The sequence below is a fragment of the Rhodococcus sp. P4_E4 genome (assembly GCF_056401575.1).
This window is the reverse complement of the sequence record NZ_JBFUJB010000012.1, coordinates 170171-227841: the sequence shown is the minus strand read 5'-3', so window position 1 is coordinate 227841 and position 57671 is coordinate 170171. Positions and strand designations below refer to the sequence as shown.

At 62.6% G+C, this 57671-nt stretch carries 39 protein-coding genes, 1 tRNA gene and 1 riboswitch (1 of these 41 cut by a window edge); of the genes, 14 read left to right on the top strand and 26 right to left on the bottom strand.

The window, feature by feature from the left end; genetic code table 11:
• From AC1DVN_RS15805 to AC1DVN_RS15790, 4 genes are all read right to left on the bottom strand, one after another.
• Nucleotides 1–919, bottom strand: partial view of a M20 family metallopeptidase gene (locus AC1DVN_RS15805; protein WP_097387834.1) — the 5' portion only. The gene continues 176 nt to the left of window position 1, outside the view; only the first 919 of its 1095 coding nucleotides appear in the window; the start codon lies at nt 917–919; the stop codon falls past the left edge of the window.
• A 160-nt stretch (nt 920–1079) separates the two neighbouring features.
• Nucleotides 1080–1937 carry a tryptophan 2,3-dioxygenase gene (locus AC1DVN_RS15800; protein WP_019747028.1) on the bottom strand — a complete coding sequence of 286 codons (858 nt, stop codon included), beginning with the start codon at nt 1935–1937 and terminating at the stop codon, nt 1080–1082.
• A 14-nt stretch (nt 1938–1951) separates the two neighbouring features.
• The gene (locus tag AC1DVN_RS15795) at nt 1952–3232 is read right to left on the bottom strand and encodes an MFS transporter (protein ID WP_279163112.1); all 1281 of its coding nucleotides are present in this window, start codon (nt 3230–3232) and stop codon (nt 1952–1954) included.
• 208 nt (nt 3233–3440) lie between these two features.
• The gene (locus tag AC1DVN_RS15790; protein WP_279163111.1) at nt 3441–4286 is read right to left on the bottom strand and encodes a M55 family metallopeptidase; all 846 of its coding nucleotides are present in this window, start codon (nt 4284–4286) and stop codon (nt 3441–3443) included.
• Between the two features lie 203 nt (nt 4287–4489).
• On the opposite strand from AC1DVN_RS15790, the gene AC1DVN_RS15785 reads away from it, so the two are divergent.
• Nucleotides 4490–5965, top strand: a complete 1476-nt coding sequence (locus tag AC1DVN_RS15785) for an amidohydrolase family protein (RefSeq protein ID WP_020906335.1) — start codon at nt 4490–4492, stop codon at nt 5963–5965.
• Between the two features lie 47 nt (nt 5966–6012).
• A complete protein-coding gene (locus tag AC1DVN_RS15780) occupies nt 6013–7323 on the top strand; it encodes an alanine racemase (RefSeq protein ID WP_092764643.1) in 1311 nt (436 codons plus the stop codon).
• Between the two features lie 24 nt (nt 7324–7347).
• On the opposite strand, the gene AC1DVN_RS15775 is transcribed toward AC1DVN_RS15780, so the two are convergent.
• On the bottom strand, nt 7348–8799 hold the full coding sequence (locus tag AC1DVN_RS15775) for a sensor histidine kinase (protein ID WP_279163110.1): 1452 nt from the start codon (nt 8797–8799) through the stop codon (nt 7348–7350).
• Entirely contained in the window at nt 8796–9512 is a 717-nt protein-coding gene (locus AC1DVN_RS15770; RefSeq protein ID WP_134998503.1) for a response regulator transcription factor, read from the bottom strand. The genes AC1DVN_RS15775 and AC1DVN_RS15770 overlap by 4 nt, the downstream gene beginning before the upstream one ends.
• Before the next feature lie 170 nt (nt 9513–9682).
• On the opposite strand from AC1DVN_RS15770, the gene AC1DVN_RS15765 reads away from it, so the two are divergent.
• From AC1DVN_RS15765 to AC1DVN_RS15745, 5 genes are all read left to right on the top strand, one after another.
• A complete protein-coding gene (locus AC1DVN_RS15765; protein WP_374277683.1) occupies nt 9683–10159 on the top strand; it encodes a hypothetical protein in 477 nt (158 codons plus the stop codon).
• Complete coding sequence (locus AC1DVN_RS15760) at nt 10146–11420, top strand: hypothetical protein (RefSeq protein ID WP_477994009.1); 1275 nt, start codon at nt 10146–10148, stop codon at nt 11418–11420. Before AC1DVN_RS15765 ends, AC1DVN_RS15760 begins: the two co-directional genes overlap by 14 nt.
• A 43-nt stretch (nt 11421–11463) precedes the next feature.
• Nucleotides 11464–11529, top strand: a riboswitch (guanidine-III (ykkC-III) riboswitch).
• A gap of 14 nt (nt 11530–11543) precedes the next feature.
• Nucleotides 11544–11858, top strand: a complete 315-nt coding sequence (locus tag AC1DVN_RS15755) for a DMT family transporter (RefSeq protein ID WP_020906330.1) — start codon at nt 11544–11546, stop codon at nt 11856–11858.
• A 47-nt stretch (nt 11859–11905) separates the two neighbouring features.
• Nucleotides 11906–12751: an ABC transporter gene (locus AC1DVN_RS15750; RefSeq protein ID WP_477994008.1), complete on the top strand. Its 846-nt coding sequence runs from the start codon at nt 11906–11908 to the stop codon at nt 12749–12751.
• Nucleotides 12752–13216: 465 nt separating this feature from the next.
• Complete coding sequence (locus AC1DVN_RS15745; protein ID WP_019747017.1) at nt 13217–14026, top strand: GAF and ANTAR domain-containing protein; 810 nt, start codon at nt 13217–13219, stop codon at nt 14024–14026.
• Between the two features lie 89 nt (nt 14027–14115).
• On the opposite strand, the gene AC1DVN_RS15740 is transcribed toward AC1DVN_RS15745, so the two are convergent.
• Nucleotides 14116–14187: transfer RNA gene (locus AC1DVN_RS15740), tRNA-Thr, on the bottom strand.
• A 122-nt stretch (nt 14188–14309) separates the two neighbouring features.
• Here AC1DVN_RS15740 and AC1DVN_RS15735 point away from each other — a divergent pair.
• Nucleotides 14310–15737 carry a threonine/serine exporter family protein gene (locus tag AC1DVN_RS15735; RefSeq protein WP_019747016.1) on the top strand — a complete coding sequence of 476 codons (1428 nt, stop codon included), beginning with the start codon at nt 14310–14312 and terminating at the stop codon, nt 15735–15737.
• 83 nt (nt 15738–15820) lie between these two features.
• Here the strand turns inward: AC1DVN_RS15735 and AC1DVN_RS15730 are convergent, their stop codons facing one another.
• From AC1DVN_RS15730 to AC1DVN_RS15715, 4 genes are all read right to left on the bottom strand, one after another.
• Nucleotides 15821–16069, bottom strand: a complete 249-nt coding sequence (locus AC1DVN_RS15730) for an MbtH family protein (RefSeq protein WP_003945538.1) — start codon at nt 16067–16069, stop codon at nt 15821–15823.
• Nucleotides 16066–17412, bottom strand: a complete 1347-nt coding sequence (locus AC1DVN_RS15725; protein WP_019747015.1) for a lysine N(6)-hydroxylase/L-ornithine N(5)-oxygenase family protein — start codon at nt 17410–17412, stop codon at nt 16066–16068. The genes AC1DVN_RS15730 and AC1DVN_RS15725 overlap by 4 nt, the downstream gene beginning before the upstream one ends.
• Before the next feature lie 150 nt (nt 17413–17562).
• Nucleotides 17563–34266 carry an amino acid adenylation domain-containing protein gene (locus AC1DVN_RS15720; RefSeq protein WP_477994007.1) on the bottom strand — a complete coding sequence of 5568 codons (16704 nt, stop codon included), beginning with the start codon at nt 34264–34266 and terminating at the stop codon, nt 17563–17565.
• Between the two features lie 101 nt (nt 34267–34367).
• Nucleotides 34368–34952, bottom strand: a complete 585-nt coding sequence (locus AC1DVN_RS15715; RefSeq protein WP_283309497.1) for a class I SAM-dependent methyltransferase — start codon at nt 34950–34952, stop codon at nt 34368–34370.
• A gap of 161 nt (nt 34953–35113) precedes the next feature.
• On the opposite strand from AC1DVN_RS15715, the gene AC1DVN_RS15710 reads away from it, so the two are divergent.
• From AC1DVN_RS15710 to AC1DVN_RS15700, 3 genes are all read left to right on the top strand, one after another.
• Entirely contained in the window at nt 35114–37261 is a 2148-nt protein-coding gene (locus AC1DVN_RS15710; RefSeq protein WP_477994006.1) for an MMPL family transporter, read from the top strand.
• Between the two features lie 117 nt (nt 37262–37378).
• Complete coding sequence (locus AC1DVN_RS15705; protein WP_020968512.1) at nt 37379–37789, top strand: DUF302 domain-containing protein; 411 nt, start codon at nt 37379–37381, stop codon at nt 37787–37789.
• A 90-nt stretch (nt 37790–37879) separates the two neighbouring features.
• A complete protein-coding gene (locus AC1DVN_RS15700; protein ID WP_007734349.1) occupies nt 37880–38149 on the top strand; it encodes a metal-sensitive transcriptional regulator in 270 nt (89 codons plus the stop codon).
• A 58-nt stretch (nt 38150–38207) separates the two neighbouring features.
• On the opposite strand, the gene AC1DVN_RS15695 is transcribed toward AC1DVN_RS15700, so the two are convergent.
• Complete coding sequence (locus tag AC1DVN_RS15695; RefSeq protein WP_020906324.1) at nt 38208–39011, bottom strand: alpha/beta fold hydrolase; 804 nt, start codon at nt 39009–39011, stop codon at nt 38208–38210.
• Nucleotides 39012–39120: 109 nt separating this feature from the next.
• Between AC1DVN_RS15695 and AC1DVN_RS15690 the strand changes: the two genes are divergently transcribed.
• Nucleotides 39121–40056, top strand: coding sequence for a methionyl-tRNA formyltransferase (locus AC1DVN_RS15690; protein WP_020906323.1), 936 nt, complete (start codon nt 39121–39123; stop codon nt 40054–40056).
• Between the two features lie 43 nt (nt 40057–40099).
• Here AC1DVN_RS15690 and AC1DVN_RS15685 read toward each other — a convergent pair whose 3' ends face one another.
• Together AC1DVN_RS15685 and AC1DVN_RS15680 are read right to left on the bottom strand one after the other, a co-directional pair.
• Nucleotides 40100–41887, bottom strand: coding sequence for an ABC transporter ATP-binding protein (locus tag AC1DVN_RS15685; protein WP_477994014.1), 1788 nt, complete (start codon nt 41885–41887; stop codon nt 40100–40102).
• Between the two features lie 11 nt (nt 41888–41898).
• Nucleotides 41899–43653, bottom strand: coding sequence for an ABC transporter ATP-binding protein (locus AC1DVN_RS15680; protein WP_080908962.1), 1755 nt, complete (start codon nt 43651–43653; stop codon nt 41899–41901).
• Between the two features lie 156 nt (nt 43654–43809).
• Between AC1DVN_RS15680 and AC1DVN_RS15675 the strand changes: the two genes are divergently transcribed.
• Together AC1DVN_RS15675 and AC1DVN_RS15670 are read left to right on the top strand one after the other, a co-directional pair.
• Entirely contained in the window at nt 43810–43983 is a 174-nt protein-coding gene (locus tag AC1DVN_RS15675) for a hypothetical protein (RefSeq protein WP_020968508.1), read from the top strand.
• Nucleotides 43984–44086: 103 nt separating this feature from the next.
• Complete coding sequence (locus AC1DVN_RS15670; RefSeq protein ID WP_020906320.1) at nt 44087–45550, top strand: alpha,alpha-trehalose-phosphate synthase (UDP-forming); 1464 nt, start codon at nt 44087–44089, stop codon at nt 45548–45550.
• Nucleotides 45551–45643: 93 nt separating this feature from the next.
• On the opposite strand, the gene AC1DVN_RS15665 is transcribed toward AC1DVN_RS15670, so the two are convergent.
• The 12 genes from AC1DVN_RS15665 to AC1DVN_RS15610 form a co-directional block, all read right to left on the bottom strand.
• Nucleotides 45644–46177, bottom strand: a complete 534-nt coding sequence (locus AC1DVN_RS15665) for a twin-arginine translocation pathway signal (RefSeq protein WP_477994005.1) — start codon at nt 46175–46177, stop codon at nt 45644–45646.
• Entirely contained in the window at nt 46174–46947 is a 774-nt protein-coding gene (locus tag AC1DVN_RS15660; RefSeq protein ID WP_477994004.1) for a hypothetical protein, read from the bottom strand. The genes AC1DVN_RS15665 and AC1DVN_RS15660 overlap by 4 nt, the downstream gene beginning before the upstream one ends.
• A complete protein-coding gene (locus tag AC1DVN_RS15655) occupies nt 46947–48341 on the bottom strand; it encodes an MCE family protein (protein WP_020906318.1) in 1395 nt (464 codons plus the stop codon). The genes AC1DVN_RS15660 and AC1DVN_RS15655 overlap by 1 nt, the downstream gene beginning before the upstream one ends.
• Nucleotides 48338–49585: an MCE family protein gene (locus AC1DVN_RS15650; RefSeq protein ID WP_477994003.1), complete on the bottom strand. Its 1248-nt coding sequence runs from the start codon at nt 49583–49585 to the stop codon at nt 48338–48340. Before AC1DVN_RS15650 ends, AC1DVN_RS15655 begins: the two co-directional genes overlap by 4 nt.
• Nucleotides 49585–50889, bottom strand: coding sequence for an MCE family protein (locus AC1DVN_RS15645; protein WP_477994002.1), 1305 nt, complete (start codon nt 50887–50889; stop codon nt 49585–49587). The genes AC1DVN_RS15650 and AC1DVN_RS15645 overlap by 1 nt, the downstream gene beginning before the upstream one ends.
• The gene (locus AC1DVN_RS15640) at nt 50886–51944 is read right to left on the bottom strand and encodes an MCE family protein (protein WP_003945728.1); all 1059 of its coding nucleotides are present in this window, start codon (nt 51942–51944) and stop codon (nt 50886–50888) included. The genes AC1DVN_RS15645 and AC1DVN_RS15640 overlap by 4 nt, the downstream gene beginning before the upstream one ends.
• The gene (locus AC1DVN_RS15635) at nt 51941–52960 is read right to left on the bottom strand and encodes an MCE family protein (protein ID WP_019746999.1); all 1020 of its coding nucleotides are present in this window, start codon (nt 52958–52960) and stop codon (nt 51941–51943) included. Before AC1DVN_RS15635 ends, AC1DVN_RS15640 begins: the two co-directional genes overlap by 4 nt.
• Nucleotides 52960–54144: an MCE family protein gene (locus tag AC1DVN_RS15630; protein ID WP_003945815.1), complete on the bottom strand. Its 1185-nt coding sequence runs from the start codon at nt 54142–54144 to the stop codon at nt 52960–52962. The genes AC1DVN_RS15635 and AC1DVN_RS15630 overlap by 1 nt, the downstream gene beginning before the upstream one ends.
• Before the next feature lie 11 nt (nt 54145–54155).
• Nucleotides 54156–55007 (bottom strand): MlaE family ABC transporter permease, encoded by an 852-nt coding sequence (locus AC1DVN_RS15625; RefSeq protein ID WP_003945759.1) that lies wholly within the window; start codon nt 55005–55007, stop codon nt 54156–54158.
• 64 nt (nt 55008–55071) lie between these two features.
• The gene (locus tag AC1DVN_RS15620) at nt 55072–55836 is read right to left on the bottom strand and encodes an MlaE family ABC transporter permease (protein ID WP_003945687.1); all 765 of its coding nucleotides are present in this window, start codon (nt 55834–55836) and stop codon (nt 55072–55074) included.
• A 502-nt stretch (nt 55837–56338) separates the two neighbouring features.
• The gene (locus AC1DVN_RS15615; protein ID WP_007734334.1) at nt 56339–57256 is read right to left on the bottom strand and encodes a 3-oxoacyl-ACP reductase; all 918 of its coding nucleotides are present in this window, start codon (nt 57254–57256) and stop codon (nt 56339–56341) included.
• A 109-nt stretch (nt 57257–57365) separates the two neighbouring features.
• A complete protein-coding gene (locus AC1DVN_RS15610; RefSeq protein WP_007734330.1) occupies nt 57366–57557 on the bottom strand; it encodes a ferredoxin in 192 nt (63 codons plus the stop codon).
• Between the last annotated feature and the right edge of the window lie 114 nt (nt 57558–57671).

Genomic DNA, 57671 nt, shown 5'->3' with positions numbered 1-57671 from the left:
CGACGGCGCAGTCGCGAAGCATTCCCAACCCGCTCTCACTGCTGACCTGGTGAGCGAGAAAGTACAGCTTCTCCGAAGACACTGATTCCAGTGGTCCGCGGTTGGGTCCTCCGGACACCGAGATTCGGCTTTCGGCCAGCGCCGGTGTCAGCGCACGGATCGAACGGTCGATGCGTTCCTGTTCCTTCGCGGACCACATGCGAACGTCACACCACAGTTGCGCTTGCGCTGCAACGGTATTGGTCGTGGTTCCGCCACTGATCACGGACGGCACCACCGACGTTCCCGCCGCCGGGTCCGCGAGCTCCACCACGGCCTGAATCTGATGTGCGAGCTCAACTACGGCGTTCACACCTCGCTCCGGTTCCAGTCCGGCGTGTGCAGCGCGTCCCTCGATGTCGACGCAGTACAGCGACATACCCTTGCGCGCGGTCTTCACCGCGCCGTCGGCGGCGGCCTCGAGGACCAGCACAGCGTCGACCTGACGGGCTTGCTCCTCGATCAGTGCGCGTGAGGTCGGGGAGCCGATTTCCTCGTCGGAATTGAGGAGCACGACCACCCCGTCGAGCGACGGAAGCGATGCGAGCGCATGGAAGAGCTGGACGATGCCGGCCTTCATGTCGAAGACTCCGGGTCCGGTGGCGATGTTGTCGGTGACCGACCAGGGCAACTCCGCGAGCGTTCCGAGCGGCCAGACGGTGTCGAAATGGCCCAGGAGCATCACCTTCGGCTCCGCGCCGAACGACCAACGCAAGTGCTGGCGTCCGTCGATACGGATACGTTCGGGGGCGCTTCCGAGATGGCGTTCGCCGATGTCGGCCACCACGTCCGCACATGCATCGACTGCGCTGAGGTCGGAACTGGGCGACTCGGCGGTTACCAGCGCCGCCAGGTCCGCCACCATTGATTTCTTGTCCACTCCGACGCTCTCCTGTCACCGACTTGCAACTTCGCAGTCAAGCTTGGCCGAAGCGACCCTGTCGGATCTTGTCCAAGACTCCTGTCCTTCGGGCTCGGATTCGTCGTGTGTCACGAACAGCTGGGTGTGACAAGCAACTGGGTGTCATCAAGCAGGTGTGTCAGGTACCGATCTCGGTTCGGGCGGCAAACAGCTCGGGAAAGAAGCTCAACTCCAGCGCACGTTGCAGGAACCCGGCACCACCACTCGAACCGCCTGTCCCCTTCTTCATGCCGATCACCCGCAGCACGGTCCGAAGATGCCGGAACCGCCACAGCTGAAAGCTCTCCTCGAGGTCGACCAACTCCTCGAATGCCTCGTACGCCGTCCAGTGCTGTTCGACGTTCTCGTAGATTGCCTTGACCAGCGGAATCAGCTCGTCGTTTCGCACGTAGGGCGCGCTGACGTCTCGTTCGAGAGCCGACGCCGGAACGTCGTACCCCTGCCTGGACAGGTACCGCCAGAACTCGTCGTACAGCGTCGGCTCTCCGAGCAGGGTCTCCAACAATCGATGGGCGGACGGATCCGATTCGAACACCTTCAGCATGCCGGCGTTCTTGTTTCCGAGCACGAATTCCACGGCGCGGTACTGGTACGACTGGAACCCCGACGAGTTGCCGAGAACGCCCCTGAACTCCGCATACTCCGCCGGCGTCAGTGTCGCCAACACGGACCACTGTTCGGTCAGAGTGGCCTGGATGTGTTTGACGCGTGCGATCCGCTTGAATGCGACCCGAATATCGTCGGCAGCGATCGCTGCTCTGGCCGCCCGTATCTCGTGGAGAAACAGCTTGAGCCACAACTCGCTGGTCTGGTGCTGAATGATGAACAAGAGTTCGTCGTGGTGTTCCGGCTCGCTCACCGGATGCTGCGAATCCAGGAGGGTATCGAGTCCGAGGTAGGCCCCGTAACTCATCTTCTCGGAAAAATCGGTGACGACGTCGTCTTCGATCTTTCGTGTGCCGTCCGTTGCCGACATCTTCAGTCTCCTTCTCAGAATTTCGCCGGGGTCTGCGGAACGATCATGGCCACCAATGCGGCAGCGCTCGTCGCTCCGACCAGGACTCCGAATGCAGCCATGTACGAGAACTGGTCCACCATCCATCCCATCACGAGCGGGGTGATGAAACCGGCGAACTGACCACAACCGTTGATCAAACCCATTCCGGAACCGAGGAATTCGGAAGGAAGTGCCCGCAACGGCATCGCGAAGATCGACATCGAACACAGACCGCTGATGCCTAGAGCCAACGTCTCGTAGAACGTGAACATCGCGACGGTGTCAGCGGTGGTCATCAGGAACAACAGGACTGCCGACGTGGCCATACACGGAACCAGAAGAATCCGAGCCCGGTCGTGGAAGTACTTGTCCACCAACCGCCCGCCCACGATCGTGGCCAGCGCCGTGACGATGAAAGGGATCGCGGCAAAGATTCCCGTGTCGATCAGCGAGAGTCCCTTGTCGTTGAGCAGATAACTCGGCACCCAGGTCATCAGACCGTACGCGGACATGTTGGCCAGGCAGAACAGAATTGCGAACTTCCACACCGACGCGGACTTGAACACCGCGGCGCGAGAGTGCTCGCTCGCCAGAGGTTGCAGCGCAGCCTCAGGATCTTCCGAGATGTCCGTGTCCAACGGTGCCGGCAGCACCAACCACACCACCGTGCCGATCACAGCGCCGACGATGGCCACCAGCCAGAACGCGTCGCGCCACCCCACGGCCATGAGGACCGGCGCGATGATCAGCGGTGCGACGCCGGGGCCGAGATTGTTGGCGCCGAGCATGAAACCCATCGCGGTCGCTCTGGTTTTCGGACGCGTCCGCTCAGCCAAAGCCTTGAACGACGCCGCCGGAAACAGCCCCTGGCTGATACCGAACATCGCACGCATGACCATCAGCGAGATGAGACCCCACGCGAACCCTGTCAACGCGGTGAACACCGACCACAGGATCAACGCCACGATCAACAGTGGCCTGGGTCCGAAGCGGTCGGCCAACATTCCGCCGGGAACCTGCCCGAGCATGTAGAAGATCGCGAAGACCGAAACCACACCACCCAACTGCGTACTGCTGAGCGAGAATTCGTCGCCGATCATCGGAAGCGCAAGCCCGATCATGACGCGATCCACCATGTCGATCAACCAGATAGTACTGAGCAGCCCCACCGTAACGGTGGTCGTGCGACGAATCGACTTGTTGTCCACCATGTTTCGAACCGAACCGCCGGTCCCCCGCGATGGTTCTTCCACTGTGACGCGTTCCGCCTTCATCAAGCCTCCCGAATTGTCTTGTGCCGCATGGACTAGAACATTGAAAAGACTGATGAAGTGTGACAGCGAACACGTCTACCGCATTGGTCCGTTTCACCAATACCTGAAGCAACGTTTGGTCGGTCGGAACATGTTCTGCCCCAGTAGATGACGAATGCCGCCGACGCACACGGCGTCGGCGGCATTTCGCGATAGAGTCGCTACTTCATCACGTGCGATTGGCGACTGCCACGATCGTCGAGACGCCTGCGGCTGCAAGCCGAGCATTGACAGTGATCAGGCCGAGAATGTCGTCGACGCTGCCGAGTGTGTGCGAAATCGTACGATCCGAAATCCGTCGTGAGCCGGGAACAGCCTCGGCGAGTTCAGCTCCCGTAGTGGTGGGGTGAACGATCTCGAGGGTCCATTCGTCACGCAGCTCGACCGGCTTCAGTGTGTCGGCCTTGCGCACTGCGCGCTCGGCGCCTGCTCGGATCTGCTCGCACGCCAGCGACGGCGGCAGCGAATTGGAGGCCGACCATCCGTGTGCCTTCTTGACCTCGACGGTCTCGGTTGTCGGCGAGGCCGCGTCCACCAAGCCACAGATGATGTCGTCACCGGTCACGAGACCGACGGGAACGCCCTGGGTGGCAGCGTAGAGGGTGTTGACGTCGGTCTCAGAGACGGACTTGCCGTCGAGGCGGACGTCGGCGAACAAACTCGAGAACGTGTGCGCCAAGACGCCGGGTCCACCAGCTGGTGCGTGATAGCCGACAAACAGGGCGACGTCGTGATCCGACGTCATTCCTTCGGCCATGCACTGCATCTTGGGTGATCCGAAGATCAGGCGCGCCCGTGGATCCAGATCGGCGTGAAGCAGGTTGTCCATCGTTCCGTGGCTGTCGTTGACCAGGACGCTCGTCGCACCGGCGTCGAACGCACCGGCGATCGCAGCATTGGTCTCGGCAGTCATGAGCATCTGCGCACGGTGGTAGCCGCCACCGCCGCGGATCGTCTGATCGAGCGTCGCGATACCCGCGATACCCTCCATGTCCACCGAAATATAGACGTGCATTCCTGTCCTCCATCGATCTCAATCGGCTGAATTGATAACTTCGCTTTCACCTTCACACTCGACTGCATTCGTTTCTTGTCCGGTCGAACGGTGAGTCGGCCTCCATTTGGGACGTTCACACCAGAATCCGATACCCGAGCCGTGAAACCATCGGGACATTCGCCGGGCCAGGCGGTTCGACCAACGACAGGAGTGCAGCGCTGATGCAGGTCCACGACATCGTGTTCACCGGCGGCCGCGTCGTCGATCCCGCATCGGGGACCGACGAGGTTCGGGGCATCGCGATCACCGACGGCAAGGTCTCGGCGTGGGGTCACGACGCGATCGAGGCTCGGCAGACGATCGACGTGACCGGTCAGGTGATCTGCCCCGGATTCATCGACCTGCACAGCCACGGACAGGAAATCGCCGAGCAGCGACTTCAAGCGTTGGACGGAGTGACGACGGCCCTCGAACTGGAGGCAGGCGTCATTCCTGTTGCGAAGGCATATGCGCGTGCCGGTGCCGAGGGGCGCCCGATCAACTACGGCTACGCGACGTCGTGGGCGCACGCACGCATGATCGAACTCTCGGGCGCCGATCCCGATGGCGACATCAGGACTCTCTTGCACCATGTCGGTTCCCCGAGCTGGCAGGGCGAACCCACTGCCTCCCAGCGCGCCCACATTCTCGAACTCCTCGAAAACGATCTCGCTGCAGGCGCTCTCGGCATCGGCGTGGTGGTCGGATACGCCCCGAAATCCGATCCGGCCGAGTACCTGCAGGTAGCGGATCTCGCGGCCCGAGCCGGTGTTCCCACTTACACCCATGCGCGCCCACTCATCTCGGCCGATCCGTCGAGCCCGGTGGACGGCGCCGTCGAAATCGCCCGTGCAGCAGCCGAAACCGGCGCGCACATGCACTACTGCCACGTCAACAGCACCTCGGGAATGCACGTCGACCATGCACTGTCCGTGGTGGCTCAGGTCCAGGCAGCCGGATCTCGCGTCACGACAGAGGCGTATCCGTACGGGTCAGGCTCGACGGCCGTCGGAGCTGCGTTTCTCGATCCAGACAAGCTGCATCTGATGAATCTGACACCACGATCGCTGACTTTCGTGCCCACCGGTGAACGTATCGCGGACCGCAAGCAGCTGGAACATCTTCGGGCAACCGACCCCGGCGGACTGGTGTTGGTGGAGTTCCTCGACGAGAACGACACCGTGCAGCGCGAGTTCCTCGAACGCGCGATGACCTTCGACCGTGCCGCCATCGCGAGCGACGCGATGCCGCTGACCTGGCCAGGCCGTACCGCTGCCGATGCGTTGCAGTGGCCATTGCCGGAGAAGGCACTCGGCCATCCCCGCGGCGCCGGCACCTATGCACGTGCGATTCGTACGCTGTACCGCGAGCGTCAACTGCTGTCGCTGTCGGAGATCATCGCGCGCTGCTCGTTGATCCCCGCGCAGATTCTGGAGGAGTCGGTTCCCTCGATGGCGACGAAAGGTCGGATCAGCCCCGGTAGCGACGCGGACATCCTCGTTTTCGACCCCGAGCGAATCACCGACAACGCCACCTACATCGACGGCACCCGTCCCTCCACCGGAATCAGCCGCGTGCTGGTCGGCGGCGTACCCGTCGTCGAAGGCGGTGCCGTGGTCCAGGACGCGTTGCCCGGTCGCCCGGTACGCCGCTCATAGCCGGATCTCGTTCTGACCTGCATAGTTCTGACAGAAAGTCACCACACATGAACACATCGTCTGCAATCAACGGCACAATCGATGCCATGACGGATTTCGCGAACCCCCCGATCGGTTGGCAGCACAAGGCATTCGGCACCGACCTCCAAGGTCGCGACGGCTCCGACCTGGAGCCACTGGGGATCTCTGCGCTCGACGGCAACCTCCTGCTACCCGTGATGACACTCGATCGTGCAGCGATCGCGCACAATGTCGACCTCATGGCGCAGTTCTGCTCCGATCACGATGTGGATCTGGCGCCCCACGCGAAGACCACGATGAGCCCCGAACTGGTTCGTCGGCAACTCGACGCCGGGGCTTGGGCGATGACGGCGGCAACCGTTGCGCAGGCACGCATTCTGCGTGAGTTCGGTGTGGACACCATCATCATCGCCAGCCAGGTTCTCGATCCCGCCGGCATTCGGTGGATCTGCGACGCCCAGGCCACCGACCCCGATTTCTTCGTCACCACCCTCGTGGACTCGGTCGAGAGCGTCCGCCTGATGGAACAGTTGATCGCGAAAGTCTCACCGGCCAGCCGTATCCGGGTTCTCGTCGAACTCGGCTACGACAGCGGACGCGCAGGCGCTCGCACTGTCGAGCAAGCACTCGACGTCGCACGCGCAGCATCGCAGGCACCTTCGTTGATTCTCACCGGAGTCGAGGGGTTCGAGGGCATGATGCCCGGAGCCTCGGTAGCAGCCCGCCGTATCTCCGTCGATTCGTATCTCAAATCCGCGCGCGTTTTCACGGAAATCTGTGTTGCCGAGAACCTGTTCGAGAACAACTCCGCGAAGGCTCCCCGCCCACTGGTCACTTTCGGCGGCAGTGCGTTTCACGATCTGGTTGTACGCGAGCTGGCCGGACGGTGGGCACTCGACAGCGGTGTACGCGTCGTGCTGCGCAGCGGTTGCTACATCACTCACGATCACGGTCTCTATGCCGAGACTTCGCCATGGGCAGACGGACCACGAACTCTGCAGGGAGCCGCAGAGGTCTGGGGCGTAGTGCTCTCAATACCTGAACCCGGACGGGTGATCCTGGGCTTCGGCCGCCGCGATGTCGGTTCCGACGCAGGCTTTCCCATAGTCCTGTGGCGCCGACGCGACGGATCCAACCGATCAGCGCGAGAGCTGACGATCACCGCACTCAACGACCAGCACGCGTACGTCGACGTTCCGGCTGACTTCGACGTGAAGGTCGGCGATCTGCTCGGTTGCGGAATCTCGCATCCCTGCACCACGTTCGACAAGTGGTCACTGATTCCCGAGGTCGATTCGGATTACCGCGTCGTCGGCACGGTGCACACCTACTTCTGAGGGGCCGGTTGCGGTAATCCGGCGTCAGTCGTCCTTCGGGTCACGCGGCAATTCGACGCGGAACGTCGTCCCCTGCCCGAGGGAGGTCTCGACGCTGACGGTTCCGTCGTGCGCTGCAACCAAAGCCGAAACGATGGACAGGCCGAGACCGGCGCCCCCGGTCTCACGGGTGCGAGAGGTGTCGGCGCGGTAGAAACGCTCGAAGATCCGCGCGGCATCCTCGTCACTCAAACCCTGACCGGTATCCGAAACCTCGACCACCGCGGAGTTCTCGGTCGTACCGACACGAACGGTGACCTGCGCATCCGGCGGAGTGTGTTTGATCGCGTTGCCCACCAGATTGGCGACTACCTGACGCAGCCTGGCCTCGTCACCCTGCACTTCGGGCAGGCCCGGGCCGCCGATCATCTGAAGTTCGACAGTTCGATCCGGTGCGATCGCTCGTGCCGCCTGTACCGAATCCGCCGCAACTGCAAGCAGATCCACCGGCTTGTTCTCGAGTGGACGCTGTTCGTCGAGTCTTGCCAGCATGAGCAGATCTTCGACCAGAAGTCCCATCCTCGACGCCTCGCCCTCGATCCGGTTCATCAGCGTTTCCGTATCCGTCATGGCGCCTTGGCGATACAACTCGGCGAACCCACGAATAGTCGTCAAGGGTGTGCGCAACTCGTGGCTCGCGTCGCCGACAAACCTACGCATCTTCTCCTCGGAACGCCGTGCTGATTCCTCCGAAGCCTCGGTCGCGGAAAATGCGTGTTGAATCTGCGCGAGCATTCCGTTGAGCGCCACCGACAGTCGGCCGACCTCGGTGCGGTCGTCACGCTCCGGGACCCGTCGATGAAGGTCGCCGGCGGCAATGGCAGCGGCAGTTTCCTCAACCTCGACCAGCGGACGAAGGCTCCGACGAACCACGAAATACGCTCCGCCGCCGAGGATCAGCAGGACAACCAGGCCGATGCCGAGTTGCAGGCCGACCAGGTCGTCGACGGTCTGTTCGATATCCGTCAGTCGCACACCGATAGTCGTGGTCGTGTTTTCGCGAACCGTCGTGAGAACTCGCCAGTTCACGTCCGAACCGTCGCTCGATCCGACGGTGATCGGGCCGTTGGTGGAATCTTTCGACAGGTCGGGTTCGGTCGTCGTCGACTTGTCGTTGAGAGTGAACACCTTCCCGTCCGCGGTCACCGTCCGAACGAAGAAGGGACTGGGCGGACGAGTTTGCGGACCGACATCGCTGGGTGGCTGCAAATCTCTGGTGTGCGGCTTTGCCCAGCCGTCGACCGCCTCGTACAGCGTTTTGTCAGTTCGCTGGGTCAGTGAATTCTCGAGAGCCGAAGTGACCGCGACGCCAGACGCCAACAGACCCAGCGCCGCCAACACCAGCAAGGCCGCAACCAGGGTGAAACGCAGCGGCAGTGAATGGAGACGGAAACGACCTCTCTTCTGCAGTTGGTCGCTTTCCGCGGCGGCGATCATTGCCGCGGTTCACGCATCACGTAGCCGACCCCACGCAATGTGTGAATCAGCGGCGTCTCCCCCGTATCCACCTTGCGCCGCAGGTAGGACACGTAGGACTCGACAACTCCGACCTCCCCGCCGAAGTCGTAGTTCCAGACGTGGTCGAGAATTCGAGGCTTACTGAGAACCGTCCCGGCATTGACCATGAAGTATCGGAGCAGTGTGAACTCGGTGGGTGAGAGTGCAACCAACTCGCCCTTCTTCCAGACCTCGCGGGTGTCGTCGTCGAGTTCGATGTCGGCGAACTTCACCCGCGGCGACTGCTCCGGTGCGACCCCGCGGCCGGCGCGGCGCAGGATGACCCGCAACCTCGTCACGACCTCTTCGAGGCTGAACGGCTTGGTCACGTAGTCGTCCGCGCCGAGGGTCAGGCCGCTGATCTTGTCGTCGAGCGAATCCTTCGCCGTCAGAAACAGGACCGGTGCGTCCACACCGTCGGCACGGAAGCGTCGAAGCAGACCGAAGCCGTCCATCCCGGGCATCATGACGTCGAGAACAATCGCGTCGGGACGGAATGTCCGTGCGACGTCCAGGCCTTGGGCTCCGCTCGAAGCAGTCGCCACCTCGAAACCCTGGAATCGGAGGCTCACGGAGAGCAACTCCACGATGGTGGGTTCGTCGTCGACGACGAGGATGCGGGCTTCGGGGGTCTTGTCGGTCACGAGAACCATCTTCTCCCCTGCCACTGGATTCTCGCTGTATGTTCCCTGGGAGCTTCCTGTGAACGGCTGAGTGCAGGTGAAAAGCCGGGTGCAGGTGAAAAGCTGGGGTACAGGCCCACGAACCGGAAGGATGCGGCATGTCACTACCTCCACTGTGGAACATGGAATGACTGTGGAACATGGAATGCTTGACCTGGCGTATTCCTCTGTTCACCAACAACTCCGATCCCGGCGAGGATCCCGGCTTCGCGCCACCGGAGTCTTGGGCACAAGCCCTCGCGGCTGTTGCCCAAGATCTGCGTTGCCTGCGATTCGGACCTGAAGTTGTTGTCGATCGTCTGATCTGGGAATTTTCGATCAACAGCGACTACAACGTCACGATCGGCTGGCAAGGCGCACGTGACATCGGCGGATTCAGCTACTTCAACGCACTGTCGATGGATACTGCATTCGCGGACGCTGCGGTGTGGGTCGCCGATATCGTTCAGACCAAATTGGCCGGGTACGACTTCGTTCAGTGGCCGAGCCGAGGGCGCCATCTGCTTGTCCCTCGACTTCGAGACGGGGAACCGGTGTGGATGGATCCGCACGGCGATGTGACGATCAGTCGTATCGGCGAGTTGTGCAAAAATTCGACGAATTATGCAGCAACGTAGCCCAGTTCAAATCGCTCAGCTCTACGGTTCGGTGGCGTCCGCGCTGGTCGGCGGCGTGGTGGCCGCGTACGCAGTGGCCGAGTCTCGAGTTGACGACTTCTCGTTCTCCGACGACGGCCTCACCTCGGTGGTGATCACGCCGCAGTGGGCGGGAGCAACTGCCGCTGTGGTTGCAGCGGTCGGTGTTGCGCTACTACATCGCTGGGGACGTGGCGGACTCGCGAGTGTCTTCGCTGCCGTTGGCGCCCTAGTCATCGCGTTACCAGCATTCGTCCCTGTCTCCGCCTCGATATCGGTGACCCTGAACGCAATGGGAGCCGGCACTTTCCTCGCGGCGGCGGCATATCCGACGAAGAGTCACCGCGCAGCACAAATTGCTCTCGCACTCGGGGTGACCGCGACGACCCTGTACTTCGGCGCCGCAGACTTGTGGCGCGATCGCGTCGCAAGGTGGTCGCTCACACTTCCGGGCGATACCTACCCCGTGCCGTCCACGGTTCCCGTCTGGATACTGCTCGCTGCAACCCTTCTGGTAGCCGGAGTCGCCTCGGTCGCACGATCAGGTCAAGAGACGGACGACGTCGACACACGCCTGGCGACTTTGGGAGTTGTTCTGCCCCTGGCATTCACGGCCCTGTATGCGTGGTTGGGCTCGACGTCGACATCGCCTGGGTCCTGGGTGACGGCGGTGGTGATCGCAGTTGCCATTACCGTCGCACTGGCTTGGCGTTTGCCGCAACACGACGGCCGCTTCATACTCGCCGGACTCGCAATCGGCGCGGTTTCGATCAGCTCGATTTCCTTTTCATCCGACTGGACTTGGGCGGTGCCCGCGGTGGGTGCTGCGCTGGCGCTGGGCGTCGCCGTCGGCTGGAAAAGACCAATGCCCCAACTCGGGCTGGGACTGCTTGCCGTGACCGCACTCTCGGGATTGCTGGATGCCGCCCTGACCACGGTCGCCTATGTCTTCGTCCTCCCGCTTGCGCTGGGACTGGCCGTCGCGTCATGCATGCCTGTTGCCGTCGGAGCAGTCGCGCGCGGGTCGGTACTTCCCTTCACTCTTACCTTGTTCTCGGTTTCAGCGACCTTCCTGGACCCTGTCTCGCAGGAATTCGGGTGGTCGACCGCTCCGCTCGAGGAACACGGTCCGACCGCCGTGACCACGCCGATTCCTTTGACTGTTCTCGCTGCGACGGCGACGATCGCGGTGGCCATGTCGACCATCCATCTGAAGAGAGTTCGAACGGCTGTGGTGACCTAAATCGCCAGCTGATCGGGTCGGAACGCAGAATTCTGTTGCTATGGTTGGGTGGTCAACGACGACATCCGGACGAGCGCACCGTACCCGGCCAGCGAAAAGACGGTGCCTTGGGAGTTGTTCACCATGGCATGGATCGTGCTCGTCATTTCCGGACTTTTCGAAGCTGTCTGGGCTACCGCGCTGGGTAAGTCCGACGGATTCAGCAAGATGTCACCCACCGTTGTCTTCATCCTCGGCCTGATCGTCAGTATGGCCGGCCTCGCGTATGCAATGCGCACCCTTCCCATCGGAACTGCGTACGCGGTCTGGGTCGGCATCGGCGCCGCCCTGACCGTCGGATACGCGATGATCACCGGCGCGGAGTCCACGTCAGTCGTCAAGATTCTGCTGATCCTTGGCATCGTCGGTTGTGTGGTCGGTCTGAAGGTCCTTCACTGACCGGCGATCCTGATGAGTGTTTGTGTGTTACCGGTTACAGTTAACGCATGAACCTGCTGGAGATGCTCACGCTTCCCCTACGCGCGGGCATTGCAGCCGCAGAGATCAGTTTGGGTATCGCCGAGCTGACGGTCACGACAGTTCGTATCGCCGTCGGTAATACCGGTGCCGTGACGGCGGGTGCAGCAGGCTTGGCCAGCCCTCGCGGACCCATGCAGATGATCCAGCAGTTGTCATCGCTTACTGCAGACGATCGGCCCATCGGGCAGGCCTTGGCCCCCGGTGGGCCGCTCGATCGCCTTCTCTCACCCGGCGGCCCGGTCGACAAACTGACTGCACCCGACGGCACTCTCGAACGACTTCTCGCTCCCGGCGGACCACTCGAAAGACTTCTTGCTCCCGGCGGACCGTTGGATCGGGTGCTCGCCGAGAACGGCGCCTTGGATCGGGTGCTCGCCGAGAACGGCGCCTTGGAACGGTTGCTCGCCCCGGACGGTCTCCTCGACCGAATGATGGCGGAGGACGGTCCGCTGGAACGACTGACCGCACAGGACGGTGCCGTCGAACGCCTGACTGCCAAGGACGGTGTCATCGATCGCGCACTGGCCGAGAACGGCATCCTCGAAACACTCTTGGCGGAGAACGGCGCCTTCGAACGGCTCATCGCCGAAGGCGGCCCGCTTGACCAGATCGTTGCACTGTCCGATACGTTGACTTCGCTCGCTCCCAACCTCGAGAGAATGAGCGCCAGCATCGAGGTACTGCAGGAAACAGTCGGAATCCTCAGTGCTGCAGTCGGTCCACTCGGAGAACTGGCCGGCAAGCTTCCCAATCGCTGGCTCAAGAGCAAGGGCGAACGCCCAGGGCCGGACCTTCCGATCGAATCGGCATAACAAACGGTTACTCGCCGATTACGTGGTCAGTTGTTGATCACGATGTTGAGATTGATGATGATTCCGCCGAAAGTCAGAATCGTGTTGGCCAAGCCAACGGTCATTCCACTGTTCAGAGCCGCGATCAGTCCGTTCATCGTCGTATCCCCTTCACTGTCTGCGGGTTACGCGTACAAGATTGTGCGCTGGCGCTGACAATAGGCCAAGTTCGCGACCTGCGCGCCATTGCGGAGAAAACTTGTACCGCGGTCGCAGTTTCCGCGTTAACTGTTGCAGGACAACGCAATTCCATTCTCGGCGCACTACCCGCAAATGACTGAACCAAACATCACGATTAGGCATACGTATCCCACCCGCATAACCGTCTGCCCCACCAGACACTTGTCCACCCAAACAGAGTGCACAACAGTTAGTCCGGTGCAACAATAAGACGAATCGGACATGCCTGCGACGTGATGAGGAAGGGTGGTTGAGACAATGACGGCGCCGCGCATTGCCAGAGAACACCGCGGCCCTACCGGGGGCCGAAATTCCGCGTCGCAGGACAGCCTGGACGCCGCCTCGGACGCCCTGCAATCGCTGTACGCGCACCTCGATCCACATGCCCAGGCCGAGCAATTTCTCGAACAGGTCTGCAAACACGCCGTCGATCTCATCGCCGACGCCGACATGGCCGGAATTACCATCGGCGGTTCGGATTCGACATTCCGAACCGTAGCCGCCACCCATCAACTCGTTCGCACCGTCGACTCGATCCAATTCCGACTGGACTACGGACCGAGTGTGACGTCGTCACGCACGGGCACGGTTGTACGTGCGCATGCCAGCGAAGCCCACAGCCGGTGGCCTCAATTCGCAAGCGCGGCAAAAGCAGTCGGCGCCGTCAGCTTTCTGTCGATGCCATTGCCCGGTAGAGATCGCCCGCTGGGAACCCTCAACCTCTACAGCCACGACCTCCGAGGTTTCACCGGCGCCGACGTGGCATTGCTCCAACTGTTCGCCGTCACCTCGTCCTACGCACTGCACAGCTCGCAGCGCCTCGACATCGCCAGAAAGCACGCGATGGACCTCGAGCGTGCACTCGAATCGAGAGGCGTCATCGAACAGGCCAAGGGCATCATCATGGGCACCCACCGCGTCGATGCCGACCGCGCCTTCCGCATCCTCATCCAGGACTCACAGCGCAGCAACGTCAAACTGCGAGTGATCGCCCAGCAGTACATCGACGGCGCGATCGATCCGCGCCAGGCCACGAACAAGCCTGAGACCAACTGAACCCGGCAGACACAGCATCTCCGCAGACACAGTGCTTCGGCAAACACAGAGGCACCCACCAGAATCTTGGTGAGTGCCTCTACTTTCGGAGCCTCCTGTCGGGATTGAACCGACGACCTTTCGCTTACAAGGCGAGTGCTCTACCACTGAGCTAAGGAGGCGAAGACCGACGCGTTGCCGCGACTGACTTTGCGGAGCCATCATATCCAAGCCGTCACGGTGGCCGCGCCCGGGTCACGTTAGATAGCGTGGGCCCCATGCGCAACTCCCACTCCGCCCCCTGATGGCGAAATTCACCGAAGCACTCACACGCCTGACGGGAAACCGCCAAGCCACCGTCGACACGGTCACGTCGGCTCCCGCGCCGCTACAACCGATCGACCTCACAGACGACGCCGTCGTCGCAGAAGTTCTGGACCTGGCGGTTCGGGTCGGCGAAGTCCTCCTCGCCTCCGGGACCGCGGCCATGGACACGGCGGAGCAGGTGCAGTTCATCGCCGCCACCTACGGCCTTGCTCAGTGTGACGTCGACGTCACTTACAACTCGATTGTGCTCTCTGCCTATCGTGGCCCGACGCGACCGCCGGCGAGCACGATGCGCATCGTCCACTACCGCTCGATGGACTTCACGCGACTGGCGGCTGTCGACCGTCTGACGCGTCGTATCCGCCGTGAGGCGATCACACCGGACCAAGCGCACGACGCACTCACAGCCATCACGACGGCGCCGCACCCGTACAACCGATGGACCGCAACCATGGCCTGGGCAGCGATGGCGGCTTCGGTCTCCGTCCTGCTCGGCGGCGGGTTCCTTGTTGCCACAGTCGCGTTTCTGACGACGATGGTTATCGATCGGGTCAACCGCGTACTGAACCGGTTCGGGTTGCCGTTCTTCTTCCAGCAGGTTGTCGGTGGTCTCATCGCGGCTGCGCCCGCCGCGACGCTCTATACCTTTCAGGATCAGCTGGGGATCAGTATCCGGCCGTCGCTAGTGATCGCGGCCGGAGTGGTCGTTCTGCTGTCCGGGCTGTCGCTGGTGGGCTCGGTCCAGGACGCGATCATGGGCGCTCCGATCACGGCTGTAGCGCGGTTCTTCGAAGTGGTGATGATGACGGGCGGCATCATCGCGGGTGTCGCGATCTCACTGCGAATGACCGGGATGCTGGGTTCGACGCTTCCACCGATCAACGTGGAAGTATCGACCATCACGCAGTTGCCGATCCTCATGCTCTCCGGCGCGTGTGCGTCGGTCTTCTACGCTCTTGCCTGCTACGCCGAGCGGCGTGCACTCACCGCGGCATTCCTGGGCGGCGCGGCCGGCAGCGGTGTGTCGATCTTCGTGCAAACACTCGACGTCGGCCCCGTGATCGCCGCAGCGATCGCGGCGACCGTCGTCGGTCTTGCCGGTGGTCTGATGGCTCGCCGCGCCCTGACGCCTCCACTGGTCGTCGCGGTCGCAGGCATCACTCCCCTGCTCCCCGGTCTGTCGCTGTACCGAGGCCTGTACGCGCTGCTCAACGACCAGGTACTGATCGGTCTGACTGCCTTGCTGTCGGCATTCGGCATCGGCTGCGCTCTGGCCGCTGGCGTGACGCTCGGCGAATGGGGAGCGCGAACTCTGCGTCGTCCACGAATCCTGATGCGCGTGGACTCGCTACGCCGACCGATGGTCCGCAAGCGCAAGCGCCGGGTTCCCGTCACCGAGAAGTAAGAGAGTTTCAAGCAGAAAGAGCTGGGCACCTGACGGTGCCCAGCTCTTTCGGTTCACTCGGGGGTTTCCGAGCAGCGAGAGAATCAGCTCTCGACTGCGTGCTTTCCGCCGGCAGCCTGATCGGCTTCCATTGCCTCGCGCAGGCTCTTCGGACGCATGTCGGTCCAGTTCGCCTCGACGTATTCGAGGCACGCCTTGCGGCTGTCTTCACCGAACACCACGCGCCAGCCGGCGGGGACCTCGGAAAACGTGGGCCACAGCGAGTGCTGGTCCTCGTCGTTCACCAGCACGTAGAAGCGGCCGTCTTCGTCATCGAAAGGGTTAGTGCTCATCTCGCCTCACTCGTTACGTACGTGTCTTGTGCGCCCAGACTAGCAAGCGCACCAGTTCGGTTCTGGTGGCTCAGCACCGACGCCAGAATCTCCCCCGCCCGCACTGCCACGTTCGACAGCAGCGACGACGTCAATCCGTGAGTCTGTTCTGTCCCACCCTGCAGATAGATACCGCCTGTCACGTCCTCCGTTACAGCCAGTCGATAATCCCGACTGACGTTACGCGGAACGGACGAATCCGGCACGAGTTCACCCAACAAATTGTCCAGCGGCGCCGGGGTGAAACCCGTGGCCAGAATGAGTGCGTCGCACGACAGCGTGTCGGTCAAGCCGTCGAGGTTGCTGCGGACGGCCAGTTCGATGCCGGATTCGGTCTCCACGGCACTCGTGATCTCCGAGGCCCGACGCATGAACAGTCGCCGCGGCCCGCGAACCATCTCCTGATACTCGGTGGCATAGAGCTTGTTGATCAGTTCGATGTCGACGACCGAGTAATTGGTACTGCGGTGCAGATCGAGAAGTCGACGTCGTTCCGCGGCGTCGGCGCCGTGCAGTTGATCGACGGCTTCGGGATCGAAGATGCGATTGGCGTACGGGCTGTCGTCTGCCGGGCTGTAGCCGTACCGGGCAAAAACACTGTGGACTTCGGCGTTCGGGTAGTTCGCGTGCAGGTAGTCGACGATCTCCGCGGCACTCTGACCGGCGCCGAGAACAACGAACCTGTTGTGCACGGGCTCGGGCATTGCTTCGAGGTGGAAGAGGAACTGGTGATTGTGGAAGCACCGGGACGACGGCGTTGCCCATTCCGGGATCCGCTCTTTCAATCCGGCGCCGACGACGATGTTGCGGGCGATCACCGTTTCACCGTCGGCTGTGCGAACCGCAAAGCGATCGACAACGCCGTCGGAGTTCTTGATGCCCTCGACCCCGTCGACGGTTGTACCGAACTGCACATCCGCGTCGACTCGTCGAGCCGCCCAGCACAGGTAGTCGTTGAACTCGTGGCGCGTGGGAAAGAAGGTCTGGTGGTTGACGAAGTCGACCAGCCGCCCTTGCTCGAACAGATACGAGAAGAAGCTGTATCCGCTCTGTGGGTTACGGAACGTCACCAGGTCCTTCGGAAACGCGATCTGCATCGTGGCACCGTCGAGCAGCATCCCGGGATGCCACGCGAACTGAGACTGCTTTTCGAAGAACCGCGCATTCACCCGATCAACGGCTGCACAATTTGCATTGTGTTCTTCGACAGCAATGGCCAACGCGAGGTTGGCCGGACCGAACCCGACGCCGACGATGTCGACCACGGCGGGTTCGGCGCTGGAGTCTCTCGGTGATTCACTCATTACAGGTAGTCCATCCCCGACGGGACGACCTGATAAGGTCGCCAATCGATGTCCCGAAGTAAGTAGCAAAGGCTACCCTTAATGAGGTGAGGGTATCAATACTGTGAGCCCCCGTATAGCGGTCGACCCCGCGGAGCGATGCGACGTATGTCATAGTTTCGCCCCTTCACTCACGTCATCCCCTTCGGCGATGGCCGCAGCCTCGATCACGTCGACCAGCTGACCTGCCCATTCACGGACCGCGCCCGCATCGACGCGGTCGGCACGGAACCCGAGCGTTGCAAAAACAGGCCCTTCGCCCACCGGCTCGTAAAAACTCAACGTCAAATCCGCATCGGGCACTCCCACCGGAATCGGTACGAGAGAACCGAAGTCGCCAAGCCCGTCCAAATCCGCCTGTTGGTGATGGATCACCATCACCTGAGGTCTCATGGACGCCGGATTACCCAGAGCCTGCTCGACATACACATATGAGACGTCCTGACTGCTCAGCGCTTCCAGGTTGCCTTCCCTCACCCGACCGAGCAATTCTGCAAACGTCGGACTACCGGACGTATCCGTGCGCAGGAGAACAACATTGAAGAAGGATCCGATCATCGGTTCGAGACGGGGATCCGACCTGCCCGCAACCAATGAACCGATCGGAAGATCGGTACCCGCCCCGGCCTTCGTGAGAACGGCGGCCAGCGCAGCCTGAAGGACCATGAACATGCTCGTCCCGGTGCGCGCAGCCAGCGCGTCGATTCTGGCGTGCAGATCCGCGTCGATGTCGACAGAGACCACGTCACCCCGAGGTTCCGAGTCATCTTCCGGCAACGGAAGATTCACACTGGTCGGTATTCCGTCGAGCGCATCCTGCCAGTACGCAAGCTGCTTCGAGGCACGGCTGTCGACGTCCAGGGGGTCACCCAACAGCTCGTCCGACCACACGGTGTAGTCGGCGTACGTCAACGCAAGCTCGTCCCAGATCGGTTGATCTCCCTGCGACCTGGCTGCATAAGCAGAGACCAGATCTCCCAGCAGCGGCACTACGGACCACTCGTCGACGGCGATGTAGTGCATGACGAGAAGCAGTGTCCGAGAGCCGTCTTCACCGAGAACCAGATGAACCCGCAACGGCGATTGCTCACGCAGATCCATCGGAAGTTGAGCGAGTTCGAACACCACTCGACCCACATCGCCGGCGCCGACATCGACCACATCGACAGTCGGCCGCACCGATTCTCTTGCCACGACGATGCCGTCGACCTCGACGAAGGTGGTCCGCAGGGGTTCGTGGCGCGACGTCACGTCATCCAAGGCGTGCCCGAGAATCTCCGGATCGATCTTCGATTTCAGGGTCAGTGCCAGAGCGTGGCTCGCTTGCGGATTCGCACCGGCCGAGCGGAACAACTCCCACTGACGACGTTGCGGCGCAGACAGACCCATGGTCTCCGGACGCCTCGCCGCCGGCGCCAGGACCGGGCGTCCACCCTCCGAACGCGCAACGACTGCCGCCAACTCCGCAACGCTCGGTGCGTCGAACACGTCTCGAATACTGACGTCCACGCCGAACGCTTCACGAATGCGACCGACCAGTTTCATCGAAGCCATCGAATGTCCACCTAGTTCGAAGAAACTGTCGTGGACTCCGACGCTCGGGAGTTGCAATATCTCCGCGAAGGCAGCTGCAACCGTGGACTCCACGACAGTGCGAGGAGCAACATCACCCGCCAACTCCGACCAGTCCGGAGCGGGCAACGCCTTGCGGTCGAGCTTTCCGTTGGGCGTCAACGGGAGCGGACCATCGAGAGCGACAACCATGGTCGGGACCATGTAATCGGGCAACGACATTGCAGCGAGATTTCGCACTGCCGTCGTGTCCACCACAGCACCGGGTTCGGGTGACACGTAACCGACCAGGCGCGTGATTTCGCCCTGCCGATCCGCGACGACCGTTGCCTGCTTCACCGAAGGATGGGCACTGAGAGCTCCGATGATTTCACCCAATTCGATTCGGAAACCGCGAATCTTGACCTGATCGTCCACGCGGCCGAGGAAGTCGATGTTCCCGCCCGAGCGCCACCGCGCTCGGTCGCCGGTGCGATACATGCGATCGCCCGCGGTGAAGGGATCGGCGATGAATCTCTGTGCCGTCAGATCGAATCGGCCCAGGTAGCCTCTCGCCAGGCCGCGTCCCGCGATGTACAGCTCGCCGGATACTCCCGGCGGAACCGGACGCAGTTGATCGTCGAGCACGTACGCCTGTTCGTTGGGGTCGGGGACTCCGATGGGCACAGCACCGTTCCAACCGGGTTCCGCCTGCCACAGTGTGTTGTTCACCGTGGCTTCGGTGAGTCCGTACGCGGCAAGCAAATTCAGCCGCTCCGCCCATCGCCCGATCAGCTCGGGCGGAACCGTCTCGGTTCCGACCAACACCGTGCAACCCTGCGGTACTTCACATCCCGCCGGCAGGGCGGCCAGCAACGAGGGAGGGATGATTGCATGAGTCACGCGATTGCTCGTCATGAAATCGGTCAACGCCGGGCCGGCCACTCGTGCGCTCTGCGGCACGATCACCAGGGTGCTGCTCGTGCACAGAGCCATCGCCAATTCGAATACCGCAACGTCGAAGCCGACCGAAGCGAACTGCATCACCACCGAACCCGGTACCAGTCGCATCCGAACCTCGGCTGTGGCAACAAGACTCGGAATACCGTCATGAGAAAGGACAGCGCCCTTCGGCTTGCCGGTCGATCCCGAAGTGTAGATGACATAGGCCGCGTGGTTGACGCCAACTGGTGGCCTGGGAGTTTCGACGATCACTGCCTCTTCCAGTTCCGCACGTATCAGCGGATCGTCCAAGAGGATTCGCTCGACGCCGACCACATCCTCGATCCGCGAGCTTTCCTCCGAGGTGGACAGCAGTACCGAGGTGCGAGAATCAGTGAGCATGTAGGCGATGCGCTCGCTCGGGTGGCTCAGATCCAGGGGTAGATACGCTGCCCCCAGCTTTAGCACGGCGAGGACCGACGCGACCATTTCCACCGAACGCGGGACGGCAAGTCCCACCACGTCTTCGACCGAGACCCCGCGCCGATACAGCACGCCGGCTATCCGATCACATTGCTCGGAGAGCTCGCGGTACGTGGCCTGCCCCGCCTCGTCGCGCACCGCAATCGCCTCGGGTGTAGCAGCGACCCCACGCGCGAAGGCGTCGTAGAACGTTTCCTCCGGCACGTCGACGGCGGTGTCGTTGAACGAGGTGACAACCTGTTCGAGTTCGCCGGGCAAGAAGATGTCGATGTCGCCGATCTCAATGTCGGCCGATTCCACGACTGCCGCGATCACCGATTCCAATCGGTTCGAAATTCGCTGTGCTGTTTCGCGATCGAAGAGGTCGCTGCCGTATTCGAGTCGGACGTCGATGCAGCCTTCGTCGCCGAGGTACTCGGTGAAATTGAACACCAGATCGAACTTGGCTGTGTACTCCTCGAGTTCGAACGGATCCCCGCCCATCTCCTCGCGGCTGTGATAGCCGACCATGACCTGGAACAGCGGGTTGCGTGCCAAGGTGCGCGACGGATTGAGGCGTTCCACCACAGTTTCGAAGGGAATATCGGCGTTGGCGAAGGCCTCGAGGTCTCTCTCGCGAATGCGATCCACCAGCTCCCGGAACGTCGGGTTACCTGACGTATCCGTGCGCAGCACAATCGTATTGACGAAGAAGCCGACCAAGTCGTCGAGCCCCTGTTCACTACGTCCGGCCACGGGAGCGCCGAGGGGAAGGTCCTCACCCGCTCCGAGCGCAGTCAGCAACGCCGCCGACGCCGCGTGCAGGACCATGAACATCGAACTCTGGCTCTCGCGCGCCAGATCTCGCAGTGCGGCAGTTGTGTCCACACCCAACCGTGTTACCACTGCGCCACCGGAGAAACTCGGTCTGGCCGGTCGGCTCCGGTCGGTGGGAAGCAGCAGTTCTTCGGGGGCTCCGTCCAAACTCTTCGCCCAGAAGTCCAACTGCGTGCTCAGGACACTCGACGGATCGTCGGCGCTGCCGAGCAATTCCCGTTGCCACAGGGTGTAGTCCGCGTACTGAACCGGTAGCGGTTCGAAAGCTGGCTCCTCGCCCTGAATCCGAGAGGAGTAGGCAGACATCAGATCGCGCAGGAACGGCCGATCGGACCATTCGTCCGTTGTGATGTGATGCAGGACGATCACGACGATTACGACGATTACGGCACCGTCTACTCGGATCAGACGGGCGCGAATCGGAATCTCGTTCGAAAGGTCGAACGGACGGCCCACTGCCACTGCAACTTCGCCGGCGACACCGGATTCCCGTGAATGAACTGTCTCGACCGGAACCTTCGCCGATTCGAGAATTATCTGTTCCGGTGTTCCGTCCACCAACCGGAATACCGTACGCAAGGATTCGTGTCGTTCAACGACGTCGCCCAGCGCCGCGGCGAAGATGTCCGCGTCCAATGCACTGTCCAAGCGGAGCACGATCGGGAAGTTGTAGGCCGCGGAGTTCTCTTCCATCTGTCCGATCAGCCACAAACGCTGTTGAGCGGCAGAAAGTGGAAGGTGGTCCGGCCGCGGCTTCGCTACCAGCATCGGTCGCGTTGATCCCTGCTCGACCACAATGCGTTCCGCGAGTTCCGCGACGGTCGGTGCTTCGAAGAGATCACGCATGGTCAGACTGTTCGGAATGGCGATCCGAGCTCGACTGATCAGTTTGGTGGCCAGAAGCGAGTGCCCACCGAGGTCGAAGAAGTTGTCGTCGACACCGATGTCGTCCACATCGAGTACGTCGGAGAAGAGCTCACAGAGAACCTCTTCCGTGTGGTTACGCGGTGCCATCGACTCCCCACTCCGCTCCCCCAGCACCGAATCGGCCGTGGGCAGTGCCTTGACGTCGAGCTTGCCGTTGACGGTCATCGGTAGTGACTCCACCTCGATCACCACGGCCGGAACCATGTAGTCGGGTAGGAGAACTCGCGCCTGCGCGCGATAGTCGTGCACGGCGCCGAGTTGCACGGGTGTCACGTAGCCGACGAGCCTCTTGACTCCGCCCGCCCCGACGTCGACCACGACCGCTGCTTGCCGCACGTGCTCGTCGGATTCGAGAACGGAGACGATTTCGCTCGGTTCGATGCGGTGACCTCTGATCTTCACCTGGTCGTCGGTGCGGCCCAGGAAGTCCAGGTTGCCGTCAGCGCGTCGCCGCACCAGATCCCCGGTGCGGTACATACGCTCTCCGGTCCCGGCCGGATCTGCGACGAAGCGCTCGGACGTGAGCGCAAAGCGTCCGAGGTAGCCGCGAGCCAAACCGGCTCCGGCAATGTACAGTTCGCCGGCAACTCCATCGGGGACCGGTCGCAGCCAGCCGTCGAGAATGTGCGCGGCGGTGTTCCAGATCGGCTTGCCGACCGTCGGGGTGTCACTGTCGGTCGTTCCGCCGCCGAGAGTGTTGATCGTGTATTCCGTCGGACCGTAGAGGTTGTAGCCCACGGTTCCTTCGGTGTCGCGCAGCCTGTTCCACACCGAATCCGGAACGGCTTCACCGCCGAGCAGGACCAGCGGCGGACGGTGTTGTCCCACACCGTCGTCGAGCAGCCCGCTGTCGATCAGGTGCGTCGCGTAGGTCGGTGTCACGTTGACGACGTCGATTTCCTGTGCGTCGCAGTACGCAACGAGCGCCTCGGCATCACGACGCAGATCCTCGTCACAGATGTGGACCTCGTGGCCTTCCACGAGCCACAGAAGTTCCTCCCACGACATGTCGAAGGCGAAGGACACGGTGTGCGCGATCCGCAGGCGCCGGCTCGTCGCGGCGATCACCGGTTCGAAGATCGCCTCGCGGTGGTTGAACTGCATGTTCGTCAAGCCGCGGTAACCGGTGACCACGCCCTTGGGCTTGCCGGTCGAACCGGAGGTGTAGATGACGTACGCGGGGTGGTCGAGCCGATGCGGTGCTCCCGGGGCGAATGCTCCGAGTTCCGCCGCGGAGAGTGCCCGCGCCGAGATCGTCAGTCGCCTTGCCGCAGTGTCCGGCTCGTCGAGCACGATGGTCCGAATGTCCGCGGTGCGGACGTCCGCGCCTTCGAATTTCGGTGCGGCGGCGACAGTCGTCAGCAACACGACCGGATCTGCGTCGTCGATCATCACGGCCAACCGTTCGGCCGGATGGTCGAGTTCGAGGGGTAGGTAGGCAGCGCCCGTGCGCAATACGGCGAAGAGCGCGACGACCATGTCCACCGAGCGCGGCAGACCAAGAGCCACGATCTTTTCCGGCCCGGCGCCGTAGTTGATCAGCAACCGCGCCATCCGATTGATCTCGCCGTCGAGATCGGCGTAGGTCATCCGACGCTTCCCGAACACGAGTGCCGTGTCGTTCGGTTGCGTCGACGCCACCTCTTCGAACAGGTCGGCGATGGTACGCTCCGGCAAATCCCGGATCTGTGTCAGCCGCCCTACTGCGGGAACCGGAGATGCGACAACCGATCCCGTCATGTCGTGCGACCAACTCTGCAGCAGATCGACGAAGCGACCCAGTAGGTCCTCGGCTCGGCGCGCGGTCACCAGGTGCGGATGGAACTCGAACTTGACGTTGACGGTGGCACCCGGGGTGACCACGACGGTCAGCGGATAGTGCGTGTGATCGATACTGTCGCTGCCGCTCACGTCGTGTGCGGCATTGAGTGCGTCGACTTGCTTCTCGTCCACGAAGTTCTGCAGGACCATCAGCACGTCGAACAGTTGACGATGCTCGGAAACACGCTGGATCGAGGCCAATCCGAGATAGTCGAACGGCATCTGCGAAAGTCGATCCGCCTGCGTTCGGCGAAGAAGTTCCTCGACGCTCTCGTTCGGATCCAGTTGCAGCCGAACGGGAACGGTGTTGAGGAACATGCCCACCACGGTGTCGATTCCCGGTACCTCCGGCGGCCTTCCGGCAACCGTGGAGCCGAAGACGACGTCCTGTCGACCGGTGGCCGACGCCAGCACCAGAGCCAGCGCTGCGTTCAATACCGTATTGAACGTGACGCCGGACGCGGCAGCGCGCTCCCGCAATGCACGCGAAAGCGATTCCGACAGAACCGCATCGCGGCGATCCGGAAGCTGAGGTTCGACGCCGGGCGTCGGCTCGGCAACAAGCGTCGGCTCCTCGAGTCCTGCGAGCGCTCCGCGCCACCCCGCGTCGGCGGCTGCACCGTCGCGGTCGGCCAACCAGGCGAGGTAGGCCTCGAACGACCCCTCGGGTTCGCCGAATGCGCTGTCGTCCCCGCCGGTGTCGTACAGCGCCAGAAGCTGACTGACGACAAGGCCGTTGGACCAGCCGTCCCACAACAGGAACTGCCGGTTGATCACCAGTCGATCATGTCCGCCGGGCAGATGCAGCACGCTCATACGCCACAGCGGTGGCGCGGTCAGGTCGAACGGAGTCACTCTGTCTTGGGCGGCGACGGCCTCGGCGCGCTCACGAGCAGCCGAGTCGTCGAGTTCACGGAGATCGTGGACGGCGACGGGAACATCGAGTCCCGCACTGAAGAACTGCGCAGGCTCGTTCAGTCCTTCGCTCACGAATCCCGCTCGCAACGTGGGATTTCGTCGTTGAAGTGTCCGGGCGGCCGCAGCCAACCTGTCGACATCGAGGGTGTGCCCGAAGTCCATCGAGAACTGTGCCGTGTAGATGTCCCCACCACTGCGGCTGTCGCTGCTGCCTGCGTAGCCGGCTTGGAAGTACAGGCCTTCCTGCAACGGTGAGAGTGGGAGGATGCTGCTGACACCCGCCGGGCTCGCATCGGATATCGCGTCGATCTCGGCCTGACTCAGGTCGAGCAACGGCACATCGGACGGGGTCAGGATGGGAGGCCCGTCATGCTCCGCGGCCGCAGCCGCCAGATCGCCGAGCGCCGAAACCCAGCCGTCGGAGAGTGACTGCGCATCCTCCTCGGACAAATCTTCACTTGCCCAGGCGAAGTCGGCACGGAGTTCCGAATCCACGCTGACGACATTCACGATCAGCCGATACGGACCTCCCATGTCTGCGTCGGGATCGGTGGACATGGCTTCGGATTCCGCTGCCAGGGACCATGCTGTCGATCCAGCTGTCGTCGTACGTCCGAGATAATTGAACAGGATCTGAGATTCGGAGCGCCCCGCCAATCTCGATGCCGTACGTGCATTCACGTACCGCAACATCCCGTAGCCGATACCGCCGTCCGGAGCCGCCCGCAGGCTCTCCTTCACCTCGCGCAGAGTGTCCACCGGGTCGGTTCCGCCGAGCAGTCGCATCGGGGCAATCGTGGTGAACCAGCCGACTGTTCGCGACAGATCGGTCCCGGGTACCAATTCCTCGCGGCCGTGCCTTTCGAGATCGACCAGCAGTTCGCGCTCACTGCGACCGGTGGAACGACGCCAGCGCTCGACCGACATCACCAACGCAGCCAACAGAACATCCGTTCCCTCGGCACCCAGCATGGCCGCAACCGTTCCGAGTGCCGCCTCGGAGATTGCTCCGTCCACCGTGACCGTGCGCCTCGAGCCTCCGGATACAACGGCATAGCTCGCGGTACCGGGGATCAACTCCGCGCCCGGAGCGGTCACGGTCAACCAGTGATCGAGTTCGGCAAATCGATGAGCGCTGCTTGCGTGTTCGGCCACCGTGCGGGAGAAGGTACGCAGCGAAGTTCCGACGGCATCCAGTGCTGCGGGCTCTCCGGCCTCGACGGCCACCCAGGCCATCGCGAGATCCTCGAGCAGCGTTCCCCACGAAACCCCGTCCACGACCAGGTGGTGCGCGACTATAGCGAGTCGGCCCAGATTCTCAGCGCCACAATCGAACCAGACCACCGAGACCATCCGTCCTGCAGACGGATCCAAACGACTGGTCGCCCACTCGGAACGTTCGGTGATGAGCGTCCGCAACTCGGCGTCATCCAGTCCCCGAGCATCAACGCGTACGACAAGGTTCGCTGCCCGGATACTGCCGGGTTCCTCGATCCGCGCCGACCACATTCCGCGGTCATGTCGGATCAAGGTTTGGCGAAGTCCGTCGTGGTGATCGAGCACGGCCTGCATTGCACCGGTGATCGAATCGAAAGATGTTGCCGGAGAATGGATCAGAACTGCCTGGTTGAAGCGATCGGTACCACCCGTCCATTCGGACAAGCGGTGAACCACCGGCAGCGGAACCAGCTCACCCACGCCGATGTCGGCCGTGACGGTGGCAACCGACGTGGCGACATCACCCACCGCTGCGGCGATCGCAGCGGGAGTGCGCAGTTCGAAGATCTGACGCGGGGTCAGTAATACCGAATCACGACGAGCCAGGTTGACCAGTCGGATCGCCAGGATACTGTCGCCGCCGAGAGTGAAGAAGTCGTCGCGTGCCCCGACGCGTGGCAGGCCGAGAACTGTCGCGAAATGCCTGGCGAGGAGGTCGGCAACGCCCGAGGAAACTACTCCCGTCGTTTCGCCCACCTGTGCCGCGAAATCCGGTGCCGGTAGGGCTTTTCGGTCGAGCTTGCCACTCGGGCTCAGCGGCAGCGACTCGAGCCGCACGAACGCGCTTGGCACCATGAACTCCGGTAGCACGGACAACAACTGCCCTCGAACCGCAGCGTCATCAGCATCTCCGACCAGATAGGCGACCACCTGTGCGCGGTTACTCGGACCGTCGGTTCGGACGATCACGGCACTTGCCGAGACTCCGGGGCACAATGCCAACTGCGCTTCGATTTCACCGAGCTCGATGCGGAATCCACGAACCTTCACCTGCTCGTCGACACGGCCGAGGTACTCGAGAACACCGTCGCCATTCCACCGCACGATGTCACCGGTCCGGTACATCCGCGATCCGCCCTCGCTGTACGGATTCGCCACAAATCTTTCGGAGGTCAATCCCCCACGTCCGTTGTAACCACGCGCCAGTTGTGGTCCAGCCAGATACAGCTCACCGGTGGCACCGGCCGGAACGTTCTGCAGATACGGATCGAGAACGAACAGGCCGGTATTGGCGGCGGGTTCGCCGATCGGGACACTGACCGCGTCTGCCGGAGTTTCCTGCACTGACGGCTGCCAACTGACGTCGACGGCGGCCTCGGTGGGGCCGTAGAGGTTGTCCACCAGAACGTTCGGCAGGATCTCGGCAACCTTGCGTGCAACGTGAACGGGCAGTGCCTCACCGCTGCAGTTGACGATCTCGAGGGAAGAGCACAGTGCTGCTTTCGGCTCCGCAAGAAAAACTTCCAGCATCGACGGAACAAAATGCACTCGGGTCACGGAATGTTCGACGATGACGTCGGCCAGATAGCCCGGATCCTTGTGCCCGTCCGGCTCGGCCATCACCAGAGTTGCCCCCACCAGGAACGGCCAGAAGAATTCGGGGACGGAGACGTCAAAACTCGACGGGGTCTTCTGCAGCATCCGGTCGGAGAAGTCCAGCGGACGTATCTGCTGTGCCCAGAGCAATCGGTTGACCACACCCTCGTTGGTGACCACAACGCCTTTGGGACGACCGGTCGAACCCGAGGTGTAGATCATGTACGCGGCATCCGCGGGCGATCCTGGGACACTCAGCGGTTCGGCTGGGAACTGCGCGGACTCCGATACCGTCACCCGCGGAACCGAACCCGAATCGAGTGAAGAATCTTCCGACACCACGACGCACACCGGATCGGCGTCGTCCAGCATGTACGTCAGCCGCTCCGCCGGATAGCCGGTGTCGAGCGGAACGTATGCTCCCCCGGCCTTCCCGATGCCGAGTATCGCAACCATCAGATCGACCGAGCGCGGCAAGGCAACCGCCACCAATGATTCGCGTCCCACGCCACGTTCGTGCAGCAGATGCGCAAAACGATCAGCGCGAGAGTGAAGTTCGGCGTAGGTCAACGACTCTTCACGGAAGATCACTGCGGTGGCTTCGGGCGTACGCCCGGCTTGATCCTGCAGCACCTCGGTCAGCGTTGCGCGCGGCCGATCCAAGGCCGTGCCGACGCTCCCGGGCTGTGCGGGTGCCAGCGCGATCCGGCCGATGACCTGGTCGAGATCGCGAGAGAGTTCTGCTAGCACGACTGCGAGAGCTTCCGCCAGCGACGCAGCGGCATCGCCGTCCACCTGAGCAGCGTCGTACTTGAGCTCCAACGCCAATTGATCGCCGGGGACGACGATCAGGGTCAGCGGGTAGGCCGGTCGCTCGTCGAATCGAATTCCCGTCAGTCTCACCGAGTTCGTCGGATCAGCGATTGCCGTGTCACCGAGTGGATAGTTCTCGAACACGACCAGTGATTCGAAGTTCTGCTCCAGTCCGCCGGTCCGCCGCAGTTCCGGTAGCCCCAGGTACTGATGGTCGAGTAGTTCCGATTGTTCCCTCTGCCAACGAGAAAGTGCTTGCGCGGCTGTCTCTGCCGGATCGAACCGCAACCGAGCCGGCACAGTGTTGATGAACAAGCCCACCATGGACTCGATGCCGGGCAGGTCTCCACCGCGTCCCGATACGGTTGATCCGAACAGCACGTCTGTTCGGCCGGTCATTCGGCCGAGCACCAGTCCCCAGGCGCCGTGCACGAGCGTGCTCAGCGTCAAACCGTAGGAGCGTCCGGTGGTCGACAGCGCGCGAGTATCACTGTCGGACAGCCCGACTCGGGTAGCATGGACACCGCTGCTGCCCGCGCTCGGCGCGGGAAGTTCGACCGCGGGCCCGGGAGAGTTCAGTGCTTTTCTCCACACCGCTGCCGAAGCCTCGTGATCGTGGCCGGCCAACCATTCGAGGTAGCTGCGGTACGGCGCCGGGTTCGGGAGCACCACCCCGGAATCGCCAACGCTGTACGACGCCATCAGCTCCCGCAGCATCACCGGGACCGACCATCCGTCTGCAACCGCATGGTGAATCGACTGCAGCAGAAGGTACTTCTCCGAAGAGGCACGGAGCAGTGTGTAACGGACGAGCGGCGGCTGCGCGAGGTCGAACCCGCGCGCGCGGTCGGCGGAAAGCAGTTCATCCATGTCGGCGCCGGCATCCGTGACTACTGCCATCTCCACGACGACGCTCGGGTGCACCACCTGCACGACCCGGCCGTCGCCCAGGACCGAGAATCCGGTGCGCAGCGCCTCGTGTCGATCCACGACGGATTGCAGCGCACGGCGCAGAGCCGCGCTGTCCACGGCGCCGGTCAGCTCCACGACCTGTTGCACGACATACTGATCAGCCCCCGGATCGGCAAAAGCCGAATGGAAGTAGATCCCTTCCTGCAACGGAGTGAGCGGGAGAATCTCTTCTGCCTTCGGCAACCCGTCCACATCGGCCTGAGTGAGCGCCACCAGAGGGTAGTCGGACGGTGTCGCGCCGTCGAAGGCTGCGAGCCCGGACACGGCCTTGAGCGAGTCCAGCCACAACCGCGCAAACCTGTCGATGTCGCTACGCAGGAAGATATTCGACGCCCAGGTCAGAGTGGCCCTCAGTCGTGGCCCACCGGCCGCTTCCTCGGCTACGACGTCGACAGACAACGCGTGACCCAACGCCATGGACGGATCGGCAGCGCCGTCCATCGACACCGGGAACCAGTCCCCCTCTGCAACTGCGGTGCGCCCCAGATAGTTGAGCACCACCTCGGGTGCTGCGACGCTACGCAACTGATCCGAGCTGCCGAGGTATCGCAATGCTCCGTACCCGAAGCCTGCGTTCGGGACGCGTCGAAGTTGCTCCTTGACGCTCTTGAGAACCACCGCCAACTCACCGCTCGCTTCGAGATCCGGAGCGGCTGTACCGATTTCGAGTGCAACCGGGAATACCGTGGTGAACCATCCGACAGTACGTGTCAGGTCGACGTGCGCAGCGCCGTCACCGCGAACGATGTCTTCGTCGCGTCCGTGCCCTTCCAAGTCGATCGTCACCGATGAGGCACCACTCCACTTGGTCAGCGCAACGGCCAATGCGGTGATCAGCACTTCGCTCACGTCGGCCCCGAATGCCCGTGGGACACTGCCCAACAACCGATCGGCGAATTCCGGAGGCAGGGTGATCGATCGCGCCGCGGCGGTGCGCGCGAGGTCAACTGCCGGGTCGAGTGCCCGACGGCCGAGAGGTGACTGTTGTGCGGAAGTCACCGAGTCCCAGAACTCGATCTCCGAGTCCAGTCGCCCGGCTCCGACCGCCTCCGAAACGAGTTCGGCGTACCTTCTCACCGACGTGCCGACCGGAGCGAGTGAGGGTTCGTCGCCTTGTATCGCTGCGATACCCGCGCGCGCAAGGTCTTCGAGGATGATGCGCCAGGAGACACCGTCGACGACCGCGTGGTGGATGACAAGCAACAGTCTTCCGGGACCGGTCGCAGTGGTGAAAAGAACAGCACTGACCATCGTGCCGTCTGCCGGGTTCAGACGCCTGACGGCTCGCTCGGTCTCGGCGACGATCAGCGGTCCGCATTCTTCGAGCGGCACCGGTAGTGCACGGGTCTCGAAGACCACAGCCAATTCGTTGGTGGCCGGAACAAGCAGCGATCCTTCGGAAGTCAACTTCGCACGAAGTCCATCGTGGCGTGCCACCAGGGCATCGAGCGCCGCCTCGACATGCTCGGACGTCAAAGCTGACGGAGTCTGAATCAGCGCTCGCTGATGGAAGGTTCGTGCTACGTCCGGCGTCCCGAGGGCCCTGGCAGCGATGGGCGTCGTGGCTACGTGGCCGATCGGTTCGTCCGAATGATCGACGATCTCAGCCGTTCGGCCGGATTGGGCGCGCGCCATCGCCTCGGCGGTGCGCAGCTGAAACACCTCGCGTGGACTGATCGACAAACCGGCTGCACGAGCCGCGGTCACGAGCGAGATCGCGACGATGCTGTCACCGCCCAGTGCAAAGAAATCGTCGGTCACGCCAACCGATTCGAGACCTACCGCCGACGCGATCAACGTGCAGAACTGTTGTTCGACTTCGTTTCTCGCGGCGACGTGTGCACTCAGTTCGGCGAGATCGGGCTCAGGAAGGGCTCGACGGTCGAGTTTGCCATTGGCCGTGAGCGGAAACTCGTCGAGGACAGTGACGGTGGTCGGGACCATGTAGTCGGGCAGCTTGCTCGCCGCCCACTCGCGAATGTCCTGTGAGTCGACCGCAAGGTTCGTCCCCGACGCTGCACTCACGTACGCGGCGAGATACTTTGCACCTGTGGGTGCTTGACGCACCAGAACTGCCACGTGGCGCACTCCGGGGTGTGAGATCACGGCGGCTTCGACGTCTTCGAGTTCGAGACGCATGCCACGAATCTTCACCTGATTGTCCGTGCGCCCCAGGAAGTCGAGGGTGCCGTCGGCGGTCCATCGGGCCAAGTCACCGGTGCGATACATCCGGGATCCGGCCAAATCACCGGAAACAAAGGGATCTGCGAGAAAACGAGACGCGGTCAACGCCGACGCGCCCACATATCCGCGCCCCAGTAAGAAGCCCGCTGCGTAGAGTTCGCCGCCGGTGCCGACCGGAACCGGCTGCAGGTCACCGTCCAACACGTACAAACGAGTGTTGGGGTTCGGGCGCCCGATGGATGTGGCAATTCGTTCCGCGTCCTCGCGGTAGATCACATGGGAGACACCGATAGTCGCTTCCGCCGGCCCGTAGCCGTGATACAGCGTCGTGGACAGTTGGGCACGGAACCGATCGAAGAGTTCAGGCGTGAGAACCTCACCGCCGCACCACACGTGCTTCAACGAATCGAGCTGATCGGTCCCGTTCGCCAGATCCAGAAGGATGTCGAGCATCGACGAAACCAAGTAGACAAAAGTGACCGATTCTCCGGCGATCAGGTCGAGCAGGTATTGCGGGTCGCGTTCCCCCTCTGGCTTCGCGATCACCAATCGACCGCCGGAGACGAGCGGGAGCAGGATCTCGTTGATCGAGATGTCGAACGAGAGTGGGGCTTTGAACAGAGAGGCATCACCGGACCCGAACCCGAGAATCCGCTCCCGCTGCCACAGCAACCTTGCGCAGATTGCCTCGTGGCGGATCATGGCGCCCTTCGGACGTCCGGTCGAACCGGACGTGAAAATGACATATGCGAGTTGGGCACCGTGAATACGAATGCCGGAGGTCATTATCTCGGACAGGCCCGAAGGCCCGTCCTCGTACGCCCACGCGGAGAGATCGACCAATACGGAGTCGTCTACGCCGTCCGAGGTGAGCACCAATGTGGCACCGGCATCGGCGAGGACCGATTCGCGGCGCTCTGCGGGCCAGGACGGATCCAGTGGCACGAAGGCGCCGCCGGCGCACATGACGGCCAACAACCCCACCACCATCTCGGCGGATCTCGGAAGGCCGATCGCCACAACGGTTTCGGGTGCGACACCGCGCGAGATCAAGTGCGCGGCGAGCTGCGATACCCGACTTTCGAGCTCGCCGTAGGTCAGCCGAACGTTGCCGTCGACCACGGCGACGGCGCCCCGATCGGCCGAGAAGCTGCTGCGCAACAAATCCGGCACCGTCGTCACGGGCTGCGGTTCTGCGGTGTCGTTCCACCCATGGAGAACGAGTTCACGCTCCGCGGGCGACATGGGGTCGAGTGCCGAGATCGGAAGCTGCGGCTCGGCCACGAATCGATCGAGGAACTGTTCGATTCTGGCGGTGTGATCGGCCAACTCCCTGTCGAATCCGGCCGGGGCGCGGACGTCGATCTCGATCGGTTCCCCGTCCTGACCACCGCGCACGCTCAGATCCAGGTCACTGACCCGACCGGTCACCGAATTACGTACGCGCACCGGGCAGCCGCCGAAGGTGAGTGTGTGTTCGAACATCATCGAGTTGATGCCGGGACCGAAGACCTGGCGGTCGGGATCGATTGCTCGCACGTCGCGTGCGAGATCCTCTCCCCGGTACCGCCCGTGCTTGAGTATCGAGATCAAGGCGGTATCGAGACGAGTTGCCAACTGGCCGATGGTTTCCGAGCGTTCGACCCGAATACCGAGCGGCAGAATCGTCGACGCCATCGAGGGAGTGCGCCGCATGTCGCGACCCACCCGAGCGGCCATCGGCACCGAGACGACAACGTCGTGCTGTCCGGTGGTTCGTGCAATGTACGCGATCAGCGCAGCCATGGGCAGGCGAGTTCGCCGAATACCGGCGTCGGCGGCATAGCGATAGAGCTGCGCTGCACGATCGACGTCGAGCGTGAGCATCGCCGCGATCGGCGGCAGCGAATCATCCACCTGCCCATGCAGAATCCGCGTTGCTTCCGGTCCTGATTCAACTCGTTCGACCCAGTACTGACGGTCGAGCTGGAACCGCGGAGAGTTCCGGTATTCCAGATCGGCCGCCACCACCGCATCGAGCGACCACACCGGCGCCGCAGTCTCGAGGTCCGGATCGTCGTACCGCTCGGCTACGTCGGCGACGATGAGCGAGATGCCGTACCCGTCGACCACGCTGTGGTGATAGCGCTGATACCAGATGACTCGGTCGTCAGCAGTTCGCAGAAGCACCTGGCGGAACAGCAGATCGTCCGCACCGAAGACCCGAGCCATATCGGTGTCCATCCACGACTGCGCAGTCGAATCGGGATCCGCCTCGGCGCGAAGGTCGAGAATTTCCACGTCCCAGCGCGCATCCGGAATCGGCACCTGGATCAGCTGGTTGTCAGCATCCACCCGAAAGTGCACGAACAGCGCTTCGACGCGTCCGGCTGTGGCCTTGATCGCCGCTGCCGCGCGCTCGACGTCGATCGTCCCGTCGACCTCGACGACAAGTCCGATGTTGTACACCGGACTGCTCGGATCGACGTTCTGAGCAACCCACACCTCACGCTGAGCGGCCGTCGCCGGGAGCGCTGCGTCCAGATCGCCACCGCCCGATACAGACGGGTGAGCTACCTGAGAGTGGTCAGACATCGACAAATCCGATCATCGTCGTTCATGCTCATCGAACGACGAACACCCTCGCAAGTTTAGGGTAGGCTACCCAGGAACGTGAAGGTGCGCTCCCGCCCTGGTCAGACCTGTTCCCACGGACCGAATTCGAGCAAAACGTCGATTGCCTTCTTACCGTCCTGCGGCCGAACGACATGTTCGAGGGCGTAGACCCTCGATCCCTCCGCGGCGCGAGCGAGATCGGAAATACCGGGCAGAATGGTCGGTTCGGGTGGGCCGCCCACACCACGGTGGAAGTTCTCGATCGAATGCCCCAAGTAGAGGACGCGCCCGCCTGGCGTCAGCCACTCCCCGACGCGTTTGAGCGTGTCGGCCAGCTCGTCGACCTCGAGGTGAAGAAAGCTGACCAACACCAGGTCAACTACCCCTTCCGGTTGCCACGTGGTCGCGTCGCCGACCTGCCAGTCGACAGCCTTGTCCAAGTCACTCGCCCGTGCCAGATCGATCGCCACCGACGAGTAGTCGACGGCAGTCACCGACCACCCTTGCCCGGCCATCCACCGCGCGTGACGGCCGTCGCCGCAGGCCAGATCGATCGCAGTGCCCGGCTTCAGGTCGGCAATTCGTGTTGCGACGGTTCCCGCCGGGTCGATTCCCCACGGCTCCGTCACCGCTCGGTATCGCTCGTCCCAGTCGTGTGCGTCCATGATCACTGCTCCTCGTGGTTCGTTTCACCGCGGTTCGTTCCACTGTCTCCGATCAGACGGTGCAACGAGCAGCATAGAGAACCCTCAAACGTGACAGATACATACCCCTGGGGGTATACAGGTGACGGTCAGGAATACCCCCACCCGTATCAGGAGCGAAGATGTCAGCGACCAGAACAGTCACCGCGGACCCACCCGCCCAATCCGACGGCATACTCGCGCGCCTCGGTCGATCGATGGGGGCGCACACCCGCCTCGTCATCGGCGTCTGGTTGATCGCGTTGGTCGCACTCGGCGCCGCAGCACCCAGCGTCTTCACCTCCCTGGCCGGCGCAGGTTGGCAGGCAAACGGATCCGAATCAGTGCAGGTTCGCGAGTTGGCCGAGCAGCATTTCGGTGGAAACTCCTCCGCTGCAGTGCAGGTGGTCGTTCACTCGGATTCTGTGCCCATCACCGATCCGTCGATGCAGCAAACGCTGGCGGCGGCAACGGAAATCTTTTTCGCGGACCCTCGTTTCGGCGAAGTGGTCGCCCCGCAAACCGGCATGACCATCAGCCCGGACGGACATACCGGCATCATGATCGCGGGCGCCAACGCAAGTACCGACGAGATGGTCAGTGCGGTAGACGAACTCGGCAAGGAACTCACTGCATTGTCCACGGACACCATCGAGGTGTACCCCACCGGCGCGTCGGCTTTGTGGAGCGATTTCAACAAGGCCAATCACGAAGCGATGATCAAGGCCGAAATGATGTCGTGGCCCGTCACTCTCGCGATCATGGTGTTGGCCTTCGGCTCCCTGGTTGCCGCAGGACTCCCACTGCTTCTGACACTCGCAGGTCTGGTCGCCTCGGCGGGCGGGCTTGTGATCCTCAACGAGATCACGCCGATTTCCGTGTGGGCCATGAACTTCGCGATGATGTTCGCTCTCGCACTCGGCATCGACTACGCACTCTTCCTCGTCGCCAGGTTCCGGGAAGCACTGCGAACCGATCCGGATCCGCGGGCCGCCGTGGCTCAAACGATGGACACCGCCGGCAAAGCTGTTGTCCTCTCCGGCCTCACAGTTCTGGTCAGCTTGTCTGCGGTGCTCATCGTTCCAGCCCCGGCCGTACGCACGATGGCTGTCGGAATCATGCTCGCTGTGATCTTCGTTCTCGCCGCAACACTCACCCTGCTACCTGCCGTGCTCGGCCGGATCGGTGCCAAGGTCAACGGCGGTTCACTACCGTATGCAAAGCGCCAGCAGCACCGCTCCCCGATGTTCGCAGCTTGGGCATCACTGCTGCACAAGCACCCGTGGCCTTTCGGCATCGGCGCCGTGATCGTCCTTATCGCTCTCGTCGTTCCGGTGTTCGGACTGAAGGTTGCAATGCCCTCCATCGCCGTGGTTCCCGAGGACGCCCCGGTTCGACAGGGATACGAATTGGTGCAGCAGCAGTTCGGTGACGGGGCACCCGGAATGCTGCAGATCGTCACGTCCGCCGACGATGCAGCCGACACCTCGCGTCTTGCCATGAGCGTGGATGGCGTCGCAATGATCACCCCGACGCAACAGGCGGCCGACGGATCCGATCTGGTTATGCTGCAAGCAGTTCCCACCGTCGACCCGTCAGATCCTGCGATGGAAACCATCCTTGCCGACCTTCGGTCGCAACTGCCGGAATCGGCGCTCGTCGGCGGCGCTCCGGCTGAAAATCTCGACCTTCAGCAGGCACTCGACGACTACCTTCCCTTCGTGGTGGTCGTGATTCTGACGCTCGGATTCCTGTTGCTGCTGATCGCCCTCCAGGCACCCTTGATCGCCTTGATCGGCACGCTGGTCAGCCTGCTGTCCACTGGGGCCGCATTCGGAATCGCGAAGTTGATTTTCCAGGACGGCCACGGAGCAGGCCTGCTCGGCTTCGATCCCCAGGGGTTTCTCAACGGGTGGGGTCCGGTCTTCTTCTTCGCCATGATCTTTGCCATCGCGATGGACTACACCGTGTTCCTGCTCTCGAGCGCCAAGGAGCACTACGAACGCACAGGTGACCCCGAGACCGCACACATCGACGGCCTCGCACATTCGGGTCGGGTCATTGCGGCGGCAGCAGCGGTGATGGTTGCGGTCTTCTTCACTTTTGCGCTCGCAGATCCCTTGCCACCCAAGGAAATGGGCATCATTCTCGGTGTAGCTGTCCTCCTGGACGCAGTGCTCGTCCGCTTGGTGCTGCTGCCCGTTCTCCTGCGCCTCAGCGGCCGGGCAGCCTGGTGGGCGCCGGCATGGTTACGACGCGTCCTGCCGAACATCAGCTTCTCGCATGGCTGACCGTGTACCCGACATCACTGTCTTCTTGATACCCCCAGGGGTATGATGGAGACAAGAGAAATCGAAGCCAACGACATCGAAGCCAATGGCACCGAAGCCGACGACAAGGAGCGGGCAATGACAACACCCACAGAACCGATAGCGATCGCAACCAAGGTCACCGGAACTTTCGACGACGTCGTCACCCGAACTCGTGCTGCTCTCGCCGAGCAGGGCTTCGGCATCCTGACCGAGATCGACATGCAGGCAACACTCAAGGCGAAGCTGGACGAGGACATGGAAAAGTACCTGATCCTGGGTGCCTGTAACCCGCCGTTGGCCCATCGGGCAGTTTCGGTGGATCGTCAGATCGGCCTCCTGCTGCCGTGCAACGTTGTCGTCCGCGAAGATACGACTACCGAGAATTCGTTCTTCGTCGAAGCGATGAATCCCGCTCTCATGGTTCAGGTTTCCGGCGAACCAGGCCTGGAGTCCGTGGCGGCCGACGCCGCCGTCAAGTTGCGGGCAGCCGTCGACTCGTTGATCTGACACCGCAGCCGGCTCAAACACTGGATCAAGCAGTGACATGCCCCCAGGGGTACCCTCGGTCGCAGCACGAACACTCGAGAAGGGGCCACCATGACCGGCGACGAAGAGAGCATTGCGCTCGTACTGAACAGACTGCGGCGTGCTCACGGCCAACTTGCCGGGGTCATCTCGATGATCGAGAACGGCCGCGACTGCAAGGACGTCGTGACGCAGCTCGCAGCCGTGTCGAAGGCGCTGGACCGAGCAGGGTTCAAGATCGTCGCTTCAGGGCTGCGTGAATGCCTGAGCGGTGACAGCGCGGAAGGTCAGGAACCGATGACCGAGGCCGAACTCGAGAAGCTGTTCCTGGCACTGGCCTGAAACATGAGAAGGCCTGACCTGCAGTTAGCAGGTCAGGCCCTTTCTCGCGTGCGGAAAACTACTTCGCCAGGAAGTCGATCAGCACCTTGTTCACGGCCTCCGGACGCTCGAGGTACCCGTAGTGTCCGGCGTCGGGAATCTCTTCGAACGACGCCGTCGCGATGCAGTCGGCCACCTCGCGGGAGAGGTAGGGCGGGATCATGCGGTCGTCGGCGAAAGCGACGGACAGGCACGGGCGCATGATCGACTTGTACGCACCCCGTCGATCGAAGGCGCGGTCCATACCGAGCTGTGCGCGAACACCCGGTGACGTTGCGCCGCCGGTGAACTCGAAGATATCCATCCAGTCGCGCGCGGAGTGATCGTCTGCCAGCGTGGCCGGCGAAAGGTTCATCACCGCGGTCACTGCGGCACGGTATTTGGCCGGCAGAGCGACGCCACTGTCGAACAACTGGCGCTCACCCTCGGTCAGGACCTGCTGGAAATGATCCATCCGGGCGTGGCCGGCGAGGAACACTGCTTTGCGAACCAGATCGGGCCTGGCGAGCGTCAGTTCCTGCGCCACCCGGGCGCCCATCGAGGTTCCGATGACATGGGCGGGGCCGCCACCGAGGTGCTCGATCAGTCCGGCGGTGTCCGCAACCATGTCGGGCATCGTGATGCCGCCGAGGCTCTCGCCGGACGGTGCGATTCCGCGGTTGTCGAAGGTGCAGACTCGGTAGCCGGCGGCCACCAGCGCCGGGGTCTGGTGCAGATCCCAGACGCGGCCGGGGCTGCCGGTCCCCATGATGAGCACCACCAGATCTCCATCACCCTTGACCTGGTAATTGATGGGGATTCCGTTGATTGTGGCGACCGTCATGTCAGCCTTCCTCCTCGTACGTGTGATCAACAATTTTGGTTGGATAGCCTAAGCTGATGGGCGGTCGTGTGACCGCAACCCCAGCCCATGCTCGTCCAGGAGGACCCCGTTGAGAGTCGCTACGCTCGGATACCAAACCTGGGGCCACCGTACCCTGCAGGCCTTGATCGACTCCGATCACGAGGTCGTGCTGGCAATCACACACCCGAAGAGTGAGCACGTCTACGAACAGATGTGGGCGGACTCGGTTGCAGATCTGGCGGCCGAGAACGGTGTACCCGTTCACGTGGCGAACAAGCCTGACGACGCCTTCAAAGCCGCGCTGGCCGAAGCAGCTCCCGACATCATCGTCGCCAACAACTGGCGTACCTGGCTGCCGGCGGAGGTCTTCGACGCACCCAAGTACGGCACCCTCAACATCCACGATTCGCTGCTGCCCAAGTACACGGGATTCTCCCCGCTCATCTGGGCTCTGATCAACGGCGAAGAAGAAGTCGGGCTCACGGCGCACCTGATGGACGAGGAACTCGATGCGGGCGACATCGTGCTGCAGCGTTCGACAACGGTCGGCCCGACCGACACCGTCACCGATCTGTTCCACCGCACGATCGACATGATCGGCCCCATCACACTCGACGCTCTGGATCTGATCGCGTCCGGCCGGACCGATTGGACGCCGCAGGACCGATCGCAGGCCACGTTCTTCCACAAGCGCGCACCGCAGGACAGCCACGTCGACTGGTCCTGGCCGGCCGAGGTCATCGAGCGTTTCGTCCGGGCACAGTCCGATCCGTACCCCAACGCTTTCGCGGAGTTCAAGGGCCGGCGCATCCGCATCCTGAAGGCGTCCGTCTCACGCGGGCACTACGGAGGAACCCCCGGCCGAGTGTTCATTCAAGAAGATGACGGCATGGTGATCGTCGCGGGCCCCGACGCATGGTCGGGCAAGAACAAGGGACTGCGGATCGAGCGCGTCCGACTCGACGACGGCAGCGAGTACACCGCCGCCGAGTTCTTCCCCCACGGCGGCGGGTACCTCACCTGATCGTCTGAACAAACCCCTCAGTGCAAACCCCAGTACAAACCCCTCAGTCGCGACCTTCCCAGGCCGCCCACAGTTGTGCGTAACGCCCGCCCGCGGACACCAGTTCGCGGTGCGGGCCTTCTTCTACGATCTGTCCGTGTTCGAGCACGATCACTCGGTCGGCGCCCGCAGCCTGTGTAAGCCGGTGTGCAACAACCAGAGTGGTGCGGCCCTCCGTAGCGGCTTCGGCAGTCGCTTCCAGTTCCCGTGCTCCGGCGCTGCCCGCCTCCGCTGTAGCTTCGTCCAGTACCGCGACGGCCGGGTCGGCCAACACCAGTCGCGCCAAAGCCAACTGCTGCGCCTGTGCCGCCGTCATCTCGTGCCCGCCTTCGCCCACGACGGTCAGCATTCCCTCGTCGAGAGCCTCCACCCACTCGTACGCGCCGACCGTCCGCAGCGCCGCGGCTACGTCCTCGTCCGAGGATTCGGGAGCGGCCAACCTCAGATCCTCGATCAGGGGCCCGGCAAAAACATGGACCTCCTGACTCACGATCGCGATGTGGCGTCGTAGGTAGTCGAGGTCGGCAAGCGGGACACCACCGATCGACACCCGCCCCGACGTCGGAGTGATCGAACCGGCAGCGATCGCCGCAAGCGTCGTTTTTCCGGCTCCGGTCGAACCGACGAGCGCCACGCGCTCCCCCGCTCGCAAGGTGAGGCTCACTCCGTGGAGAACCTCATGGCCACCGTCGTAGCTGTGCCGAATGTCGTCCAGACGCAGCGAACCGTCGGCCGGAACGGAACCTGCATCCGTCGAAGGCTCCGTTTCCTCGATCTCGACGACGCCGACCAGTCGCGCGAGGCTGGCGCCGGCCGACTGCACTTCGTCGAAGGTGTAAAGCAGCGAGCCGATCGGGTTGAACAGGCGATGGAACAGCAGAGCAGCAGTCGTCGTCTGGCCGACTGTCACGACGTCCTCACGGACCAGCAGGAATCCGACGACGAGAATCATGGACAAGCCCACGAATTCGGCGCGGTTACCGCGACCGGCGAACCTCGTGAACAGGCCGAACACGCCGACGGCCAGATCACGCGCTTTTGCCGACGCCGCATCTATCTGACCGAGGTGTTCCTTCTCGAGGCTGTACGCGCGGACCGTCTTGGCACCCTGGAGGCTGCTGATGAGCGCTTGTGAACGAGCGCCCATCGCTACCCGCTCGGCAGCGTAAATGGGAGCCGATCGCGGCAGGTACCACTTGAGCGCCAGCGCGTACATCGGCAGCGCGACCATTCCGGCGAGGCCGAGGCGCCAGTCGAGTCCCAGCATGGTCACCATGCTCAGAGCCACGAGCAGAACTGCTGCGATCATGCCGGGAACCACGTCGGACACGGCCTTGGCGATCACCGACACGTCGTCGCCGACTCGTGAGAGCAGATCGCCCTTGCCGACCTTCTCGACGGTCTGGATCGGGAGGCGCAGTGCCCGGTCCACGGTTCGCTCGCGCAGGTCCGCCAGAATCGTCTCGCCGAGTCGCTTGATCAGATAGGCGGCCACACCGGTGAACACACCGCCCACGATTGCGGCGGCGGCGATGATCACGACCACCCCGACGATCGTCGACGTGGGCGCGTTGTCCCGGACCCGGTCGACCAGGACACCGAATACGTAAATCGGCACCAAGGCCATCGCCGACGCCGAAGCCGCGACGATCAGGACCAACAGGCTCTGCATCCGGTGTTCGGCCAGCGCTGCTCGCAACCACTTCCAGGTCTGTCGACCACCCGCGATCGGCAACAGTTCGCGCTCGGTCACCTTCTCCGCGTTCTCCCCGGCCGGCATATCGGTTGTCATGTCCGTGGCCGTCACCGCAGCACCGCTCCTCGGTAGTTCGCGTCGCCGCGAGAGAGTTCGGAATGTGTGCCGATCGAGGCAATCACTCCGTCGTTCAAGACGATCACTCGATCCGTCACAGCCAGCAAAGCGGGGCTGCTGGTGATCAATACCGTCGTGTGGATGCCACCGGCACCCTCGTGCCGCAGTTCTGCGATTCCTTCGGCGATAGACGCCTCGGTCACCGCGTCCACTGCCGTAGTCGGATCGTGCAGGACCATCACGGGTGCCTGTGCCACCAAGGCGCGCGCGAGGGCGACGCGTTGTCGCTGACCTCCCGACAAACTGGCGCCTCGATCGGTCACTTCGAGGTCGAGACCGTCCGGATGTGCGTCGACGACATCCGCCGCTGCCGACGCCGCCAGAGCGCTCTGGATGTCGAGCGCAGCGGCGTCACCGGCGCCCGCAGTGACGTTCGAGGCGAGGGACCCGGAGAACAGATCGGTGATGTGCGGCTCCACCAAGACCGTCCGACGCGCCAATCGCAAGTCCATGTCGGACAGGCTGATTCCGCCAACCCTCACCACTCCGCGATACGCGCCCTGAGCCAGCTGACCGGACAGGACCGCGACAAGAGCGTCGGCGTCCTGCGGCTGGTAAGCCACGACGCCCAGCAGTTCTCCCGCAGGCAGGTGCAAGTCGATGCCCTTGAGCGACTTGTACTCGACTCCGTCGAGGGTCAGGTCGGTGCCTTCGAGTTCGGTCTGCGAACCCGCGCCCCGCAGTGGCTCCGCGTCCAAGACCAATGCCAGTCGATCCGACGACGCCCGCGCCACCGCGAAGTATCCGGGAATGGACGCAAGCAATCCGAGCGGTTCGATGATGAACTGCGCAAGCCCCACCACGGTGATCAGTTCACCGACCGTGATCCGGCCCTGCAAAGCGAAGTATCCGGCGAAGCCCGCAACACCGACCGCGAGCAACGCACTGACGGTCGCGGCAACGCCGGTGTAGATACCGGTCGCCTTGGCCGTGCCGATCGTCGACGCGAGAGCCTGACGGCTGACTGTGCGATAGCGAGCCGACGCGGTCTTCTCACCACCGATACCGCGCAGTGGACGCAATCCGCTGACCAGATCGGTAGCCATCGCGGACGCTCGCGCGATCGACGCCTGCTGACCGGTGGCCCTCGACGTGATGAGCGGCGCCGCCAATTGCAGCAGACCGAGAATGACCGGCGTTCCGATCAGAACGGCCAATCCCAGCCAGAGGTCGATCCACACCAACGCCACGGCCGACGCGACCGCAGCCGTCAGGGCCGCAGCCGCGCGCGGGACGATGTCCGCGATCCACGAAGTCTGCTCGGCGTCCGATGTCGAAACAGTCAGCAGTTCACCTGAACGCAGATCGGTGCGCACCCCACGCGGATCGAGGACGCGGTGCGCCACCTCGAGCCGGAGGCGATGAGCCTCCTGCTGCATCGCGGTGACGATGAAGCGTGCACCGAAGCGCCACGCGGCCGTCAGAACGAGAAACAGAGCCGCGAGACCGACGATGGAGACGATCAGGGCCGTGGTGTCCGAAGTCTCCACCGCACGGTCGATGATCACACCGATGGAGATCGGCACCGCCGTCTCGGTCAGTTGGTGCAGACAGACCAGAACCGTGCCGATAGCGAGCGGGCGACGGTTGCGGACGAGGACGCGTCGCAAAATCGCAGCACCGCTGTGATTGCCACTATCGGGCTCGTCCGAGTCGACGGTCACACTCGAGGGGGTCGAACTCATGGAACTCCAAGCATCGATGGAAGCGATAAAGTTGAGTACAGAGATAAGTAAGTCGACCCTAATACATGAGCAACTAGCGTCGACACGCCCAGTTCTCATAGAGTCGCGAGTAAGAAACATTGCTTGCGCCGTGCAGGCAAGCACGAGAGGAACATGATGGCTGAGAACACGACCGTCGAAACCGAGATCGCGGACGAGGAAATCGAGACCGTCGCCGAGGAAACAGCGCGCATGGCGCAGCACGTTGTCGCTGCATACGCGGAGGATGCCGACGAGTGCAGGATGCTGCTCTCGATGCTCGGTATCTCTCCCGCCGCCAAGCTCGACTGAATCTTTCCCTCACCGACCGAGAAGGAACCACGTGCCTGTCAGTCCGGATTCGACCAGTTCAACCCTTTCTGACAGCGCACCTGCTTCTTCGACCGGTGACACCGTGTCCGGGCAGGCTGAGTTCGTCGTCGTAGCGAACCGCCTGCCCGTCGACTTGGAACGGCTTCCCGACGGCACCACCCGCTGGAAGCGGAGCCCCGGTGGACTGGTCACCGCTCTCGAGCCGATCCTGCGCAGCAATCAGGGCGCGTGGGTGGGCTGGGCGGGCGTGCCGGACGCCGATCTCGACCCCATCGTCGAAGACGGACTCGAGCTCTACCCCGTGCCGCTGAGCGCCGAGGAGATCAACGAGTACTACGAGGGGTTCTCCAACGCCACCCTCTGGCCGCTCTACCACGACGTCATCGTCAAACCCGAGTACCACCGCGAATGGTGGAACGCCTACGTCGAGGTGAATCGGCGGTTCGCCGAAGCCACTTCCAAGGCAGCGGCTCAGGGCGCAACCGTCTGGATCCAGGACTACCAGCTGCAGTTGGTACCGAAGATGCTGCGGATGCTGCGCCCCGACCTCACCATCGGATTCTTCCTGCACATTCCGTTTCCCCCGGTCGAGCTGTTCATGCAGATGCCGTGGCGCACCGAGATCGTCGAAGGCCTCCTCGGCGCCGACCTCATCGGCTTCCACCTTCCGGGTGGCGCACAGAACTTCCTCTATCTGGCCAGACGCCTCGCCGGACAGCAGACTTCACGCGGAACCGTCGGCGTCCGCTCCAAACTCGGTGTGGTGCAAGTAGGTTTCCGTAGCGTCCGCGTCGGTGCATTCCCCATCTCCATCGACTCCGGCAAGCTCGACGAGCTATCACGCACCAAGGCAATTCGAGACCGCGCCAAGCAGATTCGCAAAGAACTCGGAAACCCCAAGCACATCATGCTGGGCGTGGACCGCCTCGACTACACCAAGGGCATCGACGTCAGGCTCGCCGCACTCCACGAACTTCTCATGGAGAAGCGCATCGATCCCGCCGACACGGTCATGGTGCAGTTGGCGACCCCGAGCCGCGAACGCGTCGAAAGCTACGTACAGATGCGCGGAGACATCGAGCAGAAGGTCTCCCGGATCAACGGCGAGTTCAGCGAAGTCGGTCGCCCCGTCGTCCACTACATCCATCGGCCGATTCCACGCGACGAACTGGTCGCGTTCTTCGTCGCTGCCGACCTCATGCTGGTCACGCCGCTGCGTGACGGTATGAACCTGGTCGCCAAGGAGTACGTCGCCTGCCGCAGTGATCTGGGCGGCGCATTGCTGCTCAGCGAATTCACCGGCGCTGCAGCAGAACTCCGCCAGGCTTTCCTGTGCAATCCCCACGACCTCGACGACGTCAAGGATTCGATGGAGAAGGCCCTCAATCAACCGCGAGAGGACGGCCGACGCCACATGCGTGCGCTACGTCGTCAGGTCCTGACCCACGACGTCGACCGCTGGGCACGCTCGTTCCTCGACGCGCTCGCGCACGGCGGTGCCGCAGGTCCGGCGCTGATCGCCCCGGCCGAAGCACAAGACCACTGAGGACAGTGCACAAAGGCTGGGGCCGCGGAGAGTTAATCTCCGCGGCCCCAGCCTGTTTCAGGTGATCGACCCCAGCCTGTTTCAGGTGATCGATCAGAAGGGTTGAACGTTGTTCACGAGCCAACGCCCGTCCTGCTTCTCCAGACTCATCTTGACGCGACTACCACTGGCGACGGCTTCGGGTGATTCCGAAGACGTGGTGATCTGATTGAGGAACAGCATCGTCGTCGCACTGTCTGCCTCGGCGTCGAGAACCGCGGCGCCCTGGACGACTACCTGAACGGTCAGCGACTTTTCCTTGGCTCCCGGAATGATCACCGATTCGATCAGGTTGGTGAACGTGCCCTGGAAATCGCCCGTCAAACCGTCTGTGGCCGCGTGCAACTGCTGGTCGACGTTGTTGTAGTCGTACTGGAACATCGCAACCGCCTGATCGGAAGAGGCCTGTGCCACTTCGTCTCTGGTCTGATCGATCGCCGCAATGTCACGCGTTCCACCCGGACCGAAGTAGAGATACGCCGACACTGCCGCCAACGCGATGGCCACTGCACTGATGACGCACAGAACGATGGCGAGCGGTGAGACGCGCTTGGGCTTGGACGTCTCGGAGATTACTTCTGGGGTCATGGCACAAACTCCACATTCGAGGCAAGCAACTGCCCGTCGACGTCGCACATGGTGATTCGGAGTCGGTAGTTGCGTTCAGCGGGCGCTTCGTCGCCGTTCTTCTGCATCGCACGCACCGCGACCAATGAAGTCCCGCAATCGCCGTCGGACTTCTCGAACCCGGCTTCGAGTACCTCGCCGTCGGTCTGAACTCCGGCCTGCCCGAGGACGTTGACAAACGAATCCTTGCGTCCGTCGAACTGCGACTTGAACTCGTCGGTGGTGCCGGCGAGGAACTTGTCGAGGTCGGCAGCCGCTGTATCCGCGTGCAATGTCGTCAGATTCAGTGCGGTGGTCCGGGCACCGGCCACGTAGCGCGCTCGGTCCTCGTCGGCATTGGACGCCTTGTTCCGGTCGACGAGAAGAAACACCGTCAGGGCCGTAAGAGCAACAGCGATCACCGAAGCAACGGCGATCCCGACTACCAGCCCGGCCTTGGGCTTCGAACGAACAGGGGTGTCCACAGCAGTTTCTGCGGGGGTTTCGGTGGTACCGGTCGGCTCAGCCTTGGTCGCGACCTGATCACCGCTGACGACCTTCTCAGGTGGAGTATCGGGCTTGCCCAAAGCAACTGGCGCCGCCACCTTCTGCTCAGCCGACTTCTGTTCGGCCGACTTCTTTTCGGTGGGCACTACTACCGCGGCAGCGTCTGCATCCGCACCCGTGGGTCCGGCGCTGCGGGACGCGCGACGGCGCACCCGCTGCCCGGCCTGTGGATCTTCGTCTGTCATCAACCCTGCTGACCCTTCATGAACTGTTCGAGACTGACGTCGCCGCCACCGAGGTTCGGTTGCGAGTACGTCCTTCCGTCCGGCCCGATGTACGTGCCTGTAATCGGATCGTACCGACGAGCCGAGACCGAAGGCGTCGACGTGTACGAGCTCGGGGTCGCGGTAATCGGTTCCGGAGGCCCGGATTGCGGGTTCGTGCCCATCGGTACGTAGCCGGAACGGCACTGTTCGACCGTCGGCGCACGACGTCCCGGATACTCCTCGCAGGGAAGGTTTCTCGCGCCGCGCACGGCGATCGGCGAATCCTGGGCAACCTGGCAGAAGAGATCCGACGGCGTCTCGATCGGTGATTCGTCCTTCGGACTGCGCCACTGCTCTGCGGGCAGGAATCCTGTAGTGCACGGCGGCGGGTCGTTGACCTCCATGTGGAAGTCCACCAGTGCACCATCCGCAGCCGGGCCGGAGCCTGCCACCGTGACCAGCGCTGCGGCCAGCGGCGGGTAGATGACCAGAATCTGCTCGATCGCGTTGTTGTAGATCACGCCGACCTGTCCGACGGACACGAGGTTCGCCAGAAGAATCGGCAATGTCGGCTGCATGTCTTGCAGAAGAGCATTCGCCTCCGCCGCTGCGGCCGGACCCTTCTGGATGACGGCACGCAGATCAGGGTCGCTGGCTCGGAGCTGGTCGGTGAACGTCACCAGATTGCTTGTCCAGGAACGGATGGCGTCGCTGCTGACCACCTGAGTGTCCAGGAGTGGACCGGCCTGCTCGATCAGCGTCTTGGTCGCGTCGGAGTTGTTGTTCGCCTCCTCGACGAACAGCCGAGCCGAGTCGATCAGCTTCTGCAGATCCGGGCCGGCACCGTTGAACGCCTTGAAGGATTCGTCGATGACGGTCTTGAGCTTGGTGTCGGAAATGCTCTGCAGCAACAGATCTGCCTGATCGAGCATCGCGCCGACATCCTGCGGAATGCTGGTTCTGTCTTCGGGAATCACCGATCCGTTTTCCAGATGCCCGTCGACGACGATCGCTCCGGAGCTGTCGGTGTGCGGAATCAGGTCGACGAACTGCTCGCCGATCGCCGACACACTCTTGACCGCAGCATCGACGTCCGACGGAACCTTGACGCCACTCTCGAGAGACAGTCGCGCATTCACACCCGTCTCCGAGAGCTCCACCGCGTTCACGACACCGATGGTCTGACCGCGGTACGTGACGTTCGAGTTCTTGTACAGCCCACCGGTGGCGGGCAATTCGACAGTGACGTCGTAACGGCCGATACCGACCATCGCCGGAACACGCACGTACTGAGTGGCCATCACGATCAAACCGACAACCGTCAAGACGGCGAAGATGATGAGCTGGATACGGACGAACTTTGTGAGCATCATGGTGCCGGTGCCCCCTGAGGAAGTCCTGGAATGTTGATCGGCGGAAGTCCCGGAATCTGAATGGTATTCGGATCCGCTGCCGGGGCCTGCGCAGCGGGAGCCTGTTCGGCGGGAGCCTGGGCCGGCGGTGCGGCAGGCTTGAGCGGATCGCTCAACGGGTTGCCTGTCTGTCCGGCGAGCCCGGCCTGCTTACCCAACACACCTTCCGGGCCGGAGAGTGTTCCTGCCAACGGAGTTCCAGTGAGGAAGTTCGCGTCGAGTCGGGGCAGCGAGATGTCGATGGTCATCGCCAGGTTGGCGTAGTCACCGCGGATGACGTTGTCGATTCCGTTCTGTGGGAACGGGAACGTCAAGAGGACTCCGAGAACTTGAGTGAGAGCATTACCCGAATCCGCCAAGGCCTTCAGAGTCGGCGAAAGAGCCCGAACGTTGGTCGCGAAATCGTCGCCGCTCTCCTGGATGACACGGCTCGCCACCTCGCTGAGACCACCGAGGGAGGTCAACGCGTTGGTGATGTCCTGACGCTGAGCGACAAGAACCTCGAGTGCCGGCGGAATACCTTCGAGCGCTTTGTTCAAGGTGTCGTGCTGTGCCTGGACGGTCGAGGACAGTCGATCGAGTCCTTCCATCGCCGAAACGATGTCGCCTCGTTGCTTGTCCAGACTTCCGACCAGCTGATCGAGCTGAGGCAGGAGGTCTCGAACGGAATCTTCACGCCCACCGAGAGCCGCGTTGAGTTCCTTCGTGATGTCCTGAACCTGAGCGAGACCGCCGCCGTTGAGAACAACGGACAGCGACGACAGCGTCTGTTCCGTCGTCGGGTAAGCGCCCGCCCGCTCGATCGGAATCAGGTCACCGGCTTCGAGTCGGCCCTCGGGCTCTTCTCCAACCGGCGGTGCCAACTCGATGTGCTGAGAGCCGAGCAAGCTGGTCTGGCCGATTTTTGCCGTCGCGTTGGCAGGCAACTGAACCTCGGGATTCAGCGACACCGTCACCAGAGCGTGCCAGCCCTGAACCTCGATGTTCGAAACGCTTCCCACTGCAACGTCATCCACCCGGACGGGCGAATTCTGCGACAGCGTAGTCACGTTCGGCATCTCGATCTGGACCTCGTATGCGCCTTCGCCCCGGCCCTGAGTTCCTGGCATCGGCACAGAGTTGAGACCGTTCCATTCACAACCGCTGGCGCCGAGTGCCACTGCCGTGGCCAACACGGCAACCGTGGTCTTGCGAGCTACCCGCATCAGTTCCCTCCGCCCATGTTGAAGAGTTCGGCGAGATCCTTGGGAACACTCGTCATGGGAGCACCTGACATCGGTCCTGCGACAGTTTCCGGCTGATTCTGACTTGCCGCTTCCAATCCCGGTTCGGTGTAGACGATCTGATCCGGGAAAGCCTGCACGCCCGCGACCGGGTTGAACAGGAATCCGGGGTAGTTGCCGATCATCGTGCTGAGCACCGGCCCGAGGTACTGCTTACACAGGTCGGCACTGTTCTGGGAGTTACCACTGTCGATGCCTTCGATGGAACCACAGATCCACTGGATTGGATTCTTGAAGTTACTCAGTGCAATTGCGCCGGTCATGCTGCCCTGAGCCGGTTTGTAGATCTGATAGAAGTTGGCAAGCGACGTCGGTCCGGAGTGCAGAACCTGCTCGATCTCCGGGCGCTTGTCCGTCAGTACCTGGGTGGCATCGGCCAGACGCGCGACCGATTCGCTCAGTCCCTCGCTGTTGTCCTTGACGAACCGCTGAACGTCGCCCACCGCCAGGTCGAGATCGCTGAGGGCGGTACCCAACTCGTCGGAGCTGCTTGCGAGAACGCTTGTCACCGAAGCGAGGTGACCGCTGAACTGCACGATCTGCTCGTTACTCGAGGACAACGCAGTGACAAACGCCTGCAGGTTCCGAATGGTGGAGAACAAATCGGTCCGGCCTTCGGACAGCGTGTGCATCGTGGCCGAGAGTTCGCGCAACGTCGACCGAATCGACTCGCCGTTGCCGTCGAGGTTCGTTCCCACGGTGTCGATGAATCGGCCGAGGGAACCCTGATCGTCCAGACCCTCCGGTCCGAGTGCGTCCGACAGTTTGGTCAGTTCGGTCTTGATCTCGTCCCACTCCACCGGAACGGCGGTGCGCTCGATCGGGATCTCGCCGCCATTGGGCATCTGTTCCCCGCCGGAGTACACGGGGGTCAATTGCACGAAGCGTGCAGACACGAGGCTTTGAGCAACGATGAGCGCCTTGGCATCTGCCGGAACGTCGACGCTCGAGTCGATCTTCATCTCGACGTACGTGTCCCGATCACGCGGTTCGATCTTCGTCACCTTGCCGACGTTGACACCGAGCACTCGCACGACGTCGCCCTCGTAGAGACCTGTCGTCGAGACGAAGTGCGCGGAGATCTTGGTCTTGCCCAGGCCAGGGATGAAGAGGTAGGCCGCACCCGCCACGAGCAGCGCGACCAGCACACCCGCTCCGATCAGCACCCACTTCTTGCGTGGGTTGGTGGAGCCCTGTGAATCGTGTGAAGTCATGGTCTCGGTCATTCTCCCGGCCCCCTGATCGTCGGTGGAATGCCGGGGAAGAAGTCTTCCAGGTCGCCCGGAACCTGCTCGGGCGCGACGCTGGTGTCCACCAAGGTCTTCCACCAGTTACTCGGCAGAATGTTGATGATGAAGGCATCGAAGAACGGGCCGCTGGCCACGGTCTCGCCGAGCGCGGTGATGTACGGTCCGAGGCCGTCGAGCGCCCCGGCGATGTTGTCCTTGTTCTGCTGAAGAACCTCGGCGACCGAATTCAGCTTCTCGAGGGTCGGCCCCATCTGAGCCTCGTTCTCCTGCACAAGCGCTGACAGTTGACGTGAGACTGCGCCGGTGTTGACGATCAGTTCGCTGATCGCGTCACGCCGCAAGCTGAGTTCGGCAAACAGCTTGTTTCCGTCAACCAGCAACGAATCGATCTGACCGCTTCTGTCGGAGAGGATCTTGGTGACATCTTCGGCCCGCGAGAGCAATTGGAGCAGGCTCTCGTCGCGTGAGTTGATGCTCTGCGAAAGCCGCGTCATTCCGTCCAATGCGGTGCGAAGTTCTGGCGGAGTATCGGCCAGGGTGTCCGAGATCGCGTTGAGCGAATCGTTGATCTGTTCCGTGTCGAGTTCGGACACCGTGGTACCGAGGTCACCTAGAGCGTCGTTGAGTGAGTACGGGGAGTTGGTGCGTTCCACCGGAATCGGCGTGTCCGTGCGCAGCAGTCCGGATCCTTCCGGCCGCACCGCCAACGACTTTCGGCCGAGAACCGTGTTGGTCTTGATGTCGGCCGCGGTCTGCTCGCCCAGGGCGACACCGTCTTGAACGGTGAAGGTGACCAGCACCTTCTGGTCGTCGAGTTCGACATCGCTGACCTTGCCGACCTTCACGCCGGCCATGGTGACGTCGTCGCCTGTGACCAGGCCGCCGGCATCCTGGAAGTACGCCGAGTAGCGAATGCCGCCGTTGATGAACTGGAGTTGATCGTATTGAAGCGCGGCACCCACTGTTGCCACCGCCAGGACGAGACCGATGACACCGATCTGTACCGGATTGCGTTCACGGGTAGGGGTCATGAGACTTTTGCGCACCTTCCCGTGTCCTGCACTGCCGTGGGCAAGATGATCGTCGTTCCGTCAGGTCCGGAGAACTTGAAAGTGTTGGCGCACAGATAGAACTGGAAGAACGCTCCGTACGTGCCCACTCGGATCAGCTTCCGGTAGTCGGACGGCAGACGACCGAGAGCGGTATTGATGTCGTCCTTGCCCAGGTCCAGCTGCGTCATCGTTCGGTTGGTCTCCCCGATCAGGGTCTGGATGTCCGGACGTGTCGCCTGCAGCAGCGATGCGAGATCTCCGGTCGCGCCGGCGATCTCGGTGATCGAATTACCGATCGGGCCACTGTCCTTCGCCAATCCACTGACCAACTGCTGGAGCTGATCGATCGTGGTGGAGAACTGATCACCCTTGTCGTTGATCGTGCCGAGTACGTCGTTGAGGTTGGTGATGACGTCCCCGATCAGCTGATCTCGGTCCGCCAACGTGCTGGTGAACGAACTGGTGTTTCCCAGAAGCGAAACCAATGTTCCACCCTGGCCTTGGAGTACTTGGAGCAGGGCCCCGGAGAGGTCGTTGACCTGCTGGGGGTCGAGAGAGCGAAGCAGCGGCTTGAATCCGCCGAGCAGCAGATCCAGATCGAGCGCGGGCGACGTCTGGTCGACTGGAATCGATCCACCTGACGAAAGCGTCTCGGTGGAACCAGCGCCCTCGAGCAGTTCCATGTAGCGGTCGCCCACCAGGTTCTCGTAGCGCACAGTCGCTTTGGTGCTCTTCATCAGTGAGTACTTGGTATCGACGTCGAACTCGACCTCGGCCTGGTTGGAGTCACCGATGGACACTCCGGTGACCGACCCGACCGGAACACCGGCGATACGTACCTTGTCGCCGGACTTGAGTCCCGAGACGTCCGAGAAGGTGGCGTGGAATCCGTTGCTGCTGCTGAAGCGCACCTGACTGAAGACGATCGCCAGTCCGGCGAAGATGACCGCCATGACGACGGTGAAAATCAGCAGCTTGACCGTGGTCGGTCTCATCACTTCCCGTCTTCCTGCTCGTAGGAGTCACCGAAGAGATACTGGAAAATGGTCGGCACGGTGACGCGCAGTTCGGTGTTGGGAACGAAAGGCACGTTGCCGGTGTTGGTGACTGCGAACGGGGCATGCCCGTCGACCTTCGGATCAAATTCGGGCAGACCATAACAATTGGGTCCACCGGAGGCCGCGACCTTGGGGAGAGATTGCGGGTTCTGGTACGCCTCGGCACCGTACATGAAGCTCGCACTCAGCATCAGTGCCGCTTTGTCCCCGGTGCCTGCCAGCGGCTCGAACTTGATCCGGCCGTCGTTCAACCCGACGATGAAGCACGTCAGACCCGACGAGTACTTGTCGAGCAGGGTCGTCGTCGCGGTCAGAGTGTCGAGGGCGGTGGTCAGGTTCTGCTCGTTGTCGGTCAACAACGCGTTGCCGGTGTCCGCGAGGCCGGTGACGTTGAGCAACAGCAAGTCGAGGTTTGCCTGCTCGGCCACGATCGATCCGCTTGTCGCGGTGGCATTGTCGAGGATGCGCATCAGATCCGGTGCCACGTCGGCGTACAGGTTGGTGACATCGGCGGCGCCGACCAAGTCTTCCTGGAGCTGCGGCAGAACCGGATTCATCTTCTTCAGATAGGTGTCACCGAGCTCGAGAACCTCACCCAGCGACTCGCCGCGCCCGTTGAGCGCAGTGGAGATCGCGCCGAGTGTGGCGTTGAGCTTTTCCGGTTCGATCTTCGCGAGCACGTCCGAAAGATGTTCGAAGACACTGTTGAACTCGACGGTGACGCTGTCCGAGGCGATGACAGCACCCTCCTGGATCGGCTGGGTCGACGGATCGTCGGGAATCACGATGTTGACGTACTTCGCACCGAACACCGTGGTGGTCTTGATTTCCACCCGGGCGTTCGACGGAATCTTCGACATCTGGCCCGGATCCATCGCCAGCTTCAGGTTTGCCTGGTCGCCGACGAGGGAGATCGATTCGACGCGGCCGACCTGCACTCCGCGCAGCTTCACCTTGGCATTCGGTTCCATGACCAGGCCGGCACGCGTGGACGTCACGGTGATGGGCGTGCTCTTGGTGAACCCACCCGAGAACATGGTGAGAGCAACGGCGACGATCGCCACGAGTCCGAGGACCAGGCCGGCTGCGGCCAACTTCTTGTGCCATCTGGGTACGGTCATCGCTTGCCCGCCTATCCCGACAGGTTGAAGTTGCCGGACCCGCCGTAGATGGCGAGTGAGATGAGCAGGGTGACCGTGACGACCGCGATCAACGAGGCGCGCACTGCGTTACCCACCGCGACACCGACGCCGACCGGGCCACCGGTTGCGTTGAAGCCGTAGTAGGTGTGGATGAGCATGACGGCCAGCGCCATGACTATCGCCTGGGCGAACGACCACAGTATGTCCGTGGGTATCAGGAAGGTCGTGAAGTAGTGGTCGTACACGCCGCCGGACTGGTTGTAGAGGAACACCGTCGCAAAGCGGCTGGCGACGAACGACGCGATCACCGCCAGTGAGTACAGCGGGATGATCGCGATCATGCCGGCCATGACGCGGGTGCTGACCAGATACGGAATCGACGGGATCGCCATCGTCTCCAGGGCGTCGATCTCTTCGGAGACGCGCATCGCACCGAGCTGCGCGGTGGAGCCGGCGCCGATGGTCGCGGCGAGGCCGATTCCGGCGATGACCGGCGCTGCGATGCGAACGTTGATGAAGGCGGCGAAGAAGCCCGTGAGTGCTTCGACACCGATGTTGCCCAGCGAGCTGTAGCCCTGAACGGCGATGGTGCCACCGGTGAACAGCGTCAGGAATCCGACGATCACGACGGTGCCACCGATGACGGCGAGCGCACCGGTGCCCATGCTGATCTCGGCGATCAGTCGCAGAGTTTCACGCGGATAGCGCATCAGCGCCTTGGGAGCGTGACCGAGAGCCTTCGCGAAGAACAGCGCTTGATCACCGATGCTGTCGATACTGCGAGAGATCGAGCCGATCTGTCGACGTGTGCGCGGGAAGCGTCCCGCTGCGGCCAACGCCATCAGATCTCCTCCCGTCCGTCGTTCGTCGTTCTGTTCACTTCGATCTCTCCGACTGCCGTGTACCTCATCCGGCCGTCAACTTGATACCGATGGTCGTGATGAGCACGTTGACGACGAAGAGCGCCATGAACGCGAACACGACGGTCTGGTTGACCGCGTCACCGACGCTCTTGGCGCCGCCCTTGACGTTGAGTCCGAGGTAGGCCGCAACCAGGCCGGCGATCATGCCGAACAGTCCTGCTTTGACCATGGAGAGCATGAGCTCACCGAATCCGGTGAGCAGTGTGATGCCGTTGACGAAGGCGCCGGGATTCACGTCCTGGATGAACACGGAAAAGACGAAACCGCCGAGGATGCCGATGGTGCAGACCAGTCCGTTGAGGAGCAGCGCCACTCCCGTCGACGCGAGCACCCGGGGAACGACCAACCGGTGGATCGGATTGATACCGAGCACCTTCATGGCGTCGATCTCTTCGCGAATGGTTCTGGCCGAGAGGTCCGCGCAGATGGCGGTTGCGCCGGCGCCGGCGACGATCAGCACGGTGACGATGGGGCCGACCTGTGTGACGGTACCGAGCGCAGCTCCGGCACCGCTGAGGTCGGCTGCACCGATCTCGCGCAAGAGAATGTTGATGGTGAAGCTGACCAGCACCGTGAACGGGATTGCGACCAGCACCGTCGGCACCATCGAGACTCGCGCCACGAACCAGGCCTGATCGATGAACTCTTGACGCTGGAAGGGGCGGGAGAAGACTGCCCTCAAGGTTTGGGCGGACATCTGAAAGAAGCCACCGACCGCTCGTAATGGCACCTCGACGAGGTCTACCATTCGCCCTCCTCGTCCTTGGTTGCCGCAGTACTGTCTGTTCTCATAGTCCAGCCCCCGACAGCTTGTGACTCAGGTCATATTAACTAGAACGTGTTCACCTGTCAAAAACAAGTGTCCAACTCTAAGAAGTAGCCTCACGGCGACGATCCGAAACCCGAAGGTTCGGGCCATGGGAAGCATCCCTTTTCGGTGCGAATTTCGCCGAAATATCCTGGAAATTAATACTTTTGAATGATCAGCGCTTATCGGCGCCGGATCGAGACCCTGCTACCGCGCCAGCCTTGACCGGGCACGTCGATCGAATATCGCATCGTTCACAGGAATGCAAAATTGGAACACAGTCTAGTTTTTTCGAGACCGTTGGTCTCGTTGTAGAACGCAGGCAGAGTGCCGCGCCCACCGACTCGTGAACACGCTATTTCTACCAGGAAGTGGACACGTAGACCGTCTAAGTGTGAACAACGGTTCTACGTGTCGCGCACCTGAGAATCAGACCCGTCGATCAGCCCAACGCGCGCAGGGCCGCCGATGCCGAGAACATCTTTGCCGGGTCACGGTCAGCGAAGTAGTCACCCATCACCGCGGACAGCGTTTCCGGCGACCAGGAATCTCCCTCTGCGTCGAACCGCTGCTCGACGACGGGCGCCGCCATCAGCGCAACCATCGGTCCGTACACCACGAATACCTGACCGTTGACGGCGTCGGCCGCCGGTGACGCCAGGTACGAGACGAGCGATGCCACATGCTCGGGCGAGAGCGGATCGATGCCGTCGGCCGGCGCGTCACCGAACACACCTTCGGTCATCGACGTCCGTGCCCGCGGGCAGATCGCGTTGGCCCGAACGCCGTAGCGCGAGAGCCCACGTGCGGCCGACAACGTCAGCGCCGTGATTCCGGCTTTTGCAGCGCCGTAGTTGGGCTGCCCTTCCGGTCCGAGAAGGCCCGCCTCCGAAGAAGTGTTGACGATGCGCCCGTACACCGGCGCCCCGGCTTCCTTGGATTTCGCCCGCCAGTAGGCAGCGGCGTTGCGGCACAGGAGGAAATGGCCGCGAAGATGAACTTCGAGTACCAGATCCCAGTCTTCGTCGGACATGTTGAACAGCATCCGGTCGCGCACGACGCCGGCATTGTTGACGACAATATCGACACTGCCGAACTGCCCCTGCGCTGCTTCCATCAGTGCGTCGGCGGTAGAACGCTCACCGACGTTGCCTGCCACGAATTCGACTTTGGCGCCGAGACCGCGGATCTCCTCGAGCGTTGCTTCGACGGCCTCGTTCGGGGCCAGATCGTTGACGACCAACGACGCACCGGCCTTCGCCAGACCGATGGCCTCGAACTTTCCGAGCCCCGATCCGGCACCGGTCACGATGGCGACCTTGCCTTCGAGACTGGTTTCTGGGCTGTTCACAGCATTCATCGAAGCGCTCTCCCGGTTCTCTGCGGTCGTGTGTCGAGTTACCCGGCTCGATTGCCGTGACCCACGAGTTCGCAACTTTAGAACGTGTTCTTGTTTTGGGCAACCATCGTCACGGATGTTCGGTCAGCGCCGCACGCGGGCACTGAGCGATCGCGGAACGGACATCTTCCCAGCGATCCTCCGGCGGACGCACGGAACTGATCACGAGCTCCTCGTTGTCGTCGAGGTCGAAAATATCGGGTGCGATCCCTACGCACACACCGTTTGCCTCGCAACGGTCCAGATCAACCCTGACCTCCATGGCGATTCCTCTTCTCTACTCACTACTACTGGCGCGAACACGGATACGAAACGAGTGCCGCAGGGCTGTGCCGCACACCGTTCCTGGCGATAACACTAGAACCTGTTTCAGTCG

Bases quoted from the DNA above. Each gene is read 5' to 3' on its own strand.
- AC1DVN_RS15800 (WP_019747028.1), bottom strand. From the start codon at position 1,937: ATGTCGGCAACGGACGGCACACGAAAGATCGAAGACGACGTCGTCACC.
- AC1DVN_RS15795 (WP_279163112.1), bottom strand. From the start codon at position 3,232: ATGAAGGCGGAACGCGTCACAGTGGAAGAACCATCGCGGGGGACCGGC.
- AC1DVN_RS15790 (WP_279163111.1), bottom strand. From the start codon at position 4,286: ATGCACGTCTATATTTCGGTGGACATGGAGGGTATCGCGGGTATCGCG.
- AC1DVN_RS15785 (WP_020906335.1), top strand. From the start codon at position 4,490: ATGCAGGTCCACGACATCGTGTTCACCGGCGGCCGCGTCGTCGATCCC.
- AC1DVN_RS15780 (WP_092764643.1), top strand. From the start codon at position 6,013: ATGAACACATCGTCTGCAATCAACGGCACAATCGATGCCATGACGGAT.
- AC1DVN_RS15775 (WP_279163110.1), bottom strand. From the start codon at position 8,799: ATGATCGCCGCCGCGGAAAGCGACCAACTGCAGAAGAGAGGTCGTTTC.
- AC1DVN_RS15770 (WP_134998503.1), bottom strand. From the start codon at position 9,512: ATGGTTCTCGTGACCGACAAGACCCCCGAAGCCCGCATCCTCGTCGTC.
- AC1DVN_RS15765 (WP_374277683.1), top strand. From the start codon at position 9,683: ATGGAATGCTTGACCTGGCGTATTCCTCTGTTCACCAACAACTCCGAT.
- AC1DVN_RS15760 (WP_477994009.1), top strand. From the start codon at position 10,146: ATGCAGCAACGTAGCCCAGTTCAAATCGCTCAGCTCTACGGTTCGGTG.
- AC1DVN_RS15755 (WP_020906330.1), top strand. From the start codon at position 11,544: ATGGCATGGATCGTGCTCGTCATTTCCGGACTTTTCGAAGCTGTCTGG.
- AC1DVN_RS15750 (WP_477994008.1), top strand. From the start codon at position 11,906: ATGAACCTGCTGGAGATGCTCACGCTTCCCCTACGCGCGGGCATTGCA.
- AC1DVN_RS15735 (WP_019747016.1), top strand. From the start codon at position 14,310: ATGGCGAAATTCACCGAAGCACTCACACGCCTGACGGGAAACCGCCAA.
- AC1DVN_RS15730 (WP_003945538.1), bottom strand. From the start codon at position 16,069: ATGAGCACTAACCCTTTCGATGACGAAGACGGCCGCTTCTACGTGCTG.
- AC1DVN_RS15725 (WP_019747015.1), bottom strand. From the start codon at position 17,412: ATGAGTGAATCACCGAGAGACTCCAGCGCCGAACCCGCCGTGGTCGAC.
- AC1DVN_RS15720 (WP_477994007.1), bottom strand. From the start codon at position 34,266: ATGTCTGACCACTCTCAGGTAGCTCACCCGTCTGTATCGGGCGGTGGC.
- AC1DVN_RS15715 (WP_283309497.1), bottom strand. From the start codon at position 34,952: ATGGACGCACACGACTGGGACGAGCGATACCGAGCGGTGACGGAGCCG.
- AC1DVN_RS15710 (WP_477994006.1), top strand. From the start codon at position 35,114: ATGTCAGCGACCAGAACAGTCACCGCGGACCCACCCGCCCAATCCGAC.
- AC1DVN_RS15705 (WP_020968512.1), top strand. From the start codon at position 37,379: ATGACAACACCCACAGAACCGATAGCGATCGCAACCAAGGTCACCGGA.
- AC1DVN_RS15700 (WP_007734349.1), top strand. From the start codon at position 37,880: ATGACCGGCGACGAAGAGAGCATTGCGCTCGTACTGAACAGACTGCGG.
- AC1DVN_RS15695 (WP_020906324.1), bottom strand. From the start codon at position 39,011: ATGACGGTCGCCACAATCAACGGAATCCCCATCAATTACCAGGTCAAG.
- AC1DVN_RS15685 (WP_477994014.1), bottom strand. From the start codon at position 41,887: ATGACAACCGATATGCCGGCCGGGGAGAACGCGGAGAAGGTGACCGAG.
- AC1DVN_RS15680 (WP_080908962.1), bottom strand. From the start codon at position 43,653: ATGAGTTCGACCCCCTCGAGTGTGACCGTCGACTCGGACGAGCCCGAT.
- AC1DVN_RS15675 (WP_020968508.1), top strand. From the start codon at position 43,810: ATGGCTGAGAACACGACCGTCGAAACCGAGATCGCGGACGAGGAAATC.
- AC1DVN_RS15665 (WP_477994005.1), bottom strand. From the start codon at position 46,177: ATGACCCCAGAAGTAATCTCCGAGACGTCCAAGCCCAAGCGCGTCTCA.
- AC1DVN_RS15660 (WP_477994004.1), bottom strand. From the start codon at position 46,947: ATGACAGACGAAGATCCACAGGCCGGGCAGCGGGTGCGCCGTCGCGCG.
- AC1DVN_RS15655 (WP_020906318.1), bottom strand. From the start codon at position 48,341: ATGATGCTCACAAAGTTCGTCCGTATCCAGCTCATCATCTTCGCCGTC.
- AC1DVN_RS15650 (WP_477994003.1), bottom strand. From the start codon at position 49,585: ATGCGGGTAGCTCGCAAGACCACGGTTGCCGTGTTGGCCACGGCAGTG.
- AC1DVN_RS15645 (WP_477994002.1), bottom strand. From the start codon at position 50,889: ATGACCGAGACCATGACTTCACACGATTCACAGGGCTCCACCAACCCA.
- AC1DVN_RS15640 (WP_003945728.1), bottom strand. From the start codon at position 51,944: ATGACCCCTACCCGTGAACGCAATCCGGTACAGATCGGTGTCATCGGT.
- AC1DVN_RS15635 (WP_019746999.1), bottom strand. From the start codon at position 52,960: ATGAGACCGACCACGGTCAAGCTGCTGATTTTCACCGTCGTCATGGCG.
- AC1DVN_RS15630 (WP_003945815.1), bottom strand. From the start codon at position 54,144: ATGACCGTACCCAGATGGCACAAGAAGTTGGCCGCAGCCGGCCTGGTC.
- AC1DVN_RS15625 (WP_003945759.1), bottom strand. From the start codon at position 55,007: ATGGCGTTGGCCGCAGCGGGACGCTTCCCGCGCACACGTCGACAGATC.
- AC1DVN_RS15620 (WP_003945687.1), bottom strand. From the start codon at position 55,836: ATGGTAGACCTCGTCGAGGTGCCATTACGAGCGGTCGGTGGCTTCTTT.
- AC1DVN_RS15615 (WP_007734334.1), bottom strand. From the start codon at position 57,256: ATGAATGCTGTGAACAGCCCAGAAACCAGTCTCGAAGGCAAGGTCGCC.
- AC1DVN_RS15610 (WP_007734330.1), bottom strand. From the start codon at position 57,557: ATGGAGGTCAGGGTTGATCTGGACCGTTGCGAGGCAAACGGTGTGTGC.